Genomic DNA, 49,546 nt, shown 5'->3' with positions numbered 1-49,546 from the left:
TATCAATCGCTTGACAACTTTATTAGTATACCTGGTTGGCGAAGATTCGTCAACTACTTATCTCAAAAAATATTAGCCAATTAGGAATAACAAACTTTAAGACATCAACTACTATACGAAAAATATTACGTACTGTCAACTAATCGTGTAACATTATCATCTTTTGGTTAAACATGTTACACTTACTCGGTACAAAATTTTTGGGGTAGGAACTCGCGCGTTAAGTGCCAGCGGAACGGAATGTGAACGCTGGACGAAAAGCACAGCTTGCGATGCTTGTTCCGCATTCGCCACTAATCTCACCATTTGGTGGCAGCTCCAGTCAGGAGATGTCAATATGTTTAATGGTTTCAAAAAATGGGGGTTACGCTCTCTAAGTATCCGTGGAATGACCTATCTTGCGTTGCTCATGGCAGCCGAGTTGGTCTTAGATCGATTTGCGATCGGTAACAGTAACGTCAGATTTACATTCTCATTTCTAATCGTGGCTCTAATTGCCAAGTGGTATGGTCCATTTTGGTCAATGGGCGTTGCTGTCATTATCGATTTTATTTCAACAATGCTCAGCGGTCAGCCCTACTTCATTGGTTTTACCATTTCAGCCGTCCTGGCGGCTCTCTGGTACAGTATCTGGTTCTACCAGCAAGAAAACATTTCGCTGAAGCGAACTATTTTTGTTTCGTTAATAATCGCTATGATTATCAACATTGGTCTGAATTCCCTCTGGGTCGCTATACTGGCTAAAACTTCTTTTTTTTATTTTCTACCGATCCGTTGCTTAAAAAACTTGATTTCTTTTCCAATCCAGTCTTTCTTGCTCTATTGGTTCCTAAATAACCAAACCTTGCAACGTTTAAAACCAAACGTCTTCAAATAACAACCGGAGCGACCGTCATTCGCGCTGGCAATCATTTTAACCTAATTCAAAAAGCGCAACCGGTTATTAGCCGTCTGCGCTTTTTGCTTATGGTTCACCGAACTAAGTGAAATAGTTTCCCTAAGCGGTTCCACCAATGCGTCCCTGTTAACGAATCCTGGGGTAATGCTGCTTGTAAAAAGAAGTGCTGGGCAGATTCTCCTTTGGGACTTTCATATTTATAGTAGTGTCCTTTTTCATTCATAAAAAATCCATCAACATCATCAGCACTATAAATCTGAATAATTTGTTCTAATTTTTGTTGCAATGGTCCTGATGGAACGGGAGCTGCCAATTCAACACGATTATCCATATTTCTAGTCATTAGATCAGCAGAGGACAGCCAAACTGAAGTTGTTTCATCATAGAAGGCATATATGCGACTATGCTCTAATAACTGGCCAACTACACTAGAAACCACTATTTGTTCCTTAGGTCCACAAACTCCTGTCTGCAAACAACAAGCCCCTCTAACAATCAAACGAAACGGCAAGCCGACCTGTGCAGCATCATAAATAGCAGCAATCACATCAACATCCGTTAGTGAGTTCACTTTTAAAAAGATATGTCCATGACCGGTTTTTAAGTAATGTGCCTTAACCTTTTGAATATTTTGGATAACCATATCCTCAATTCGATGTGGTGAAGCTGTTAGTACTTGGTATTTAGGTGGATCTGCCACCGGTTGTTCCAAATAGTTGAAAAATGCAGCTAAATCACTAACATACTCCGCACGACTCGAAAATAAACTGAGATCAACAAATCCCTTCGCTGTCTCTTCATTATAGTTTCCAGTCCCAATCTGCACGTACCCTTCTGGTTGGGAACCATCCTTCGTCAGGACTAAACAAGTCTTACTGTGAACTTTCATATATTTCTTGCCAAATACTACGTTACAGCCAGCATCTTCAAGTTCGCCAGTCACTTTCAGGTTGTTAGCCTCATCAAACCGCGCCCGCAGCTCAATCATAACCGTAACCTGAATTCCCTGCTGTGCGGCTCGTTTTAATAATTCGATTACTTGGGAATGTTCAGCGACCCGATAGATGGTTTGCTTAATCGCCACCGTTTTCGGATCAGCAATTGCTGCCCGCAAAAACTCTAAAAATTGATCAAAACTATCATATGGATACTGTAATAATAAATCATGCTGATCCAAATACCGTAAAATCGAAGTTGAAGCTGACCATATTTGCCCATGAACGGGGGGATATGCCAATCCTGGATGTTGTGCCTTTAAGCTTTTAACCAACGGAAATAAAAAGGTTAAATCTAGCGGACCAGCTAGTTGATAAACCGCTTGATTAGCAACCTTAAATTTCTTTACAAATTCTTTCACGAACTCCGGATTCGTTTGTGCCGTCTCTTCTATTTCAAGTAGGGTAATGCGACCCTTCTCTCGATCAGCGAGATAATGTCGCAAATTTCTAATGGTATCTTTATTATTTCGATCCTTTTCAACATCTAGGGTTGCATCCAGATCACGAACCAAGCGAAAAGTTAAAATCGATTCAATTTGACCATCATCAAAAAGGTTGGCAAGATTATTCCGCATTAAATCTTCAACCAAAATCTCTTTGCTTCCAGCTGGATCAGTAATTTTCACTAACCGTTGCAAATTTTCCGGAATCGGAACTAGTCTAATTTTACGCTTGGTTTTGGTTTTGAGTAAAACGGCTAAACCCATCCGTTTGTTTTTTAAATAACTTAAACTGTAATTATCAACGTACGTAGTAAAACTCAAAAATGGCAAAATCCGCTGATCGAAAATCTGATCCGCTCTAGCGCGACTATGTGGGTCTAAAGCGGCATAGCTGGTAAGTTCACAAAGCTGATCATCATGGAGTCGATCTCGAAGCTGGCGATAGTATTGATACTGCAATTTGAAATTTTTAGCATTTCGATGCCGTAATTTTTTTAAAATCTTAGAGTAACGTAATCCGGACTTTTTCTCAATTTCATCATTAGTAAGTTCTAACTGACTCTGCAGACTCGGAATTCGCACACTATAAAATTCGTCAAGATTATTAGCAGCAATCGCCAAAAAGTTAAGTCGATCCAGCAAGGGCGTCGTGGTCTCATTAGCTAATTCGATTACGCGCCGATTAAATAACAGCCAGCTAAGATCACGATTATCACATTTGGATTCGTAAATTTGATTATTTTCCATCGTGCTCCCCTTTAATAAAGGTTTGGTAATCCAACTCTACCTGATTGACATAATTATTAGCAAATTTACCAAATGCCGCCAGCATCCAGTCGTGACTCTGTAAATAACCGATAATCATGGGATAGGTCGGCGATTGACTATGAGCACGTGCTAACAAACTCATACAAACGGACACATAATCGCAAAAGGCACCCCAATCCAGTTTTTCTAGTTTGACCGAGCCCTTCATATCTTTGAATTGACGAACGTAGTAACTGTACTTCTTTGTATCAAAATAGCCCAAAAATGTATCAGAAGAACTTTGGAGAACACGCTGACAGTTTACAATTTCCTCCCCAGGGGAATGTTTCTTGTCAACATAGACCATTGAATTTTGATAAATTGGCAACGCCTGTTTTACTTGTAAAACATGGTAGTCACCATTCGGATTTTCTAACAAAATCAAATAGCACAAGGTTCCGACGCTTCCAACCCCCACCACATGTCTAACAATATCAACAATATGAAATTGACTTAAAAATTCACGAACATCGCTACGCGATTTGCCGCGATAGCGATAATAGCCGTTAGCTAATCGACCATAGGTTTTGGCTCCCACGTGGACCGTAACCGGTTCCTTCTCAATAAACCGGCGTTTCCCATCTACCAACTCCGTGTATTTCTTTACGGCATAGTCCGAATTACTCCCGATTGCCTTTTTAACGGTCTTGCTAACTAACTTAGTGTAGGAATCATCGAAAGCATCCTTATTTCCATTTAAAACATCAAAGGTCGCGGCAATGTTTTCCATAGTATTGGTTGCGGTAAACCTTTCAATTGCTGGCAATTCATGCAAATGGATTAACGTATTTAGATATGTTTTCATGACCACAGCTAGGTGCGGCAACACCTGTTTTTCAATATCAAAGCCTTGCTGTTTTGCAACTAAAACCGCACTAATCAGCAAACGTTTAACATCATATTCCCAATGCCCCACATGAGACTCGTCAAAATCATTCATATCAAACAACAATTGGCCCTCAGGAGAACCGTAGTACCCAAAGTTCCCAAGGTGCGCGTCCCCACCAATTAAAACTCGGATATCACTTTGATAGAGCTGATCGAAATCATAGTTCATCAAATCAACGGTGCCCCGAAAAAAAGCAAAAGCAGACTTACTCATTCGCTGGCGTTTAACCTTCAATAATCGCTTATACAGCAACGAATTTCGAACATCCATGATTTTTTTAAGATTACGTCGATGCGCTGTAAAGTGCTCAATAGTTGCCTGATCGGCATCAATTCCCAACCGCTGACCTTCTTCGATTAGCTCACTATCAGTTTTCGTATTGATGTCTGTTTGGGTGAAATTGTATGGAACAATGATTGGCTTGCTCATTGAATGTCTGCCATCCCTTCATAAGTGCAATAAATTATCATTATTATACATTCCTGATTACCACGATACAAACCATTAACTAACAAAAGAGCCCGTTAGTTGCGGGCTCTTTTTTAGCTATTTTCATTGCGTTGCTTTCCCGTCGTTTCAGCTGGCGGTAGTTTCGAGTCAGCATGTCTAATGCCATAGCTAAAGTAGATGATGACTCCAACGATAAACCAGACTAACGAGTAAATTTTTGCATCAAAACTCAGCGCTAAAAAGATTGCTAGTGAACCTAGAAATCCAAGGATCGGCAGCACTGGGAAAAATGGTTCTTTGTAACTTGCTATCGGCAGATTGCGCCCTTCCCGATTACGAAGCGGATACATGGCCAGTGAAACCGCCATGAAAGAAATTAGTGTTCCTGCAGAAATCAACTGGGCCAAAAAGGTAAAAGGAAAGATCCCCCCCAGTAAGATTCCAAAAATTGTCACAATCCAGAGGGCATTGCTGGGTAAATTATGCCGATTCAATTTCCCAATTTTAGTTGGAATCATCTGGTCTCGACCAAAGGAATAAATCAATCGGGAACCAGCCATCATCATTCCAATCAAGGCCACTAACATTCCAACCACTGCCACGGCTTGAACGACCGTGGCAACCCACAAATGTCCGGAATTACGCAAAGCCCAGCCGACTGGTTCAGCGTTGTTAGCATAATTAGTGTATTTAAACATTCCAACCAGCACCAGCGATACTCCAACAAAGAAACCCGTTGCTAGTAAGAGTGACCCGATAATTCCTCGAGGCATCGTTTTTTGCGGATTCTTTGCTTCGGCCGAGTTAGCTGCAATCGAATCAAACCCAATGTAGGATAGAAAAATAGTCGAAACTCCAGCATAGATCCCCTGCCAGCCCCCAAAAATGGAGCCATCGGGGTTAGGACGAGCCTTCGGTATAAAAGGAACGTAATTTTGCGTCTTAATCGCAGTTGCTCCTACCACAATGAAGGTAATAATCGCTAATAATTTGAGAATGATCAAAACCTTAGCAACCTGAGAACTCTTGGTATCTCCCAAGAACAGGATGCCAGCTACCAGTGCCACTACCAGCACCGCCAACAAATCAATCACTCCCCCGTTTACTCCAAGCGCAAAAGCAAACATATTTGGTAGCCGCCAACCTAAGGGAGCAAACAATCCCTGCAAGTTAGAAGACAGTCCAGAAGCCACAAAGGCCACTGCAATCAGATATTCTGCCAACAGGGCCCAGCCAACGATCCAGCCCCAAAATTTACCAAATAAGACCGAAACCCACGAATATGCTGAACCAGCAAACGGAAGTGCTGAAGCCATTTCCGCATAGTTCATCGCTACTAACCCAGCGACAATTGCTGCGATGATAAACGAAATTACAACGGCTGGTCCTGTGTACTTAGCCGCTACAATCCCGGGTAAGGTAAAAATAGATGTTGATAAAATCGTTCCCAGCCCTAAAGCTAGCAAATCTCTAACCGTTAAAGTTTTTTTCAACGACTGATCTTTGCTAACATAGAAATGATAGTCTACCTTTTCATTCATTTTTCTTAGTACTTTGATAATGAATCACCTCATTTTCCCCTAATTTAGTTACAGCAGCTTTGCATTGAAGCCTTGTGCTTAAGTTATTCTTATCATTTTAGCAAAAAAATTTAGTTATTTCACTATTATTTTAAATTTGCTGTCAATCATTCCTGGTCCAATTTAATTCCCGCTTGCGGGTGTTGTTCCAAATATTGCTGCGTAAAGCTCTGTACTGCTGCTCGGTCAGAAAAAACCACTCCCTCACGTCGCATGGCGGCAACTAAATCACGATAAAATTGATCTAGCTGTGGATTAGAAAGGTCCTGAAGCCCCCGAGCATTGATGTTAACCCAATCAATCAAATGTTGGGCATTTGGTAAAAGTCCCTGTTTTCCTAAATAACTGAACAAACTTTTTAGTGCCTGAGGGATCATTTGGTACAGCTTTGCCGTTTTTTCATCGTCTTCCATTACCAAAACAAAGCGAGAAAACATCACATCTGCAACTAGCTGATCATCCCAAGTAGCTGGTTTTCGCTGATAGCCTCCTAATGTAATCTGACTAAAGCTATCGACAATCGCATGAACATCCTGTAATTGGGTAGCCGTCAGTTGCAACATAGCTGGCATTTGATCTAGCGCCGCCAGCCAGGTATTGATGGTTTGTTCTACTTGTTGCATTTGGGGTTCATGATCCATTGTTATCAATCCTTTCTTTCGCATCATTATACTATCAATCGAGTTATCGGTATAATGAACCTCAGGAAAAATTTTAAAGGAGTCTTTTCATGGAAAAAGTTGTAATCGTCAGCGCACGACGCACCCCCATTGGAAAAATCAACGGTCAACTGCGTGATTTTTCATCGGTTGAACTCGGAATAATCACGGTCAAAGCCATTCTTGCTGAAACAAAGCTCGACCCTCGTCACGTTGATCAAGTAATCTTTGGAAACGTTGTTCAAGCTGGTGGTGGTCAAAATGTCGCCCGGCAAATTGAATTGGGGGCTGGAATCCCCAACCAAAGTACCGCTGCTACCATTAATCAAGTTTGTGGCTCGGGGTTAAAGGCCATTCGACTTGGACAAATGGCTATTCAGTGCGGTGACTGCGATGTCGTTATTGCCGGTGGAACTGAAAGTATGTCAAATGCTCCCTTCTTGAACCGACACGTCCGCGGGGGTCATAAATTTGGCGGATTTACACTGGAAGACAGCTTAGAAAGTGATGGTTTGAATGATTATCAAACCAACCAGCCGATGGGACAAACCGCCGAGCAAGTTGCCCAGCGTTTCCAAATTAACCGAGCAGCTCAAGATCGCTTTGCGCTTTCTTCGCAACAAAAAGCCGCTGCTGCAAATAGTGCAGGAATTTTTTCGCATGAAATTGTTCCGATTACCAACCCTCACCACGGTCAAACTCAAGTTATTGCAACTGATGAGGCAATTAGACCCGAAACTAGTCTAACAAAGTTACAACAATTAAAACCCGTCTTTCAAACCAGCGGAACCGTGACCGCTGGCAATGCTGCTGGGCTCAATGACGGCGCAGCAGCAATCCTCCTAATGAGTGCTACCAAAGCCAGCCAGCTTGGCCTTGAGCCCCTTGCGATTCTCGATGATTATGCCGAGGCTGGTTGTGACCCAGCCATCATGGGTTATGCGCCTACCTATGCTGTTCAAAAACTACTGGCAAAGACTAATGAAACTATTTCAGACTTTGACTTAGTGGAGTTAAATGAAGCCTTTGCATCCCAGAGTCTTGCTGTTTGCCAAGCATTGAAACTGGATCTTGACCGATTAAACATTTATGGAGGGGCTTTAGCACTTGGACACCCTCTCGGAGCCTCCGGAACAAGAATTGTTATTACACTAATTAATGCACTAAAAAACACGCAGAAGAAGCGCGGTTTAGCCACGCTCTGTATTGGTGGTGGCATGGGGATGGCCATGACTCTCCACCGACCCGATTAGCTGATTCTTTGCAGTGAACTTCATCCAAAACTAAACAGCTTTCTTGTTGTAAAACCACCTGGAATTAGCTATAATTTAAATTTGTTAATTTAAACTAGTTAGGAAGTGTACATTATGACGAGAGTTTACGTTCGCAAGGCAACCGAAAAGGATATTCCCAAAATTTGTGAAATTATAGATGCTGGACGGGGATATTTAAAAGAACAAGGCATTAACCAATGGCAAGGGGCTTATCCTTCACCGGAAGATATCAAAAAGGATATTGATAATAGTGTCTCGTATGTAATCGACGTTGACGGTGCGGTTGCTGGCTCTGCAACACTACATCTCGGTCTAGATCCTGACTATTTAGATATGAAGGAAGGCACTTGGAAAAATGGTGTTGAAGCTCACTATTCGGCTATTCACCGTGTTTCTGTCTCTCACGACTACCGCGGACAGGGTCTTTCTGGAAAATTAATCAGTGGTCTGTTAACGGTTTCTAGTTTGTTAGGCTTTAAAGATGTCCGCATCGATACCCATCCCAAAAACAAGGGAATGCAACATGTTATTCTTAGCAGTGGCTTTGAAAAACGGGGCGTGATTTGCACCAAAGTTGAAGATGACGATCGTTTTGCCTATCAAATGGAAATTAATTAGGAGAGTCCACAATGGGAACATCAGCTGTTTTAGCTAAATTAATTATTATGGTAAGTGTTGCCATCATTACAGCCAGTGGCGCCTTAGCTTGGAGTATTTGGCATGAAAATCAGCTGTTTTCACTACGTAGCGGGCTTCTCTTTGGACTAGATCTTATCCTGCTTGGCATCTTAATTGTCTTATTATAAGTAAAAAATTTTAAAACCACGTCAGAAATAATTTTCAGTGCGTGGTTTTTTGTTGTTCTATTATAAAGCTTAGAATTAAAAATAATAATTGAAGTGTTTATAAAACATTTATTAACAAAAACTATTTCATATTTTAATTCGATGTTGTACAATATACTCAATACATGTGTTATTATTTAGTGAATGTTTTTGTTGATTTTCTAAGGGAGCACCACTGTGCATAAATTAAAGCTATATTTAATTTTAATCGTCGGGTTATTAGGCATCGTTATTGGAGCTGTCCCAGCCGATGCTTGCAAGCGACCACCCCTAATTGCTCCAAGCCATACCCAGCTAAATGGTAAAAGGGTCGTCGACTGGACCAAGCCCACCGGGAAGAAATATATCGACCTAACTAATGTACCAGCTACTGAATTAAAAATCGTTGTTGATCAAAAAAAACAAATTATCAATGTCTATCAAAAAAATAAACTAATTGAACAATTTCTCTGTTCTACCGGGAAAGATACAAAGACCACCAGGACTCCAGTCGGTAAATTTGCCATTCAACCTGAACATGGTACCTGGTTTTACAACAATAAGCCAGGTATTGATGAGGGGGCTCGAAACTTTATTAGCTTTAAAGGAAATGGTGTTTACCTCTTTCATTCAGTTGTGATGAACCCACAAAACCAACCTATTATGAGTCGTCAGGGAAACCTTGGCAAGTTAAATTCACATGGCTGCATTCAGATGAGTCTCCCCGATAATATTTACTTTTATAAAACTTTTTCCCAAAAAAATAAAATTGGAACTCCTGTCATTATTAAACCACTGTAATTAATCTAATATAAATTACTTGCCAACCTTTTCATCGGCCACGAGTAACTACTGTTTTTGCTTGATGCTGGTGAAAAAACAACTAAAAAAACTAGTATAATAAACCATTAAAAAACCCAGGCAGTTATCATTACTGATAACTGCCTGGGTTTTAAATTAAAGTGCTTGGTCAATCCAGTTTAGACCGTTGTACTCAATGATATTAATCAAAGTAGTAGCATAAGTTGGTGATGTTGCATAACCATCTTGTTTAATCTTATAACAAACATCAACATAGTTTCGATTCCATAGTAGGTTCGAATACCGCGAGTTTACATAGAGAAAACGTCCATGATCTTGAATACTTTCGGCCAAACTAGGATAAGCTCTAAACCAGTCTTGAATGTGAACGGAACGCCCATTATAAACTTCCCAAGTCCACAAAAGTTGGGACATTCCATTATATGAACCTTTGATTCCAAAAAGATTATTGCCTGGAGCAGCATTACCCCAACTACTCTCACAAATTGCTTGTGCAATCGATAGACTTGGCAAAATCCCATATTGTTTCCACGTTTGAATGGCTCCGCTTAGTAACGACCCAATAAACGAATTAGAGGTTTTGTAAGCTAGTTGTCCCCAGTCGTTAAAGTAAGCAACGGTATTGTTGCCAACATTAACAACGTCATTCGTTACTTTTAAATAGGTGCTTGGATCAAAATAATACGTTGAGCCAAACCAGTCACGAAGTCCCGTTACAATCCGACCATCATCGCCGAACATGTACCACATGCCCCACTGTGATTCCACGTAGTTATTATCAACCCGAAGATACGTACTAGGATCAAAGTAATAATACGTTCCCATGTACGGTGTTACTCGAGTTGCAATCCGACCGTCACCACCGAACATGTACCACATGCCCCACTGTGATTCCACGTAGGCATTATCAACTCGAAGATACGTACTAGGATCAAAGTAGTAATACGTCCCCATGTACGGCGTTACTCGGGTCGCAATCCGACCGTCACCACCGAACATGTACCACATGCCCCACTGTGACTCCACGTAGGCATTATCAACTCGGAGATACGTACTAGGATCAAAGTAGTAATACGTCCCCATGTACGGTGTTACTCGGGTCGCAATCCGACCGTCACCACCGAACATGTACCACATGCCCCACTGTGATTCAATGTAGGCATTGCGCACCATTTGATGAGTCTGAGCGTCAAAAGCAAAGTAAGTATTGTCAGGCGTAATGTAGTGAACTCCACTCAAATACTGACCATTTTGGGCGTACATAGTATGATCACTATTCCAGCCATCTGGAATTACTTTTTCAGCAGCTACCTCTGGTTTAGCTTGTTCTGACTGCTCATTTGTCGTTGGTTGCTGAGAATCAGAAGAGCTAGGTTGGTTTGTTTCTTGAGCAGATTGCTCTCCGGCTTGATCATCATCTTGCTTAGCCACCGGTTGCTCATGGCTATTTGCATCAGAACTATTTTTTTCAACACTGTTATTTTGAGATCGATCATTATTCTGATCCTGTTGCTCATTTTTTTCGTTATTAGCTGTCGGTTGAGAATCATCATTCTGAGGTGTGGTCTGCTCAGGTGCAGGTGATTCCGGCGTTTTTTGTTCAGCTGGTGCACTAGTCTGGCTAGCTAAATCGTCCGAAGTTTGCTTGGACGTAGATGAAGTGGACTGCTGTTCAGAAACTACTTGCGCAGTCGCTGGCTGATTGGACGCAACCGCTTCACCTTTCGGCGTCGTGACTTGAGCTGGCTGTATCTTATTAGTTGGGTTGCTATCATCAGCATGACTAGCCAAATTTCCTAGCCCCAGTAGTGTCACAAAGGTAGCTCCTGCAACTACCCATACTTTACCAGCTTTATACATCTTGAACCTTGTCTTCTTTTCCCGATTATCAGAAAACATAAACGCCTCCATTTGGCTAACATTGTAATTTATTAAGTTGACAATTTTGATATTTTCTATACAATTTACATCATAATATACTGTTAACAAGCGATTGTTACAGTTGTATTAAAACTATATTAAAATACCAACAAATAGGAACTTATAATGAAAAAAAGAATCATTTACATCGATGTTATTAACATTATTGCAATTTTTTCTGTTTTAATGCTACATTCATCCCAGTATTCTTACACTAATGGACAGGTCTTGAAAAATGGGATCATCCAATTGATCTTTATTCCAGCGGTTTATCTATTTTTCATGAATTCCGGAGCAATGCTGTTAGACTATCGACAAAAGTATTCTACCAAGACTTTCCTAATCAAACGCTGGAAACGCGTCGGGATTCCTCTAGTTGCATGGAGCATTTTGTGGTATCTATATGACATCAGAGAAACTGCTTTTCCTGGTCCAATTCCACACCACAATCCCAGTATCAGTGACTTTATCGTTAGCTTTTTGAATAACAATATTATAAATATTTTCTGGTTCTTTTATGCCATCATCTTGCTATACTTACTTACCCCCGTCTTAGCCATTCTTGCAGATAACCACAAAAAAATATTATGCTACCTAGCTGGCTTAGGTTTCGTTGGTGGCTATCTGTATCCCTTTATTGCCACCCTTTTTAAAATCAAGTTAATTGGTGGTGAAAACGGCGTCCAGATCAATCCAATCGCATCTTCGTTCGTTAGTTTTTTCATTTTAGGTTACCTAATTAAAGCGAACTACTTCTCTGAAAATTTTCAACGAATTTTAATGGGAGCGGGTATAACTGCGCTGTTAATATCGATTTGTTTGAATCTTTTGAATTTTGGTAAACTCGCCGGAAATGGGTTGTTCATATTCTTTTACGCAACGGGGATCTATTTAATTATCAAAAAAGGCGCAGAAAAGAGTGATTTTCTTAATAAGCATGCTACTTTCGTTGCCAAACTAGCTTCAACTAGTCTTGGAATCTACATTTTACATCCGTTGTTCTATCATCTTTTTGAGAAGATTTTCAAGGTCAGCTATACCAGTTTTAGCTATGTTTGGATCATGCCAGTAATTACTTATATTATCTGTGCCTTGTTAATTTATAACGCCAAAAAATTTAAATGGTTGCGTTTTATTTTACCCTAGTAAATTATTAATATAACTTACATTTACACGGTTTGGTCCCGATCCTTAATCCTGGATACGTTAGGATTAAGGATCGGGACTTTTTTCTAGTTGGATTTAACCTAAGTAAACCTGAGACCCTTTACCAAAAACTACCCCTATGCTAATGTTATAGGTGTTATCTAATTATTAGCATTATTACATACATAGTAAATTAATAATTCGTCCTTAAATTTTACTGTAAAGGAATGATTGCTTTGGTCTTCATTAAAAAGTTTTCCCTAACTCATGTTTTTATTTGTTTGCTAACCACGATAGTGGCAATTAGTACAACCAACGTTATTATTTCTCATGCCCAACCGGCTAATCCGGTGCTTGCGCAGGATGCAAGTATCACTGCCAAAAGTGCCCTCGCTATCGATGCCACTAGTGGTCAAATTATTTACCAAAAAGTCCCAGACCATCTCGTTCCAATTGCTTCGCTTAGCAAGTTAGTTACAACCTACATTGTCTTAAATGAAATTCAGCACCAACATTTACACTGGGACACTCCCGTAAAAATCTCGCCGGCAGAGGCTCAGCTGAGTCAAAATACAAACTTTACCAACGTCCCACTGCAAGCTGGGAAAAGTTATCCCGTCCGAGACCTTTTAAATGCCAGCTTGATTTGTTCAGCAAATGCCGCTGCGATGGCGCTCGGCAATCGGATCGCTGGTAATTCCAATAATTTTGCCAAGCTGATGCAACGAACTACTCAAAAATTGGGAATCAAAGACGCTAAACTTTACAATGCTTGTGGTCTAAACAATCAAGAGCTTGGTTCACTAAGCAATCCTAAGTTAAAACCAACGACTACTAATCAGATGTCGGCAACTGGAATGGCTATTCTAAGCCAACAACTTATAAAAAAATATCCCCAGGTTCTCCAAATTACTAACCAACCCCAACTTCACTGGGAGACTCAAAATTATCAAAATACAAATAAACTAATTGGAAGCAGTCAACCGTTTAAAATCGATGGACTCAAGACTGGTACTAATGCCACTGGTGAAAGTCTTGTTAGTACAGGAGCCCAAAAACAAACTCGAATTATTACGGTAATCTTAGATGCACCGAAAGGAGAACGGTTCTCACAAACCGAGCGTTTACTGCAACAAATTAAACAAAAATTACAACCCCATTCGGCGAGTAGGAATGCTCTACCGACCAAAAGTATCAACATCCCCAACGGGAAAAAAACCACCACAGCAATTAAACCAGCCGAATCCAAAACATATTGGTTGCCCGTCGGAGACAAATTAAAAACAGATTTTGTTACTAATGAACATGGCAAGATTTTTCAAACCCCATTAGCACCCATTCTTAAAAATCAGATTATTGGTAAATTACTGATTAAAAATCAACCTCCTTTCCCCCTACTACCACATAATCAACTAACTACAAATGTTGTTTTTGTAACTAGTAACCCGGTCAATATTTCTAAAATGTTGCTTGGCTTTTTGGAACTACTGTTATTAGTTTGCTTGCTCGGCTGGCTACTTTACCAATTCTGGAAATATCGCCATCGTCATCTAAATCGCTCATAAAAAAAGCAGCCCTACCTATCCGGTGGGCTGCTTTTTTGATTATTATTCCTTGATAGTGTTATCACCATTTTCGTTTGTCAAACTCAATTGATTGCTATTTTTCGATTTCTGGGTCAGCTGATGATCATCGGTAGTCTTTTTAAATAACTTGTTCGTACCATTGTTAGTTTTCAAAGCATACCCGGATTTACGATTTGCCCCAATAACTTCATTATCACCATTTTTATTGGATATTTTAGTAGTCCCTCGCTGACTCACATTATGCATCTGCAAATTACCATTTTTAAGGTTAAAGACTCCTCCTTCTAAGCGACCCTTAGTGATCGTCAAACCCCCATTATCCAAGCTAACGGTCGACCCCTGATTGATAGTACTTCGTTTGATTTTTACCGAACCAGTATTAGACTCAAGATTGGCTTTATCAATCTCTTGTTGATCGACATATAGATCGCCATTAACGTTTTGATACTCCAAATTTTCTAATTGCTGACCCTTTGGCAACGTAATCTCCACAGTAGCCCACTTATTGTGCTGGTTAGCCTGTGCTTGCTTCTTGGAAGCTTTAATTTGCAAAGTTCCATCCTTAACTTCAATCCGTGGTTTCAAGCGTTTGTCATTAGTAGTCTTAACACTAAAATGATCCCCGGTAGTTATTTTTAAATCATTACTAACTAGATTAACCTTTACCTTGTTAAAGGACGCCACCGATTGTTGCGTTGTTTTAGCAGAAGCGCTTGATGATTGTCCGAAGGTCAGCAACATAAATAGCCCTACCCCGATCGCAACCAAACCAGCTTTACTACAAATTCCATGTTTTTTCATTAAAACCTCATCCTTTCATCAACAAAAAATAGACACGTGTCTATTTTACATTACCATCATTTCAATTGCACCTAAAAGCGCACCAAATTACACAACTTATAAAAAGTAAGCAAATCACATGCATTTTCAAAGATAAACCAGTTACAATGGCTTAGAAACAAATTTAACCATCTAAAGGAGTCTTACCAATGAATTTTTATGAATTACAACAACAGCGCCGTTCGATCTATGCCCTTGGAAACAAGTTATCTCAAACCCCCGAAGAAATCTTCAATGTTGTTAAAAAGGCCGTCCGTGAGGCCCCTACCAGTTTTAATTCGCAATCAGTTAGAGCAGTTGTTCTAACCGGTACTGCTCACCAGAAACTATGGGAAATCACTTTAGAGCAACTACATGCAATTGCAAAAAGTGAAGCAGCTTTCCAAAAAACGTCCGACAAAATCAACAACTCGTTTAAATCTGGATTTGGCACCGTAATGCTCTTTACAGATACTGACGTGATCAAGAAACTGGAAGCGGACGTCCCTAACTATGCAGAGAACTTTTATGACTGGTCCGAACAGGGACTAGGCATTGCCGACTATGCGGTTTGGATGGCACTAGCGGAGATGGGAATCGGTGCTTCCAATCAGCACTATAATCCACTGATCGACGAAGCAGTGCAACGTGAATTTGAAATTCCGAAAAATTGGCGGCTTCGGGCAGAAATGCCATTTGGCTCGATTGAAGCCCCTGCTGCTACGAAGGATTATGTTGCTGATAATCAACGCTTTCGGCTCATCAAATAGTCCAAATTTGCTTTTTAAATAAATATTCCACGTGCTAAAGCTAAATGACAATTGCTTCGTTTATTTGTGGTAAACTAAATTTGTTCCCAATAAAATAACGGGAATAATTTAACTATTAGGAAGCAAAATTATGACAATTTTTTGGACATCGATTCAAAGTGTACTCTCAATCATGATTATGATTGTCATTGGTTATATCTGCCAGGGCAAGGGTTGGTTTGATGATAAGTTTTCAGGAGCTCTTTCCAAACTAATTATGAACATTGCTCTACCAGCTTCCATTTTCATGGCCATGCTGGAAAAGTTCAAACCAGCTCAGTTAGCGACTCTTTCAACTGGTTTAATCTACGTCATTTTAGCCATTATTATTGGCTATCTCTTAGCTTGGCTCGAAACTAAATTATTCAAGGTAAAACCTGGACGTCGAGGTCTAATGATGACTGCCATTAACGGGGCTAACACCGTTTTCATTGGGCTACCCTTGAACGTCGCACTGTTTGGAGAACCATCTGTCCCATATTTATTGGTCTATTACATCGTCAATACAATCGTGATCTGGACCGTTGGCGTCTGGATCATTGCTGCTGATGATCCCACCAATCAAAAAGTCAAATTCGACTGGCACCACTTGCTACCAGTGCCACTCTGGGGATTCATTGTTGCATTGCCGTTTATTTTCTTTTGGCCACAAGCGGCTACTCAATTACCCCACTTTGTTACCAGTACCTTAACTAGTATTGGAGGGCTAGTAACTCCACTAGCATTAATCTATATTGGAATTATGCTCCGTAGCTTTGGACTTAAAAATATGCGGCTGGATCGAGATGTGGTACTGACCTTACTAGGGAGATTCGTTATTTCTCCCATCATCATGGGAATTATCATTTTAATTGGACTAAAAGTCTTTGGTATCCAAATGCTTAGTACCTTCCAGAAAACTCTCATTATCCAGTCAGCTACTCCAGCACTTTCCGTGCTTCCCATTCTCGCTGACACTTATCATGGTGATGTCAAATTTGCCACAAACATTGTGGTTACGTCTTCCGTACTCTTCATTGTCGTTGTTCCCATCATCATGGTTATCATTAATTTTATTTAAATCTAGCAAAAAAGGACCACTGCTTAGTTGCAGTGGTCCTTTTTTTAATTGTTGCCATTTAACTGGATGAAAATCCCCATATCATCAATCAGAAAGAACGGTTATTTATTTTTCCCTTAGATTTAACTCCACTCCCCCGTACAGACCAATAAATATCGTATAATTAGATGTGATTAAAGCAACTTGCAATCAAATTTTTACGATTACATAATTCTAACTATTGAGGATTTTCAATCATGGAACCTAAGCTTTCAAAAAATCGATTCATTACCGGATTTACTGGAATGCGGGCGTTAGCAGTTATTGGCGTCATTCTTTACCACTTAAATCCAACCATCTTTAGTGGCGGTTACCTAGGAGTTCCCGTCTTTATGACCCTATCTGGTTATTTGGTTACCGATCACTTGCTTCATGAATATGAAACCACGGGAAAATTTCGTTATGGCCATTTTTGGTACAAGCGGCTTAAGAAGCTTTATCCAACTCTGATAGTAATGTTACTGCTGACAGCCACTTTCATCACTATTTTTCAGTCAAACTTGCTAGCAAATCTGTGGCAAAGCGTCGTTACCAACCTCAGCTATGTTTACAATTGGTACGAAATCGCCAACGGACAGTCATATTTTCAGCAATTCGCTGGCACTCAGTCTCCCTTTACTCATCTGTGGACGCTTTCCATCGAGGGTCAATTTTACCTTGTCTGGCCCCTAATTGTAATTTTAGGATTATCGTTATCAGGATCTTCTCGACCGCATCACAGCCCTTATCGCGGACTTCTCTTGATTACCATCGGAATATCAATTATCTCCGTTATTTTGATGGCCTTGCTTTTCAAACCAGGAACTGATCCTAGTCGAATTTATTATGGAACTGATACTCGGATGTTCTCTCTTCTCTTAGGTGCCGCATTAGCAATGGTTTGGCCCAGCAAGCGGAAACTTCAGCACTTTGAACAACACCAAGTGCTTTTCTTTGATATTGTCGGTCTCATTGGGCTAAGCGGTATGCTAATTCTAGGTTTGACGGTTCATGCCCAGTCCGCCTTTCTATACCATGGTGGGATGTTGCTATTTTCAATTTTTACCGTGCTGTTAATGTGGGCTGTTATAGCTAACACTAGTCACTGGAATCGGTTCTTAACTAATCCCGTTTTCAATTGGCTTGGTTCGCGTAGCTATGAAATTTACGTTTATCAACTACCCGTGTTTGTCTTCTTTACAGCTCGGTTTAAGAACGTTGCCAACCATCCCATTAGCTATGCTCTAATCGAATTGCTGTTAATTATCAGCATCTCAGAATTGTCGTATCGCTTTGTTCAAGTTCCCTTCAGTCATTATGACTATCAGCGCTGGTTTTCTCAACTTCTCAAGTTGCTCCCCCGGCTAACTTGGCAAAGTTTAATTCTGAGTATCATCGCCATCATCGGTCTCTTTGGAATTGTCCAGTCTACCACCATTAATCCTAAGCAGGCTAACCATTCCCAACTAGCCCAAAGAATTCAAAAAAATGCTAATGTCGAAAAACAACATAATCAAGCACTCGCCCAAAAGATAAAAAAGGGGAAGGCCGTTCAACGATCAAAACGAGACCAACAAGCCGTTAAGAAAAATGGATTGACAGCAAAACAACTAACTGTAGCGCAAAATCTTTCCGGCAGTGCAATTGGAGATTCGGTGATGCTAGCTGGTCGTGATGATTTGCAGGCCATCTTCCCAAAACTCTACATTGATGCCCAGGTCGCTCGTCAAGCAGAAGCTGGTATTCCAACAATTAAAAGCTTGTCAGATCGTGGTCTCCTTGGTAAAAATGTAATCATTGGATTAGGTACCAACGGTAACGTGACCGCTGATACGATCAATGAGATCATGCAAATTATCGGAGATAAGCGTCAGGTATTTTGGATTAACGTCCACGTTCCCACCCAGCCATGGCAAAATTCTGTCAATATGCAGCTAGCTGCTGCAGAAAAACAATATCGCAATCTCCGAATTATTAATTGGAATGAATACATTAGTCATCATTCCGGCTTACTCGCTTCCGATCAAACCCACCCCACGCAATCTGGATCTAGCAAATATGCGAGTTTTATTGCTAAAAATGTTTTAAAACCAGCTCAAAAATAAAAACCAGCTGATTTAGAAATAAATCTAAATCAACTGGTTTTTATTTTGGCCATTTCAATCAGCACTAGGACAACAGCACCCGTAAAAGTGCCAAAGAAATCATGCCAACAATCACAATTACCAAGAGGTTTTTGCTAATCACTGCAGAAATAACCGTTGGAACCGAAGCAGCAACATTAAGCCAGTTGATGGTTGGCAAATGACCTAAATGTTGAATAAACAGCCCCTCAAACCAAAGCGTTGCCATAATTACAATTGGAACAAAGCTCAAAAATTGAACAACTCCAAGTGGCAAGTTAATCTTTTTTAAGATGATAAATGGGATCACTCGAGTTAATAGAGTTACCGCTCCACACCCCAGTATCACTAACAATAAAAAATTAAAAGAAGGCATGCTTTAAAGCCACCCCCATTCCGCAACCGATTAAGGTCACGATGATTAATAATAAGTTACTGGGAATCAAAATCAAACCAACATAAACTAGCCCCAAAACAATTAAAATCATAATCAATTGTAGCGTTAAACTAATCGTTCGATCAGCCGCCACTTGCAAATATAAGAGCCCAATAAACATCGCCAAGAAAGCAAAATCCATTCCGAACTGGCTGGGGTTTGGAATCAAGCTTCCCAATGCTCCGCCAAACCCCGAAGCAACAATCCAAGTACTATATGCTAACAGATTAGCCGCATTAAGCCATGGAAATGACAAGGTTCGGTTCGTATAGTTTAATTTATTCATACTCAATGCAAAGGTTTCATCGGTCAATAGAGATCCTAAGATAATATTTCTCGTCATTGATTCCTGGTTTAAAAAGGGAGCGACTGTCATGCCCATCAAAAACATCCGTGTTGATAATAAAAAAACGGACGTTAAAATTGCAAAAAAGGTGCTCCCGGCCAGCAGCATACTAACAATCACAAACTGCGCAGCTCCTGAGTAAGTAACCACTGACATTAAAATAATCACAAATACACTCAAACCAGCTGCCTTCGCTACTACTCCAAAAGCTAAACCAACTCCAATGTACCCAGCAAGGGTGGGAATCGTATCCTTCATTCCTGTTTTGGCAGTTAAACTGCTATTCACATTATTTCAACTCCTTTGGCTCTGTTTCCGTCGCATTGCTAGAATGTTTTTTACCGTATAACAGATAAATTACAACCCCGATCACAAACCAAACGGCAGTTAACGTTTTGGCATCTGAACTTAACTCCAGAAAAATTGCTAGTGAGACCAGTACTGAAATTCCTGGTAAGACGGGGTAAAATGGCATTCTGAACTTGGGAAGTGGTAAATCTTTTCCCTCACGGGGACGCAACGCATAGATTCCAAGTGCAACAAAGATAAACGAAATTAACGTCCCAGCAGAAACCAAATTAGCTAAAAAGGTGAAGGGTAACATTGAACCGACAACCACAGCCGCAATGGTAACAACCAACAAAGCATTGATTGGTAAATGATTGTGATTAATGCGACCCAGACGCTTTGGTAACATGCCGTCCCTGCCAAAGGCATAGACTAGGCGCGAACTTGCTAACTGGGTGCCAATCAGGGAAGCAAACATGCCGACAATCGCCACTACCGCTAGTAAATTGGCAGTAAGTAGATGCCCGGATTGGCGTAAGGCCCAAGCAGAAGCCTCTGGGTTATTGGCATATTTTTGATAACTAAACATCCCGACTAATACCAATGAAACCGCCACAAACAAGCTACTTCCGATCAAAAGCGTTCCTAAAATTCCACGTGGCATGTTTTTTCCAGGATCCTTAGTTTCTGCTGTATTCGAGGCAATCACATCAAAGCCTCCATAGGCCACGAAAATCTGAGCAGCCCCGGCCATCACGCCGGTCACTCCTCCAAAGGAAGTGCCTGGTTTGTGGGCTGGAAGAAATGGATGATAATTTTCGGGATGAATTGCAGTTATTCCAACGATTACAAAGAGCAGCACTACTGCAATTTTTAAAACTACCAACAAATTCTCAACCCGATTAACTCCTCGCAAGCGCTTAGTTAGTAAGATCGCCACTAAAATAATCGCCAACGCAGCAAAAATATCAAAAACCCCACCAGTTTTAGGATTATATCCTGAAGATAAAAAAGCCGGCAGGTGAAACCCAAATTCCCCTAAAAAGCCCTGAACGTAGGCCGACCAGCCGGAAGCCACAAAGGTAATTGCCAAAAAATACTCCGATAGCATTAACCAACCAGCAATCCAGCCAAACCCCTCACCAAACAACACTCCAATCCACGAAAATGCCGAACCAGCTACCGGTAAAGTAGCTGCCATTTCAGCATAGGCTAGGGCCGCTAGCCCGGCTCCCAAAGCCCCCACGATAAAGGAAAGGGCTACAGCCGGGCCGGTATGTTCTGCTGCTACAATCCCCGGTAGCGTAAAAATTGCCGTTCCAACCACCATTCCTAAACCTAAACCCAACAAATCTTTCGTCGTCATGTGTGCTTCTAACTGTGCATCATGATTTTGTAATCTTTGCGGATCTTCTTTACGTGTAATTTGTTGCCATAAATGATGCATTTCAATTCTCCTGCTTGCTTGCTAAAATATTTCTTATAATTATAAATGTAAACTTTTAATAAAGATACAGTTAATTTTAAATACGGTATAATTGGTTTAGAAAGGTGGTAATTCTTATGTCCGAAACTATTTTTTTCAATCCTGGCAATTCACTGGGTAATTTTCAAGACTATCAAGAAGCCGTGCGTAGCGCTCAAATCTATCGTAACCAGCATCAAAATCTTGGCGATGCAAATGTAATCGTCGTACATGGTACACAAAACCAATCATTTGATATCTTTTTAACTAGTGCCGCCGAAACTGATGCCAACACCACCAAACCCTACGAGATTAAGAAAAAACTCTAGTCGTTTCGACTTGGTTTTTCGTAACTAATAGCGTAGAATGAGTTTATTGAGATCCCAAACATATGTTCACATTTTGTAAAAGAGAGGTGTTTTTATGGCCGCAACCCCAAAGAAAAATGCTCAGGATGCTAGGCAGGCTGAGTTAGATAAGGCTTTAAAACAGATCAAAAAAGAATTCGGAACAGGTGCCATCATGCGGATGGGCGAATCCCCTAATACTGCCGTTGATGCCATTTCCACTGGAATCCTATCATTAGATATCGCCCTAGGGATTGGTGGGTTTCCTCGTGGTCGAGTTGTTGAAATCTTTGGTGCCGAATCATCTGGTAAAACAACCATTGCGTTACAAACCGTCGCCTCCGTTCAAGGGAACGGTGGCACTGCTGCCTATATCGATGCTGAGAATGCATTGGATCCAGAATATGCCAAGGCCCTCGGCGTTAATATCGATGATTTACTGCTTTCCCAGCCAGGAACTGGTGAGGAGGGTTTGCAAATTGCTGACGCACTAATTGGCTCTGGTGCTATTGATTTAGTGGTGGTCGATTCTGTAGCAGCCCTAGTCCCTAAATCAGAAATTGAAGGCGATATTGGGGATTCTCATGTTGGCTTACAGGCCCGCCTCATGTCGCAAGCATTACGAAAATTAACCGCTAATATTAACAAAACCAATACCGTGGTCATCTTTATTAACCAACTACGCGAAAAAGTCGGTGTTATGTTCGGTAACCCCGAAACCACTCCCGGCGGTCGCGCACTTAAGTTTTATTCTAGTGTTCGTCTCCGTGTTAGTGGGAGTAAACAGTCCAAAGAGGGACAAGAAGTGGTTGGTAAGGAAACCAAGATTAAAGTCGCTAAAAACAAGGTTGCTCCTCCGTTTAAGACCGTACAAACTCTGATGAGTTTTGGTCATGGTATTGAGCCAATTGCAGATATGGTCAACCTAGCTGTTGAGCAGGATATTATTAACAAATCTGGATCTTGGTATTCATACGGTGAAGAGCGCTTAGGACAGGGATTAAATAAAACCGTCGCTAATCTAAAAGACCGTCCAGAACTCGTGGACGAAATTACTCACAAGGTTCGCGTGGCCTATGGAATTGAAGCGGAACCAGAGCAACCTGCGACGGAACCGGCTTCCCAAACAAAGGCAGACAAACCAACCGATGAAACCGAGCAATCGTTAGATCTTTAATTTCATTTTATAGTTAATGCATAACAAGCATTCAGCATTAGAACATCTGATAAAAAGCAACATCTAATTTTCTGGTTTTATTCCGATAGTCATATTGGAATAAAACCTTTTTTCTTACCTAAATTTCGCCCCAAATAAAAAAATTTGACCACCACAGCTAACACCCTCACATCTCAAAGTTTAATCCGACCTACCAATTGTTGCGTAACCATTGCAACCACAACCGCCTTGAGCGCATCACCAGGATAAAAAATCAAACTACCCCAAAATGCGTGCGCCAATGGTAGATTTTGCAATAACACTAATCCTAACAAACCGATTAGGTTCATTACGACCATCCCACCAAGTAAATTGGCTCCCAAAAAGCGCCAAAAAACCGCTGGAATTGGTAATTTTTCGCCCAACCAGCCAATTAAAAAGGCACAAATTGGCCAACTAAACAAATAACCAGCCGTCGGTCCAAGAAAAACCGCAAAACCTCCGCGAAAGCCCGTCAATAGCGGCAACCCTAGGGAAACCATTAGTAAAAAAATCAGCACACTGATGGTTCCTAGCTTTTTCCCTAACAAGCTCCCAGCTAACATAATTCCGGTTGTCTGCAAAGAAATGGGCACGGGTAAGCCTGGCAGTGGAAACGGTGGAATAATTCCTAACAAAGCAATTACTGCCACCATTGCCCCACAATAGGTAACTTCTTTTAATCTCATATGATAACCTCTTTTTTGGATTCGTGGCTATTAATGTAACAAACATCGGTTGCTAATAACGAACTCTGTTCCCAATTAGCGCCCTCATCAGCTTTGCTCCCTGACAATTCCCACAACCTGTCACATTTGGACTAAACCTGATATAATTATGGTAATTAAATAACTGGGGTGCCAAGTGGCTGAGATTATACCCGTTGAACCTGATCTAGGTAATGCTAGCGGAGGTAATGATTGACATGCCGTTGTCTAATTAAATTAAACTCAGCCGTTTCCTGCTTATGGAAACGGTTTTTTTATTGGAGGAACTGCGATGCCAAATGTTAAAATTGACAACTTTACTTTTAAATATAAAAACCAAAAACCCTTATTTAAAAATATGACCTGCACGTTTCCTGACCACAACCTCTCTCTTTTAACTGGTCCATCTGGATGTGGAAAGTCGACAATTCTCAAAATGATTGCCGGTTTAGCTCCGAGTAACTGGAAAACTACTACCGGCAAAATTTATCTCGGTCAACGCGCCATCACTGCGGTCAAACCATCTGAGCGAACCCCGCTAGTTAGCATGATGTTTCAAGACCCCAACCAGCAATTTGTCATGCAAACCGTCCAAGAAGAACTCACCTTTGCACTGGAAAACATCCAAGTTCCAGCTAGTGCTATCAGAGATAAAATTACGAATGCACTAGCTTTTTGTGAGATTCCTGAACTTTGTGAGCGACAAATTATTAGCCTTTCCGGTGGTGAAAAACAAAAGGTGGTTTTGGCAATTATGGTCGCTTTAGACTCCCAGATTATGCTACTCGATGAACCCTTTGCTAGCATTGATCCGATGGCTAAACAAGCCATTTTAGCGAAACTAGTGGAATTAAAAACCAACTATCACAAAACCATTATCATTGCTGATCATGACTTAAATGGCTATCAGGGCCTTGCAGACAAACTCTTTACAGTTGATTCGCAACGACAGACTGTGGTTGCCAGCGCTCCGCAACAAATTTCCGTAATTTTAAAACAGCACCAACCGGTTCCCCTTAAGTTTTCCCTTCCAGCTTTGCGGCAACTCCCAACTTTTGAACTCTTGCAGTTTGAACTACTTCGATCCCAGCGCTTACTAATTCAGGCGCGCTCTTTTCGCTTTTATCCGGGAGTTACCTTATTAACCGGGGCCAGTGGCAGTGGGAAATCAACCCTGTTAAAATCGCTTAGCCGTTTAACTGACTATCATGGCACAATTTTGTTTCAACAGCGACCACTGCAAAAATTCAAGTCCCAACAACTCTACCACCAGTTAGCCTTAGTCTTTCAACAAGCTGAAAGCCAATTCCTCGCTGTTACCGTCCAAGAAGAACTAGAATTAGCCTACCGGCACCGGTTGTCAACCTACTGGACGACTGCCAAAATCCAAACGGTGCTTACGGAGCTGAAGCTTACTGACACCCAAGACCAAGTTGTCTACCAACTTAGTGGTGGACAACAAAAAAAACTACAAGTCTTGCTGTTACTGATTCGTGATCCTGAGGTCCTCTTATTAGATGAACCCTTTGCTGGACTTGATGTCGCCTCCATTTTTTCCCTCGAAGAAATCTTACAAAAACATTTCAGTACCAGAGGTAGAAGTTTAATCATTGTTAGCCATCAGCTTACTGAACAGCATCATTTTTTTCAGTATCATGTCCATCTTCAGCAACAACACTTGTCTTATCAGGAGGGCCTCCTATGAATTCAGCAATTAGATTAATGCTCGTTTTTATCATCGCCCTAGAAATCTCTTTGGTAGCAAATCTAAGCTTGAACATTGCGGTAATCATTGGGGCGCTGGCGATTTTATTTTGGCAACACCTGCATTTGAAAACTTTTTTATTTATCAGCTTGCTGGCATTGCTACCGGCTCTCGGCATTTTTTTATCACAGTTATATTACGGTGGCAGTCATGGCTTCTATCGCGGCATCATCTTATTTTCCCGTTTGTATGCCTATGTATTTCTTGGTCTTAGTTTCTCCTTAACCACCTCACCCATTAATCTCGCCCATGCGCTTGAACAAAATTTACATGTACCGGCTAAGTTTATTTACGGAATTCTAGCGGCACTTAATTTATTACCCCGACTCCGCTATGAAATCAAAGTAATTCGTGCCAACGGTAATATGCGTGGAAAAACCCTGCACCCTTGGCAACCAACCCTCTATTTCAAAGCCCTTATCCTAGCAATTAATTGGTCAAATAACCTATCCCTAGCAATGCAGTCACAGGGATTCGTAGAAAATGAACCTCGAACTCATTTTTCTAAACCCATCGTTACTAAATTAGATTGGAGTCTGAGCCTCATCATTTTGGGCGCAGTCCAATGTATCATCATCTTTTGTCATTAAGGAGCCGGTTCATGAATAAATCATCTTATCCCTACACGACTGCCTATCAAAACATCATTTCACAACTGGCAAAACAACACATCACCATTGCCGACATTGCCAGCCTTGCCCAAGCATTACAACAACAATATAGTCCGGTTCCTGCCTTTGCTACCATTAAAACCATGGTTATCGAACTATTACACCAACCAGAGGTCCTTAATCGAATGCTAGTCGGCTTCGCCCTTGATAAAGCAGCTACTCAGCATGAGCTTCAAGAACCACTTCAGGCAATTAGCGCTCATGATCTAGGGGTCTTCGGTACTGACGAAACCCTGGCCCTTGGCATCGCCACGTGGTATGGCACCATTGGCATGACTAATTTTAATGAGCTTGATCTTTATAAACGTGGCATTCTGCATAATCTTGATCACAACCAGCACTGTGTCAACACCTTTACTGATGACTTAGTGGCAGGAGTGGCCGCAGCCGTCGCCGCCAAAATTGCTCATCAGCAGTCCTAACTCGCTGATTCCCCAGTGGAGTTTCCAGTGAAAATACTCCTTTATATAAGTACCAGTCTGTTTGAACTGTCGGCACCCCAAAAAATCAAGCCGGCCATTCAGCATAAATAATAATAATTACTAAAAATTTGTTAAATCTGCCCCTCGTTTTTCACATCAGCTGGATCATTTATTTTTCATTAAACTTTGTCAGGTCTGGTTCCTTTTACTTGACCGTCTTCCCCGCCGATGCAGTAAAATCAACTCAGAGCTAGTGATTAAAATCATGAACTCCAAAACTGTGCTTTGGAAAGGATTTCATTGTTATGAAAAAAGTTCTAATCTTAGGGGCTTACGGTGCCACGGCTCAAATCGTCATCGAACGTCTACTAAACGAAACTGATGACCAATTAGTCTTATATTTACGAAACTCTTCGCGTTTATCCCGTTATGCAAATAACGATCGGATTACCATTATTGATGGTGACGTTCAAGATGTTGCTGTACTTAAAGCAGCCATGCAAAAGGACATTGATATCGTCTACTCCAATGTAGGTGGAATCAATCTGGATCGCTCTGCCAAACCAATTCTTGACGCTATGCAACAAACCGGGCAAAAGCGCTTGATTTTTTACAGTGCGTTGGGAGCACTGCATGAAGTTCCAGGTGCCTTTGGTCGTTGGAATGAGGAAACCATCCAAGCTGCTTTACCGGGTTTGCGGAAATCTGATCGTCTCATTAAAGCAGCAACTGCCATCAATACTACGCAATTACGTCCTGCTTGGTTAACTAACTACGACGAAGTTGATTACGAAATCACTGCTGCTGACGAACCATTTAAGGGAACCGAAGTATCACGCAAAAGTGTTGCTGATGTCATCATTAAAATCATCAACGATCCGACCCTCTATCAAAATGACAGTATTGGAATTAACAAGCCCAACACTGATGGTGACAAGCCCGCTTGGCTTTAATAAAGGAGAATTTCATGATTACTACTAAAGACGTTACTTTTTCCGCTCGGGAATTACAAATGAAGGGACGACTATTTTTCCCCGAAAATTTTGATGATAGCTACCAACATGAAGTAATTGTAGTTAATCACCCTACCAGTAGTGATTTCAATCAAACATCTGGTAAGATTTACGCTACTAAATTAGCTGAACATGGCTTCTTAGCTCTTGCCTATGATTCTCCCTATCAGGGACAAAGTGAAGGAGAACCACACAATTCTGAACTCCCAGCTGCACGGACAGAGGGGGTAATGTTTGCCATTGATTTCTTGGTAACTCTGCCCTACGTTGATGCCGAACGAGTTGGCGTAATGGGAATTTGTGGTGGTGGTGGTTTTACCATCAACGCGGCCAAGATTGATCATCGGATTAAAGCAGTTGCTGGTGTAGCCGCCGCTAATGTTGGTGACGTCTACAAATTAACCTTTGGTCCTGATAACGCTTCTCTGATTAAAACCCTAGAAGATATGGGTCGTCAACGAACCATCGAAGCTCGTGGTGGCGAGGTTAAACACATTCCCGTTCTTCCGGCCAGCCAAAAAGCGCGCGAAGCCGCTGGAATTAACGATGTTGATATTGAACAAGCCATTGACTACTATCTGACTCCCCGTGGTCAAGATCCGTATGCCCCTAACCAATTTGTCTACACCAGTCTTGCCCAAGACATTGCTTTTGATGCTGCTGCCCTAGCAGATCGCCTATTAACGCAACCACTAGAATTAATTGCTGGTGGCATTCCCGGTGGCTTTGGTTCTTATCGTTTTAGCTATGAGATCTATCAAAAAGCCGCTTCTGAACACAAAGAACTAACAATTATTGATGGAGTTACTCACTATGAACTTTACGACCAACCAAAAGCAGTTGACCCTGCGATTGCAAAATTAGTAGAGTTTTTTGGTAAATATCTATAGCCATTTTTTAAAGGGGCGCGATTAGTAATATACTAATCACGCCCCTTTAATTAGTCGTATTCACGAATTTTAGGTTGTTGATAATTTTCCATGAAATTAAAAATGTCTGAAAATGAATCCGAAAAATAAAGCTTCGCTCGATTATCGTCTGTGAGATAGCCATCTGCTGTCATTCGATCAAACATGTTAGCTAGTTGCGTATAATAACCATCAACATTATAAAAGGCACACGGATTACTACTTTGACCCAGCACTGCCCAAGAGAAAGCTTCAATAATTTCTTCGAGGGTTCCTGGACCGCCTGGCAGTGCCAGACAGGCATCTGACAAATCCAACATGCGTTGTTTTCGCACCGCCATATTAGGAACAAACTCCAACTCAGCTCCATTTTCGACGGTACCCTCTCGATCTCTTAAAAAATGTGGCATAATTCCGTGTACTTTACCACCACCATCAAGCACGGACTGGGCGATGATTCCCATCAAGCCGACGGTACCACCGCCATATACTAACTCGAGATCACGTTCATTCATCATTTTCCCTAACTGGGTGGCTGCTAATCGATAAGCCGGATTTTTGCCCGTATAGGCTCCACAATACACTGCTAATCGCTTCATCAAGATTTCCTTTCAATTGCTGTAATAATAAAAGTATAGCATATTAACAATCGTCATTAAAAAGCACGCTAGTTTTTAACTAGCGTGCTTTTTAACTAACCATGATGGTTAGTAACCGACTGTAGTTCCAAAAATTGTTGGACGTAATTAGTTGTTCCCGTCTTCCCATCAGTTCCTGAGAGATTGAAACCACCAAAGGGATGCTGGTAAACAACGGCCCCCGTCGTTTTCCGATTAATGTACAAGTTTCCCACATACCAATCGTCAACAACGGTTTTGATATGAGCTTGATTTTTAGAGTACAGTGACCCCGTCAAACCGTAAGCTGTATCATTTGCTAACTGCAGAGCCTCTTCGAACGAAGATACCTTGATGACCCCCAGCACTGGTCCAAAGATTTCTTCATTGAAAATCCGTGAAGTAGCTGTAACCTCAAAAAGTGTGGGTTCAATAAACCATCCCTGTGTATCATCATAATTTCCCCCGACTAGCAGGGTATTTTGCTCTGGATTGTCCTTACCGTAATCAATATAACTAGTAATTTTATCAAAAGCACGCTTAGCAATTACAGGACCGACATCACCATTTGCGCGGGCAGGATCATGATTTAAAGCTTTCATCCTGGTCTCAACCTTGGCTAAGAGCTGATCGTAAACGGAGTCTAACACAATCAGGCGCGAGTTAGCCGAACACTTCTGCCCCTGCATGGTAAAGGCTGATGAAATAATTCCCGCTGCCGCTTGGTCAAGATCAGCATCGTCATCAACAATAATGGCGTTTTTACCACCCATTTCCGCAACAACTCGTTTAATCCAAATCTGTCCTGGCTGTGGAGTTGCTGCTAATTGGTTAATGTGCAATCCTACTTGCTTTGAACCCGTGAAATTAATAAACCGTAATTTAGGGTGTTTAACTAGGTAATCTCCCATTTCTGCATTCTTGCCCGTTATGAAATTAATCAGCCCCGTTGGAAAACCAGCCTGCTCCATTAATTCAAATAGTCGATAACCGACCACGGCCGTATCCGATGAGGGTTTCATAATCATAGCATTCCCAGCTAAAACGGCTCCCATCACCATGCCACCTAAAATAGCAAGCGGAAAGTTCCAAGGAGCAATCGCTGCTCCGACTCCAAGCGGTAAATAGCGAGCTTCGCGCGATTCCACCGGCGAGGGGACCAAGTAATCTAATCCATCTTTTAACTGTTCCATTCCAATCATATAAGCATGAATAAAATCAATCAATTCACAGATTTCGCCGTCAGCTTCGCCAACATTCTTACCGCTTTCCTCCACGATAATGGCAATTAATTCATAGCGATGCTCGCGAACCAAATTAACTAGTTTGGTCGCCAGCTGATTGCGATCGGCTACAGATATAAATTTCCACTCCTGAAATGCTCGTCGGCCAGCAGCTAGGGCATCATCAATTTGGGCTGGCTGCGCTAACGATAGGTTCCCAACAACCTCACTTTTCTGAGCTGGATTAACGCTGGCCAAAGTCTCATCAGTATAGATTCGTTTGCCGCCAATGACCAGCGGAATGTCTGGTGTATCAGTTGCATCCAATTGAGCAAATGCTTGCTGTAAATGCTTTTGAACTGCTTCTTGCGTAAGATCTAATTCTGGTTCGTTTACAAAATTCATAGTTGAGTCCCCCAAAATAGTAGTTAAGCTCATTATCAATAGGTTTTTAAAAATAATGGGAAGCTTCCAGCATTAAATCTAAGAATCTAAACAACGGGTTTAGTGTAAAATATTTTACCAAATTAGTAAAGGATCCGAGCCAATCACTCGCGAGTCTTCCTGACTTCTTGATAAATTATGCTATACTACAATACAACTGATCTTCTTTTGAGAAAGGACACGATCTAATTAATAATGAAAAAACAAACTAGATTAATTTTATTGGGAATCTTCTTATTAGCTGCTATTTTACGGATTCCACTTACCTCAGTCGGTCCATTACTACCGCGCCTTAACCAGACTACCGGATTGTCAATGACCACCTTGAGCCAGCTAACTTCCATTAGCCTGTTGGTCTTTGCTTTCACGTCGATTATCGTTGCAAGAATTGCTACAAAAATTGGATTAAATCTTAGCATCGTTGTCTCGATTATCTTAATGCTAATCGGCATCTTCATTCGTTCGTTTACCAACAATTTTGGTCTCTTTCTGGGAACCATCATCCTAGCTGTCGGGATTTGTTTTGGCAATGTTTTACTTCCTGCCCTCACAAAGCGCTACTTTCCCCAGCATGTTGGTAAAATTACGAGTGGTTATACCATTACTATGAATTTCATGGGCGCTGTGGGTTCTAGTCTTGCTATTCCGGTCCTCGAAAAGGTTAACAACCTGCCACTAATTGCGTTAGCAACCGTTGGCATTATTATTATTCCCATTCTATTTCTGTGGTTACTCATCTACTTCTCTTCGCCTTCGCAACAATCGGCATCCACTAATTCCAAAATAACCGCGCCGGCACCAACTAACTTATACCGTTCCAAAACCGCTTGGTCTCTAGCTACTTTCATGGGCATTCAATCCCTAATTTTCTACACCTGCGTGGCTTGGTTACCAAACATCATTGACCAAAAGGGTTATTCACCGGCTACGGGAGGCTTCATGTTAGGGCTGTTGCAATTAATGATTCTACCAGCCTCCTTCCTTGTTCCTATGCTTGCTGAAAAAATGCACAGCCAGTCCATTTTTATCATAATCGCTGGGAGCACTTTTATCGTTGGGATTACACTACTACTCAGTTCAAATTATATTATCCTACTGCTGGCATCAATCTTACTTGGGTTAGCAACCGGAGCATCATTTAGTTTGTGCTTGATGCTCTTTACCCTACGGACTAAACAAAACGAAACTGCTGCCAGTCTTTCCGGTATGAGTCAAACCATTGGATATACCCTTGCTGCTCTAGGTCCAACTATTTTTGGACTCATCGCAACGCATACTAACTCAATTGGATGGGCTCTTTTATTCTTGATCATTCTTGGCTTTCTCATGATCATCTTGGGCTTTCAGGCGGGACGTCCCGGGACAATTGACTAATGGCAATCTTAGTTTTCAAAATAAAAGCACGCTGACTTATAAATCAGCGTGCTTTTATTTTGAATATCAATCCAAGAGATGCGAACGTTGCAGTAAATTAGCAATTGATTTTGGCAATAGACCACTAAATAAAAATACCGAAAGCAGGCTAACTAGAAACATTGCTACTAGCATCCAAAAACCAAACCCTGCATAATCCTGCTTAATTAGTTCCCAACCAAAGGTCACAATGGTCGTCGTTATTACTGAACATGATATTCCTAGCCAATCATAACGACGATAACCAGTTAAGGCAAAGCCTAGCTCAGACCCACTTCCCTGTATCAGTCCCGAGACCAAGGTCGCAGCCCCCCAAATTCCACCTAGTAGCATTTCAACAGCTGCTCCAAAGAACTCTGCCAACAAACCTGCTCCTGGTCGCCTAAGGACTAGCAACGCCAGCGGCCCTGCCATCGTCCAAAAACCCAATAAAGTCGCTCCTGCAAATGGAGCTAATCCCACAGGAGTTAGTAGCGCGGTTACCAGCGAATATAATGGATCCATCAACCAAAAAATCAGACCGCAAACAATCCCAATTAGTGTAACTAAAATAATATTTTTTAAATGCCACGTTTTAAACCATCGCTTCATCGTTATTCCTCCCATATTTTTCCAAAATAAAAAGCACTCCGCCACCAGCTGAGTGCTTTAGAAATCTAAACAAATCGTCTCGAGTGCGATTCTAATTTTCTAAATTAAGGAAGTTCCCTGCGGTAGTACGGACTACATCAGGTTCAATGGGTTTAATCTCAGCTCGTGGCACCCCAACTCTTTATTATAGTTGAATTATAACATAATTTTAATTAACTTGTTTCCGGTTAATGCCTTTTGTCAACAAATAGTACCCCACTGCTACTAGACCCATGGTGATAAAAGTTGCCCCAACTGATGTTCTAATCACTGGAATACTTTTTAATCCTAGGTAGAGTAGCACTCCCAAGCATAAAGTTCCTAATGCAATCCAATTAAAACCATGCTGATACCAAAGTTTTCCCTGCGGGTCAGCTAATGCTTGCGCCGTATAGTGATCTTGATTCAAGATAAAATAGTCCACAACCATGATGGCAATGATCGGACCAAGAAGCATCCCGGTGTAATCTAAAAACGCAATAAATGAATTTAAAAAACTCCCGCTAAGTAATGGAATAAAGGTTAAGATCATTGACAACAAGGTAATTACAACCAATGCCTTATTAAGGCTAAGTTTGTGCACCAAATTATTTAAAGCAGAAGCTCCCGCTTGAATATTAACCGCATTAGCTGTCATGCTCGTCAAAACAATTACCACCATTGCAATCAAACCTAACCCTAATTTGTTAGCAATGATGCTTGGATCAGAGTTGTTGGGGTCATAAGTTCCCGAGGTCAACGCCACACTAATCGTGGTACAAATCCCGATAATTGTGAAACTCATTAACCCTAAAAGGGCACCCCAAAAGGGAGCTCTAATGGCCGTCTTCTTGCTGCGAGTAAATCTTGTGAAATCAGCGCCCCCGACTACCCAACCAAGACTAGCCGCTGCAATCGTATCAATTGCCACTCCCAGTGGCATCTGTTGTAGTTTCGGAATTCGATAGTGGGCTAACTGACTGATGGAGACATTTTTAAAGACAACGATTACCTCTAATAACACAAAGACGATCACTAAAATGACCCCAATGCGCTCTACTAGCTGAACTGATCGTTGTCCAGAAATGATACTAAGAATATACAAAAAACTCATAATCAAGATCCCAACAACCATGCCCAAGTTCCCTCCGGGTTGTCCAAAGAGTGGCCACCGAAACAGACTGTGAAAAATAAAGGCTAAGGAAGTGGCTGCAATAAAGGTATTAACAGCTGTCCAGCCTAAAAACAACGTAATATTAATCAATGAAGGGACGATGCTCCCACGAATTCCAAACGCACCTCTTGATAATACGGTCGTCGTTGCTCCCGTTCGGTAACCAACGTAACCCATTAAACTTAAGAAGATATACGCTAAAATCCCACCAATCAACATTGCGACGATTCCGCCGAAAAAGCCAGCGGCTGCGATCACACCACCAATGAACCACGTTCCATTATTGGCATTAGCACCAAACCACGTCGCAAACATATCCCAGTACGTCATATTTCGTTCGTTTAAAGGGATTTCATCGACGGCATACTTCCTATTATTCAATATAGTTTCCTCCAAAACATTAACATTTTGTGTCTGTTTTATATTAATAATCGTCTTTCAGTATATCAAATTCACCAAATATTGCCTAGGAGATCCGCTAAAAATTAATCATTACCAATCGTTCATGCTATAATTCAGATGGTTAGCGGGGGTATTTAGTTATTTGACAATTGTATAAGAAAGGATGAACGTTATGACACTTAAAGAACCGATCTATCGAAGTCAGAGTGTTGGAATGGTTAAAGTCGGAATCAAAGATGGCGATCAGATTATTGCTAATGTGATTGGTAATAATGTAATCACGATCAGTTCCCAACTTCACCGTGCCACTGTTACCGGTCCTGATCGCGCCGGACGCTATGGAATTGGTGAGTATGTCTACTTCATTATCGACAAACATCACCATCCACTTTCTGTCCCAAAAGATAAGATCCAGCAATACTTTGGTGCATGAGATTTCAGCAGAATGCGCTAGCATTCGTGCCCACCCCTTGCTGGAACACGGATAGAAACTCTCTCACATCGATTCAGATACGATCTGAAAATTTCCACAAACTAATCCGTCCCCAATCAACCCCGCTACCAGTGACGGAAGTCTGTATCGAAAAAATCGCGTGACTTTGGCAACCGTATCAATATTATTAAAGTTTCACAACAACCGGACTGGAATTTAATTCTTGTTCGGTTGTTTGTTGTTCAGCTTATTTTCTATCTGTAAAAACCAACCATTAAGAAAGGTCGTCTTTATCGTTTGTTAGCAAAATCAAACTATCAATCCCCAATTGGGGAAATCACCATCTTAAGTAGCTCTAATGGCTTAGCCGGATTATGGTTCGTTGGACAAGCCCATTACGGTGCCAATTTCAAACTTAACCAGGTTCCTATGAGAAAAACGGCTGTTATTTCACTGACAGCCCACTGGTTGGATCTTTATTTTACCAATCAACATCCGGAGGCACAGATCGTCCCATTGGATTTAACTGGAACTGAATTTCAACAACGAGTTTACCGAGCCCTCTTGCAAATCCCATCGGGAAAAACCTGTACGTATCAACAACTGGCCCGTCCAATTAATCCCGCCGCCGTCCGTGCAGTTGCCAATGCGGTTGCAAATAATCCAATTTCTATTATCATCCCTTGTCACCGAATTCTTGGAAAAAACGGTAAGTTGACCGGGTACGCTGGTGGACTTACCAGAAAAAAGTTGCTCTTAGCGCATGAACAAACCGATTATAAGTGGACCACCTAACGCCTAAGTGCTAATCCATGAAATATATTACAAAAAGTAATAGCATTGATGACATAAACTTATTAGAAAAGGTGTGAAGATGATGAAGTTACAGCTTGCAATTGACCTTGAGGACATCGATGGGGCCATTAATTTGATTGAAAAGACTCAGGAAAGCGTTGATATCGTAGAATATGGAACTCCGCTTGTGATTAATTTTGGTCTTGAAGGCCTGGCTAAAATTAGGAACCGTTTCCCTAATTTAACCTTACTGGCTGATGTTAAAATTATGGACGTTGCTTCGTATGAAGTTAGTCAAGCATTTAAATATGGAGCTGACATCACTACCATTCTGGGAGTCGCTGAGGATCAATCCATCCGAGATGCCATTAAAGTTGCTCACCAGGCTAAAAAAGAACTATTGGTCGATATGATTGGTGTCCACGACGTTGCTCGCCGAGCGCGAGAAATTGATCAAATGGGAGCAGACTACATTGCTACTCACACCGGTTACGATCTTCAAGCCCAGGGTGAAACTCCTTTTGCAACGTTCAACACAATCAAGGAAAACGTCACCAAAACTAAGACGGCGCTGGAAGGTGGCATTAAGCTAACTAACTTGGATGAGATTAAGCAAGCTAATCCCGACTTGCTAATTGTTGGAGCTGGAATTGCAACCAATGACGATCCTACAAGCGCCGCTAAATCCTTCAAAGCGGCAATTAAATAACCAGATGGTAAATTCAAAATCGTGGCAAACCATTATTGCCGAGCTAGCCAAACAACCGATTAACTTAACGAACCGGGACTGCGAAATAATCGAGCAAGCGCCCCGCATTTTTGTTTCCGGGGGCGGACGATCTGGGCTGGCAATCAAGGCGCTTGCAATGCGCTTGATGCAGTTAGGCAAGACCGTCTTTGTTGTCGGTGAAACGACGACGCCAGCAATTCAAGAAGGCGACTTATTAGTACTCGCATCTGCTTCTGGAACCACTCCGGCGATCGTTGAGCTTGCCCAAACTGCTCAGCAGGCTGGCGCTGTGATTTGGCTCTTTTCCACTAACAAATCAAATCCAATTGCTACCATTGCTAAGCAGGTTACGCTCCTTCCCGGCAAAAGCAAACAGACTGGTCGAACTGCCACCTCATCTCAACAGCCATTGGGTAGTCTGTTTGAACAGTCTGTTTGGATTTTTGGAGACGCTCTTGTACTTGCCTTAATGAACGACCAGGGAATTACTGAACAGGAATTACGTTCTCAACATGCTAACTTAGAATAATGCCAACTAGACCAGTCGGACAGTTTTACTTCTGTCTCCTGGTCTTTTTAGTACTTTATTTGACTACCAACTGTTGTAAAAATCCTTTGAAATAACCAGCTGTCTTCATTTCTTCATCAATAAAAAGATTGTGTCCTGCGTTTTGCAATAGAACCACCGTACTATTTTTCACCCGCTCACCCAACTCCAGCTGTTGTTGAAAACCAACTATCTGATCGTGACGACCAGCCAATATCATCAACTGAGTCTGCGGACTGATAAACCGGGGCAGATCACTTTCAAACTCCAGCTGATAGTTTCGTTGAAGTGTTTCAATAAAACCAGCATCGCGGCGTTGGAGTCCTGGAATAATTAGTTGTTGATATAAATCCCACTGATGAGGGCCAATCTTAACGTTCATTGCTAAAAAATCGGTTTTAAATTCCTTATGGCTAATGTAATTAACAGTACCAAACGGTTTCGTCACATGTTGGGCAAGTACTCGCTCTTCCTTATGCGCCTTTACCACCGGGCAGGTTAGAAAAATTCCTCTGATTTGACTACCAAACGTTTTTGTTAAAAAGCTCGCAAGATATCCACCAAAAGAACGACCGCACACCACGAATTTTTCATTATCCAGCTGCGCTTTGATAAAGGTAACTAAGGCAGCCAAAACGGTTTGCACATCAGCCTGCGGGGTGCCTGGTGAATTCCCCATCCCGGGTAAATCTACGTAGTAACGTTTCCAACCAGACCCCTTTAACAAAGGTTCAAAAAAATCCCGCATGGAGGTCCGATCAAGGGCTAATCCATGGATAAAAACAATTGGGACTCCTTGCCCCACTATTTGATATGAAATCATCTCAAATCCTCCTGATTACAGACTAAAATTGTCAAACTGACCACGGTGATAGTTGGTTCTGATAAATAAATAATGCTATATTTAAGTTAGCTAAATGTGTTAATTTGAGAAAATGAGGTTTGCCAATGGATCAACGGAGTATTAGAACTAGAAAGGCCATTAAAACGGCCCTTATCAATTTAATGAAAACGACCAGCCTGCCAAAAATTAGTGTTACAGAGGTGGTACGAACGGCTGGCATCACTAGGGCCACCTTTTATTTGCATTATCAAGACATTGATAACCTTTATGATTCTATCTGTGATGAAATTCTTCGCGATCTTAGCCAAATTCTCCAAACAAGTTATCAAGACCAATCCAAAGTCAATTATGCTTTATTAAATCAACAACTGTATGATTACTTGTCACAAGATGAAGTTATCCATACTTTTTTAAAAAATGAACGAAATCAACTTTTACTTAGCAAAATCAAAAAATTATTAATCAAAACAGTTATGAGCCACGAAAAAATTCAAGTTACGAATTCGTATTCACAGGTTGAAATCCCCTTTATCATCTCAGGAGCTGTTGATGTTTATGCCCAAATGATCACCGACTTAATTCCTGTTGATGCCCAAACTGCTGTCAACGAGATGACTACAATTTTAGCTAAATTTTAGGTTGTCAAGCTTATTTCTCTGTACTCGTCAATTGATCTCAATTAACTTATTAATCGACAGCAGATAAAGATATTTACTGGTGACTGGTTGTTTTAGCATGTCAGCTAACGCCAAAGCATAAATATTAACCTGGCCAGCATACTGATTTTTAATTTTTTGAATATCAGTTTCAGGATGGTTAGGATTTACAAAGCTAGTTTTATAATCGAATAGGCAAACGCCTCGCTTTGGGTCTGCTAAATAACCATCAATAATACCATGCACCAACAATTGTTGTTTCGCATCGTGATGAAATTCTGTAAATAGGCGATCCGCATTGATTACTAGTGAAAAAGGAACTTCTCGCTGTAGTTGCTCGGGATGCTGCAAAATGCGTTGTCCAATTGTCGTCTGGTAAAAAGCTACAATCGCATCAACCTTAATATTGGCAGCAAGTTCTTGGGCTAACAGCTTTTCTGAAACTAGTTGTTGAATTAAAAGCTGCACTTGAACAACTGTAACCGGTTTTGTTACATCTACCTTCTGTAAAACTAAATGCGTAGCCGTTCCAACTTCTTGTGGACTAGGAATCCCCACTTGCTGCATAAACCGTGGTTCGGCAAAGTTCTGATTGTTGTAGCGTGTGTTTTTTAAAAGCTGGTGTTCTCGTTCATTAATACTCCCGAGTTGAATGTTATCAGGATCATCGAACTGGCGCTTAATCTCTGACACTGATTGATAAGCCGTCGTCTTCGTGGCATCCTTATAGGGGTATTGAAAATTCAAATATTGTTGCACTACGGACTGACTTAGTTGGGGGGTAGCACTTGTACTTTTAACCTGACTAACTTGCCGACCATTTGAACGTTGCAAATCAGACGCAGCCAGAAATTTGATTTGAAAAGCAGCGGAACTATCAACCAGCGACTGCTGCGCAATTTCCCCTGCCTGCGCTTGCTGCTGATACGTCTTCGTGCGCACCAGCGCTGGTCCAATCCAGTCTAAAAAGCTCTTCGCTTTTGCTCGTAATGCTACATCAAGCACTCGTTCTTCACTTTGAAGGGCCTGCTCCCATTTACTTAGCACTGTAGTCTCGGCATCCGCCTGGGGACTCCCCTTCACAATTCCCGTAATAATTAGTTTTTGCTTGGCGCGCGTGACTGCGACATATAACTTCCGCATTTCCTCTGACAGCATGCGTTGCCGACCTCTTTGCACAATGGCCAAATATTGCAATGAAGGAAATCGGGCTTTTTGATTCGGTAAATAACACCTAATACCAATTCCATAGTCAGCATCTAATACGCTCGCTGCCCGCAAATCAGTTTCATTAAAACCATGGTTGGCATCCATTAGAATCACCACAGGATACTCTAATCCCTTACTTCCATGAATTGTTTTAACTGTGACGGCATTTGCCTCTGCTTCAACTGGAGCTTCCCCCAAGTCTTGATTCTGTTTTTGGAGGCGCTTTACAAACTGCACAAAAGCAAACAGTCCACGAAAGCCATTTTTTTCATACTCCTCCGCTCGCTGATAGAGTGCGTGCAGATTGGCTTGTCGTTTTTTCCCAGCTGTCATGCCCCCTACATAATCCAAAAAACCTGTTTGTTCATAAATTTTCCAAATCAGTTCAGCTAAACGATGCTGAGTCGCAAAATCTCGCAGGTGCTGCAATCCTTGTAAAAAGTGTTGAACCTTTGCAAGAACCGCATCTCCGAAGGGAGTTGGTTGGTCGTGCTGATACAAATTGGGGAAATCAAGCACGGCTTGGAAATAATTCCCCATTTTTTTAGTGATTCGTAAAAAGGCCAGTTCATTTTCATTCATACCGACCATTGGCGAACGGAGCACGGCAGCTAATGGAATATCCTGATATGGATTATCGATCAGTTGCAGCAATGACATTACGATTTGAATTTCCGTCGTCTTAAAATAACTCTCCGAGCCATCGATCATAACTGGAATCTGGTGTTCAGCAAAAATGCTTGCGATTGAAAAATTGTTGTGCTTAGTTGCTGCTAACAATGCAATATCTCCATATTCAATCGGGCGCATTTGCTGCTGTTTACGATCATAAACCTGATACTGATCATGAATCAGTTGCTCAATGCGTTCCGCAATCATTTCAACCTGCTGTTGTTCATTAGGAACTTGCATTGTCACTTCATCAGGAACTGGTTCATCCGCTTTATAAAGAAGCACTTCTGTCTTCGTATCGAGCTGATCTGGATAATCATGCGCCCCAAATTTCAAGTAATTATCACCAGTATAATCAATTTCTCCCAGTTGCTGATTCATGATTTGGGAAAACAGTAAGTTCGTAAAATCATCGATATTTTGCACCGAACGAAAATTATCAGGCAACGTAATAAGCGTATTGTTTGGTTGATCGGGGTAGGTCTGGTATTTTTCCCCAAATAAACTAGGATCAGCTAACCGGAACCGATAGATTGACTGTTTGACATCCCCCACCATAAACAAATTTTCAGGGTCAGACCGTTTTAAAGCAGCTAAAATGGCATCCTGCAGTCGGTTATTATCCTGATACTCATCGATCATGATTTCATTCAGATATTTACGGAAATAGTCCTGAAGTTGTTGCCCGGCTGGCTCATCACTAGTTAAAATTTGTAGCGCAAAATGTTCAATGTCAATAAATTCATAAGTTCGTCGCTTCCGTTTGGTCTCCGCATAGGCAGTTGCAAATTGTTGTACTACCTTTACTAATTTACGCACGAGTTGTTCAGAGCGTTCCATGACCTGTTGGTTCTCGCTTTCACTGGCAAAAAAATAATCATCTTGGAGCTTTTGGAGCACTTTTTTAGCCATTGTTCGTCGTTCAGTCAGCTGCTGCTTAGCTACCAGTTGCTCATCATCAAGCTCTTTTTTTGAAATCCTGGGAACGTTATCAAATTTAAAATTGGAAAATTGCTCGCGAAGCTCATCCCAACTTTTTGTGGTCAGCTGGTTCGCCAAATTAGCTAATTTTTTTCGTTCAGCTTCAAAAAGATCCAAGTGTTTATCTAACCCTGCCTGCTCTGCTTGCTGAATCAATTGTTGCCAGTCCTGATCCATCTGTCGAAACTGATTTTGCATGGCTGGCAGTAACAGTTTTTGATACAAGGCACTATTCGTCAAAGCGCCAGACGTCGCATAAAATTCTGGCAGACAGGCAAGCCAATGCTGGAAATCAGGAGTGACATTAGCAAAATCATACAACTGAAATAGGACCGTGGTTAAACCATCATCACTGCGATCACTGGAAAAGTTTCTAGTTAATGCGGCAAAGCTCCCATCATCATTACCATAGAGCTGTTCGCGAACCGTTTCCCAAACCCGGTCCCGTAATAATCCTAATTCACTTTGATCCGTTAAAATCCGAAAATCAGGATCCAAGTTGATGATATAATAGTATTTTTTAACCAACCACTGACAAAAAGCATCCAGGGTTTCAATGTGGGCTGTTGGTAGCAAGCGCAACTGACTAACCAGTCGCTGCTTGAGTTGTGGATCCTGCGCCACATTTAGTTCATCAATGATCAGCGTCTTAATACGATCGCGCATTTCTTTAGCGGCAGCATTAGTAAAGGTCACAATCAGCAACTGATCAACATTCACCCCTGCCTTAATCTTTCTTAAAACTCGCTGGGTAAGGACACTCGTTTTTCCTGATCCAGCCGAAGCCGAAACGAGCGTATTCCCAGGAAAGTCTTCCTGAATCGCACGCCGTTGTCCAGGCGTCCACTCGGGTTTACTCATGTTGCTGTGCCTCCCTCATGATTTGCTGTAAAATCGTGTTTTTATCTTGGTTGATGATCTCTCGATACTGATTTTCTGGCAGCATTGGGTCAAATTGCATAATTGGTTTATAAGGTGAATATTGTAACGTTGAGGTTTGGTTATACTGCACGGGTGCCAAGGTAGTTTCTCCCGCAAAAATACGTGTTGCAGCTTGTTGCATTAATTTTTCGGTATGGTTTAACAATGCTTGTAGCTGTTCGGGAGTCACGGCTTGACTATTCTGGCGCAGCTGTCCGTCGTTTTTTAACGAAATGGGATAGATCGTGCTTAGATGAACCGGATCAGCCAGCGACTTAATAAATTCGGGATCATTAATTAAAATTCCACTTTCAAACCGATGTTTTTTTAACACCGCCGCTGTAATTTGTTGCTGATCATCCCAATTTTTAACCTCATTCGGTTTTAAAACTGGTGCAAAGATGTGCATATACAACGCGCCTGATATTTTCGCATCCGGTGCTCCTAACTGTGCTCGATTTTGCCAAAGTGCTTTTAAATATGTTAGTAATTGTAATTCTATTCCATCATAAACCGCATTGAGTTCTAATTTTTTATTTCCCGATTTATAATCAACCACTCCTAGATAATCATGATCAGCAACCTTTATCCGATCAATCCGATCAATGCGCCCTTGCACATTTAACTGATGTTGCTTATCTAAATCATAATGCAAACCTGCATAGGGCTGACCCGGACCAAAGGCAACTTCACTAACTGCCGGACGGGCTGGAGTATAACTTGCCTGAGTTCGCATGGTTTGTACCATCTCTTGGACAGTCTGGATTAACTGTGATTGCAAGTATTTCATTCGTTGAGAACTTTTCAAAATTTCATATTGATAATTAACGTCTTGTTCAATCATCTTAGTAGTAATTTCTAACACCAGTTCGCTAAGATCTGCATCGCTCAAAGCCGCCAGATCCAACCGTTGTTCTCTAACTGCTTTACTAAACTGATCCAGTGCTTCGTGGAAAAACTGTCCCGTATCGGTCGGACTAATTTCAAACTCCGATCGTTCACGGAGCTGCAATCCGTACTTTAAGAAATATTCGTATGGATTTTGATAAAAATCTTCTAATTTAGAAATTGAAGTCGTCAGATTCGTGCCATACAAGGCCGTTACAATCTCTGGACGTAAATTTTCCGGTTCATTCTTATACTGCAAGCTGGCAAGTAACCGCTTCGTTAACTGTTGTAGTCCTTGATCAGGTGCATTAAGTAATACTGTCTGCACCTGTTGCCAGTCACTACTTAGTGGCAAACCAGCCTTTTTACTAGCCAGAGAAGCTGGCAACAAATAATGTAGCGCCGATCGCGCCGTTCCTAGGTACGGAGTCAGATTAGTTTCTTGCCCAGTGGGAGTATCGTTAACCGTTCTGAGAGGTAAATCAAAATAATTTTGAATGCGAGCGACATATGGAGACAGTTGCTTTTGTTGCTCAGCCACATCACCCCCGAGATTATAGGAAAAATATAATCGATCACTCGGTGTCATCATTAACAGGTAATCATCATACGGCTCATTTAACATTTGTTGCGTGCTAGTTGCTTGCAGATACTGATCAGGATACAACCCTGCTTCTAATTGGTCACGATCTCCATCAGTTAGTAACTGCTGATTATCAATTTTCGCTGGAAAATTAGTGTCATCGGCACCTAAGATGAAAGTGATTTTTTTATCTGGAAGATGCACTCGACCCGCCTCAGAAATCGTAACTTGATCTAAAGTCGAAGGAATCTGAGAGTAGCTAGCTCCTACAAACCCGGCTTGCAACAATGACCAAAAATCGTCAACAACAAACTCATGCTGGCCTAGCACGGCTACATAGTCATCTAAAATCTGACAAAATTGATCCCAGACCTGTTCCGACTGGCGAGCGGCCTGTAACTGTCCTGCTTCAGTCGCGTTCGTCTGCCATTCTTGTAAACGAGCTGGCACGCCATGGTTAACCAAAAAGCGATACAAGACCGTCGCAGCCGTTTTCCCGTCGGGAGCTTGCTTTAACTGGCGATAAAACGGGGGCAAATTGTTTTTAATAAAGTGGCGAATCAGATTGATTTCTTTTGATAATTGTTGGTTTTTATCAACCACGACCCCAGTTTCAGCATTATAGGCTTGTGCATACATCCAATCTTGCGCTTGCGTCCACCGTTTTCCTTGGTATCCGTTTTTCAACACTAGATTTTCACACAATGCCACTGCCCGCCGATATCGGTTTAGTTCTAAAGGGTGTCCCTCGTCATCTTGAGGAAGTAATAATTCGGATTTTAAGAGCGCCATCACATCGTCATAGCGATAATTTTGGGCTCGATTAGGGCGGTCAATTGCTAATAAACTAGCTAACATCCCCACTAACGGGTGCTGATCCATCTGTTGTTGATTATCGGTGAAATATGGGATTTGTAACATTGAAAAAACCGGCTGTAAAATTGACTGATACTGGTCCAGCTGTCGCGCCGTTACCAAAATATCGCGATACCGATAGTTTCCAGTTGCTACCAATCGCCGAATCTCGGTTGCCAATTGCATTAATTCTGCAAAAGCCGTTTTAGTAACGCTGACCTGCAGCGCATCGTTTTGGTGGGGACTAGGCGGGAGCGGCGTCTCCATTTCATTACTAGCAATCCAATATTCTTCTAACTGTTGTAAGCCGAGTGCTTGCGACCGCGACGTTGCCCAACGATCAGCAAGCTTTTTTGCATGTTGCTCTGCATAATCAGTTAAATAATGATATAGCTGTGTCGGTTGCGCAAACAAGCTTTCCTCATTTGCTGCTATGGCTGCTTGAGTGAGATTTAAATCGATGGTGACTTGTGCCCTTGTAATCAGTGTCTGAATAATTTGTAACTCGCGGGCGGAAAAATTTTTAAACTGACTAAAATAAAAATGCATCGTACTAATTTGGGCATCATCCAGACCTAATAAATACTCGTTAAGTAGTTCCAGTAGTTCTGCTTGGTACAAGTATTGCCCATCGGTTCGTTGCACGAACTCTTGATAAATAATTTGTAGATCATGGAGTTTATCATGCAATTCGGGATTGACTTGGTCAGCTCCCAAATCACTTAGTTGCGCTAAGTTATCGGCACTAATGCCCCCTTGTTGTAGTTCCATTAGCTGATCGGCAACCTGTTGAATGAAGCCGGCTTGTTTCCCCTCACCACGGTAGACCGTCAAATCAGCCCGCCGATCTTCAATAATTTGATAAATTATCATATTAATTGCCATTGGTGATAATTTCGGCAACTGATAAGCAGCTTTAGTATTCAGAAAATACCACACTAGTCGCGAAAATGAGAAAATTTGCAATTGATTTTGCGCATAAACTGGCTGCTGTTTTTGATTTAAACTCCGCAGCGTTTGCAATTCTGATTCAAATTTAACGTTATTAGGTACCACATAAAAAAAGGTGTCTGTCCTTTTTTTTGCCATTTGGTGCTGTAGATCGTCGATAACGGCACCGGCATGGTCAGCACTCCCTGGTCCCAAAATAAATTTTAAAGTCATTAATTCTCCTTACTGCTTGCAACAACGCCCACCGACTGATTAAGAAAGCGATCCGTTACAACTGCTTGCATCACTAAACTAGCCATTGTTTCATATGAAACTTCTCCAGCTGGCATCTGGGTTCCTTCGGCAAACAAATTAATTGGACGAGTTCCACCCGCAACTAAATCTCCAGGACGAAAAATCGTATAGGGAACTTCAGTTTCATCAATCACCTTTACCGCATATCGCTGTTCACGCAGGTACTCGGGAACATCATTGATCTCGTTATATTTCAAACTCCCTTGTACTTCTTGATCAATTCCCGCCGTAGCAATCATAATAATCCGATTGATTGATCCCTTCCGTACCAATGGATGGTCTAACACTTCGGGGATCACAAAGTCAGTCCCATGCCCAGATAATGCAAAAATAATTATTAGTGGTACTTGTGTTTGCAGTTGATTTATCTGCGCCAGTTGCTCGCTCGTTCCAGCTATCTGAGTTAGGGACCAGTGGGAATCATCCTGAAAACGCATCTTAATCCCAGTTGCTAGCGGACCAGTGCCAACCAGTAAAATTTGTTTCATTTGTGTCATGAGCGCCCTCTCTCTTTCAACTAGCAAACCACTTTTTAAACTAGCTCTATTTTAAATCATTTTAAGGTTAGCTGAACAATCTCTGAATTTTTAAAAATAAATAAAGTTCGTGTTTGAAAAAATATCGCGCTCGTTGTATGATTAATTAGAACTTATTTCGTTAATTAACGAACTTTATTTAAAGGAGTTAGGTATGGGAACCAGAATAGCAACTTTTTTTCATTTTAAAGAACTCAGGACTAATTTCAAGACCGAAACCCTTGCCGGGATTACTACATTTATTTCTATGGTTTACATTCTGTTTGTAAATCCGAACGTTCTCGGAGCAACGGGAATGGACAAAGGAGCCGTCTTCACGGCGACCGCCATGGCAACTGCTTTTGGTTGTATCTTGATGGGCGTCTTAGCGAACTATCCGTTTGCCCTTTCCGCCGGATTGGGAATCAATGCTTTCTTTGCTTACTCTGTCTGTATTGGAATGAAAATTCCTTGGCAAACAGCCATGAGCGGAGTTTTAATTGCTGCCGTTCTTTTTGTCTTACTAACAGCCGTCAAATTAAGAGAGTTGATTATTAATGCCATCCCAACCGATCTTAAAGCAGCCATCGGTGGCGGAATCGGACTATTTATCGCCTTTCTTGGATTTAACAACGGGGGACTCGTTGTTGCTAATAAAGATACCCTTGTCAGTCTGGGATCACTCACCACTCCCACAACCCTTCTGACAATTGCCGGGCTATTAATTACCCTCTTTTTGATGAGCGCCCGCATTCCTGGCGCAATTTTTATCGGAATGGTACTGTCTTCCATCATTGGCATGGGAACCGGCTTGATCAAACTTCCTAGTGCACTGGTTGCAGGAGTTCCCAGCATTAAGTCAACTTTTCTCGTCAGCCTTTCTAATCTCGATAAGATTAATACCCCGCAATTATTTGTAGTTGTTCTAACCTTTCTCTTAGTGACCTTCTTCGATACAGCAGGGACGTTAATCGGTCTAGCAGAACAGGCCGGCTACATGAAAAATAACCAGATGCCACGAGTCGGACGGGCGCTCGCTGCCGATTCTACTACCATGCTAGTAGGTTCTCTCCTCGGAACCTCTCCCATGAGTGTTTACGTAGAATCATCGGCAGGAATTGCTGTCGGTGGACGCTCCGGATTCACCGCAGTTGTCACCGGAATAATGTTTGTTCTAGCAACTTTCTTTTCGCCACTTCTTTCGGTTATCACTAGTCAAATTACAGCCCCAGCCCTTATCATTGTCGGCGTTTTAATGGCGAAATCCCTAGCACAAGTCAATTGGAACAAATTCGAGGTAGCCGCTCCCGCTTTTCTAATTGCCATTGGGATGCCCCTTACTTACAGTATTTCAGATGGAATTGCTTTGGGATTCATTGCTTATCCAATTACCATGATTGCTGCCAAACGTGGTAAAGAAGTTGGTCTCATGATGTATGGTCTTGCCATCATTTTCGTGATATTTCTATGGATTCTCAATCAATAATCTTTAAAAGTGATAAACTTGATTTGAAGTTATTTTTCCTATCAAGTGAGGCTTACCTATATGTATACAATTTCAGACTATTTGCTCGATATCCTAAAATATTTGCGTGTCACCGACGTGGTCGGGGTTCCTGGTGACTACAATTTAAATTTCTTAGATCACCTTGAGCAGCGAACCGATTTAACCTGGCGGGGTAATCTGAATGAATTAAATGCTGCCTATTTAGCAGACGGTTATGCTCGTAAAAATGGTTTTAGTGCCCTAGTAACAACCTTTGGTGTTGGTGAACTGAGTGCCCTTAACGGTTTAACCGGTAGTCAGGCTGAGCGTGTTCCTGTTTTAGAGATTGTGGGAACTCCCGCTACTACAACCCAACAAACCCGACAACTCGTTCACCACTCGCTACCTCATCAGGATTTTAGTTTTTCTAAGCAAATCCATCAAAACCTCGGTATAATTACCGGTCAAATAACGGTCAATAACGCCATTACGGAAATCAATCGTGTCATCCAAGCCATGTTACAAACCAAGCAACCCGGCTATCTTCAATTACCAGTAAACCTAGCTAATTTACAGGTCAACCCAGTTTTCAAGACCCGCATTCCAACACTAATTGCTGGGTCAACAAAACCAGAGACACCACCACTAACGCTATTAAACGACATTTGCCAACAATTAAACACGGCACAACATCCCGTGCTTATCATTGGATCTGCGGTCGAACGTTTTCACCTTAAAAACGTTGTCCAAAAATTTATTACTAAGCACCAGTTACCTTTTGTCGATCTAAATGAAAGTAAGGGGGTTATTGACGAAAATATCCCTCAATTCATAGGTACCTATACCGGCAATATCTCTAATCCGGTGGTTCAGCAATTCATGCAACAAGCCGATCTTTATTTAGCACTCGGACCAATCTTATCAGATGTTAGCACGGGTGGTTTTACGCAAACCTTTGCTAACTACAACACCATTTTACTGACTCCGCAAGAAATTAACTTTTTAGGTGAACAGCGTTTCCCAGCAAATCCAGAGAATTTTACTGCGACAATTAAGGCGCTTTGCCAGAGCCCTAACGTCTGTCATCAAGCCGGTCCCACAAATCCATTTCAGTTGACTCCCCTGCCAAGTGGACAGCAACAGCCTCTGACAGAAGATTTTTATCGTCAGGCCCTGGAAACCTTCGTACAAACCGGTGATACTCTAGTGGTAGAACACGGAACCTCCCTTTTCGCATTAGAAAATAATCGGTTGCCTGGAGATAATTGCTATATTTGTCAATCTTTATGGGCTGCGATTGGCTATACCTTTCCAGCCGCGCTCGGTGCTAGCTTAGCAAATCGCCAGCACCGAGTCATCCTATCAATTGGTGAGGGATCAATCTTATTGTCACTGCAAGAACTCGCTTTTGCTATTAAAAACCAATTAAAACCGTTAATTTTTATTTTAGATAACCAAGGTTATACCATCGAACGAGTTATTCAGGGGTTAACTGCTTCATATAATGATGTTCCCCAGCTTAATTACCAAACGCTCCTGCCCGCTTTTGGTGCCACTGCAAAGACGGCTCAATTCTTTGACGTCAAAACTAACGCTGAGCTAATTAGTGTCTTGAA

43 protein-coding genes and 3 riboswitches (1 of these 46 running past the window's edge) are annotated in these 49,546 nt (G+C 41.5%); of the genes, 25 read left to right on the top strand and 18 right to left on the bottom strand.

All coding sequences use genetic code 11. The annotated features are described in order from the left end of the window. Nucleotides 1-199: 199 nt before the first annotated feature. Nucleotides 200-295, top strand: a riboswitch (THF riboswitch). Between the two features lie 42 nt (nucleotides 296-337). After that, nucleotides 338-877 carry a folate family ECF transporter S component gene (locus FC87_RS04510; RefSeq protein ID WP_056961735.1) on the top strand — a complete coding sequence of 180 codons (540 nt, stop codon included), beginning with the start codon at nucleotides 338-340 and terminating at the stop codon, nucleotides 875-877. A 94-nt stretch (nucleotides 878-971) separates the two neighbouring features. Here the strand turns inward: FC87_RS04510 and ppk1 are convergent, their stop codons facing one another. The 4 genes from ppk1 to FC87_RS04490 all read right to left on the bottom strand — a co-directional run bounded on the left by ppk1 (nucleotide 972) and on the right by FC87_RS04490 (nucleotide 6,706). After that, entirely contained in the window at nucleotides 972-3,086 is a 2,115-nt protein-coding gene (gene ppk1 / locus FC87_RS04505; protein ID WP_035421896.1) for a polyphosphate kinase 1, read from the bottom strand. Next, a complete protein-coding gene (locus FC87_RS04500) occupies nucleotides 3,076-4,464 on the bottom strand; it encodes a DUF2252 domain-containing protein (protein WP_035421898.1) in 1,389 nt (462 codons plus the stop codon). The genes ppk1 and FC87_RS04500 overlap by 11 nt, the downstream gene beginning before the upstream one ends. A gap of 113 nt (nucleotides 4,465-4,577) precedes the next feature. Beyond that, the gene (locus FC87_RS04495) at nucleotides 4,578-6,047 is read right to left on the bottom strand and encodes an APC family permease (RefSeq protein ID WP_404825385.1); all 1,470 of its coding nucleotides are present in this window, start codon (nucleotides 6,045-6,047) and stop codon (nucleotides 4,578-4,580) included. Between the two features lie 125 nt (nucleotides 6,048-6,172). After that, nucleotides 6,173-6,706, bottom strand: coding sequence for a hypothetical protein (locus FC87_RS04490; protein ID WP_035421903.1), 534 nt, complete (start codon nucleotides 6,704-6,706; stop codon nucleotides 6,173-6,175). An 89-nt stretch (nucleotides 6,707-6,795) separates the two neighbouring features. On the opposite strand from FC87_RS04490, the gene FC87_RS04485 reads away from it, so the two are divergent. The 4 genes from FC87_RS04485 (at nucleotide 6,796) to FC87_RS04475 (ending at nucleotide 9,623) form a co-directional block, all read left to right on the top strand. Further along, complete coding sequence (locus FC87_RS04485; protein WP_035421905.1) at nucleotides 6,796-7,977, top strand: thiolase family protein; 1,182 nt, start codon at nucleotides 6,796-6,798, stop codon at nucleotides 7,975-7,977. A 114-nt stretch (nucleotides 7,978-8,091) separates the two neighbouring features. Next, on the top strand, nucleotides 8,092-8,616 hold the full coding sequence (locus tag FC87_RS04480) for a GNAT family N-acetyltransferase (RefSeq protein WP_009166462.1): 525 nt from the start codon (nucleotides 8,092-8,094) through the stop codon (nucleotides 8,614-8,616). Between the two features lie 11 nt (nucleotides 8,617-8,627). Beyond that, complete coding sequence (locus tag FC87_RS06935) at nucleotides 8,628-8,804, top strand: hypothetical protein (RefSeq protein WP_155830453.1); 177 nt, start codon at nucleotides 8,628-8,630, stop codon at nucleotides 8,802-8,804. 216 nt (nucleotides 8,805-9,020) lie between these two features. Further along, nucleotides 9,021-9,623, top strand: coding sequence for a L,D-transpeptidase (locus FC87_RS04475; protein ID WP_051393802.1), 603 nt, complete (start codon nucleotides 9,021-9,023; stop codon nucleotides 9,621-9,623). Between the two features lie 156 nt (nucleotides 9,624-9,779). On the opposite strand, the gene FC87_RS04470 is transcribed toward FC87_RS04475, so the two are convergent. Beyond that, the gene (locus FC87_RS04470; protein WP_056961734.1) at nucleotides 9,780-11,543 is read right to left on the bottom strand and encodes a glucosaminidase domain-containing protein; all 1,764 of its coding nucleotides are present in this window, start codon (nucleotides 11,541-11,543) and stop codon (nucleotides 9,780-9,782) included. A 147-nt stretch (nucleotides 11,544-11,690) separates the two neighbouring features. On the opposite strand from FC87_RS04470, the gene FC87_RS04465 reads away from it, so the two are divergent. Then, a complete protein-coding gene (locus FC87_RS04465; RefSeq protein ID WP_035421764.1) occupies nucleotides 11,691-12,710 on the top strand; it encodes an acyltransferase in 1,020 nt (339 codons plus the stop codon). 227 nt (nucleotides 12,711-12,937) lie between these two features. After that, nucleotides 12,938-14,275 (top strand): serine hydrolase, encoded by a 1,338-nt coding sequence (locus FC87_RS04460; protein WP_035421765.1) that lies wholly within the window; start codon nucleotides 12,938-12,940, stop codon nucleotides 14,273-14,275. Nucleotides 14,276-14,317: 42 nt separating this feature from the next. Here the strand turns inward: FC87_RS04460 and FC87_RS04455 are convergent, their stop codons facing one another. Then, nucleotides 14,318-15,097, bottom strand: coding sequence for a DUF4097 family beta strand repeat-containing protein (locus FC87_RS04455; RefSeq protein WP_051393794.1), 780 nt, complete (start codon nucleotides 15,095-15,097; stop codon nucleotides 14,318-14,320). A 188-nt stretch (nucleotides 15,098-15,285) separates the two neighbouring features. Between FC87_RS04455 and FC87_RS04450 the strand changes: the two genes are divergently transcribed. From FC87_RS04450 to FC87_RS04440, 3 genes are all read left to right on the top strand, one after another. Continuing rightward, nucleotides 15,286-15,885 (top strand): nitroreductase family protein, encoded by a 600-nt coding sequence (locus tag FC87_RS04450; protein ID WP_035421767.1) that lies wholly within the window; start codon nucleotides 15,286-15,288, stop codon nucleotides 15,883-15,885. Between the two features lie 130 nt (nucleotides 15,886-16,015). Further along, nucleotides 16,016-16,984, top strand: coding sequence for an AEC family transporter (locus FC87_RS04445; RefSeq protein WP_009166457.1), 969 nt, complete (start codon nucleotides 16,016-16,018; stop codon nucleotides 16,982-16,984). Between the two features lie 236 nt (nucleotides 16,985-17,220). Further along, nucleotides 17,221-19,107 (top strand): acyltransferase family protein, encoded by a 1,887-nt coding sequence (locus FC87_RS04440; RefSeq protein WP_056961731.1) that lies wholly within the window; start codon nucleotides 17,221-17,223, stop codon nucleotides 19,105-19,107. Nucleotides 19,108-19,171: 64 nt separating this feature from the next. On the opposite strand, the gene FC87_RS04435 is transcribed toward FC87_RS04440, so the two are convergent. Genes FC87_RS04435 through FC87_RS04425 form a run of 3 tightly spaced genes read right to left on the bottom strand, consistent with a single transcriptional unit; the run spans nucleotide 19,172 to nucleotide 21,642 of the window. Beyond that, entirely contained in the window at nucleotides 19,172-19,501 is a 330-nt protein-coding gene (locus FC87_RS04435) for an AzlD domain-containing protein (RefSeq protein WP_009166455.1), read from the bottom strand. After that, nucleotides 19,488-20,195, bottom strand: coding sequence for an AzlC family ABC transporter permease (locus FC87_RS04430; RefSeq protein WP_035421772.1), 708 nt, complete (start codon nucleotides 20,193-20,195; stop codon nucleotides 19,488-19,490). The genes FC87_RS04435 and FC87_RS04430 overlap by 14 nt, the downstream gene beginning before the upstream one ends. Nucleotide 20,196: 1 nt before the next feature. Next, complete coding sequence (locus FC87_RS04425; RefSeq protein WP_035421774.1) at nucleotides 20,197-21,642, bottom strand: APC family permease; 1,446 nt, start codon at nucleotides 21,640-21,642, stop codon at nucleotides 20,197-20,199. 116 nt (nucleotides 21,643-21,758) lie between these two features. Here FC87_RS04425 and FC87_RS04420 point away from each other — a divergent pair, with 116 nt between their 5' ends. Together FC87_RS04420 and recA are read left to right on the top strand one after the other, a co-directional pair. Further along, nucleotides 21,759-21,989, top strand: coding sequence for a hypothetical protein (locus FC87_RS04420; RefSeq protein WP_009166452.1), 231 nt, complete (start codon nucleotides 21,759-21,761; stop codon nucleotides 21,987-21,989). Between the two features lie 94 nt (nucleotides 21,990-22,083). Then, a complete protein-coding gene (gene recA / locus FC87_RS04415) occupies nucleotides 22,084-23,184 on the top strand; it encodes a recombinase RecA (RefSeq protein WP_009166451.1) in 1,101 nt (366 codons plus the stop codon). A gap of 173 nt (nucleotides 23,185-23,357) precedes the next feature. On the opposite strand, the gene FC87_RS04410 is transcribed toward recA, so the two are convergent. Further along, entirely contained in the window at nucleotides 23,358-23,891 is a 534-nt protein-coding gene (locus FC87_RS04410) for a biotin transporter BioY (RefSeq protein ID WP_035421777.1), read from the bottom strand. A 154-nt stretch (nucleotides 23,892-24,045) separates the two neighbouring features. Further along, a riboswitch (TPP riboswitch) is annotated at nucleotides 24,046-24,135 on the top strand. A gap of 66 nt (nucleotides 24,136-24,201) precedes the next feature. Between FC87_RS04410 and FC87_RS04405 the strand changes: the two genes are divergently transcribed. The 5 genes from FC87_RS04405 to FC87_RS04385 all read left to right on the top strand — a co-directional run bounded on the left by FC87_RS04405 (nucleotide 24,202) and on the right by FC87_RS04385 (nucleotide 28,670). Further along, nucleotides 24,202-25,614 carry an ATP-binding cassette domain-containing protein gene (locus tag FC87_RS04405; protein ID WP_035421778.1) on the top strand — a complete coding sequence of 471 codons (1,413 nt, stop codon included), beginning with the start codon at nucleotides 24,202-24,204 and terminating at the stop codon, nucleotides 25,612-25,614. Continuing rightward, complete coding sequence (locus FC87_RS04400; protein WP_035421781.1) at nucleotides 25,611-26,264, top strand: energy-coupling factor transporter transmembrane component T family protein; 654 nt, start codon at nucleotides 25,611-25,613, stop codon at nucleotides 26,262-26,264. Before FC87_RS04405 ends, FC87_RS04400 begins: the two co-directional genes overlap by 4 nt. 11 nt (nucleotides 26,265-26,275) lie before the next feature. Continuing rightward, nucleotides 26,276-26,767 (top strand): phosphatidylglycerophosphatase A family protein, encoded by a 492-nt coding sequence (locus FC87_RS04395; protein WP_035421785.1) that lies wholly within the window; start codon nucleotides 26,276-26,278, stop codon nucleotides 26,765-26,767. 305 nt (nucleotides 26,768-27,072) lie between these two features. Next, entirely contained in the window at nucleotides 27,073-27,720 is a 648-nt protein-coding gene (locus FC87_RS04390) for an NAD(P)H-binding protein (protein WP_035421788.1), read from the top strand. A gap of 14 nt (nucleotides 27,721-27,734) precedes the next feature. Beyond that, entirely contained in the window at nucleotides 27,735-28,670 is a 936-nt protein-coding gene (locus FC87_RS04385) for an alpha/beta hydrolase (RefSeq protein WP_009166445.1), read from the top strand. A 50-nt stretch (nucleotides 28,671-28,720) separates the two neighbouring features. Here the strand turns inward: FC87_RS04385 and FC87_RS04380 are convergent, their stop codons facing one another. Together FC87_RS04380 and FC87_RS04375 are read right to left on the bottom strand one after the other, a co-directional pair. Beyond that, the gene (locus FC87_RS04380; RefSeq protein ID WP_009166444.1) at nucleotides 28,721-29,287 is read right to left on the bottom strand and encodes an LOG family protein; all 567 of its coding nucleotides are present in this window, start codon (nucleotides 29,285-29,287) and stop codon (nucleotides 28,721-28,723) included. A 95-nt stretch (nucleotides 29,288-29,382) separates the two neighbouring features. Further along, nucleotides 29,383-30,933: an aldehyde dehydrogenase family protein gene (locus FC87_RS04375; RefSeq protein ID WP_035421790.1), complete on the bottom strand. Its 1,551-nt coding sequence runs from the start codon at nucleotides 30,931-30,933 to the stop codon at nucleotides 29,383-29,385. Nucleotides 30,934-31,167: 234 nt separating this feature from the next. Here FC87_RS04375 and FC87_RS04370 point away from each other — a divergent pair, with 234 nt between their 5' ends. Then, nucleotides 31,168-32,346: an MFS transporter gene (locus tag FC87_RS04370; RefSeq protein ID WP_051393795.1), complete on the top strand. Its 1,179-nt coding sequence runs from the start codon at nucleotides 31,168-31,170 to the stop codon at nucleotides 32,344-32,346. 66 nt (nucleotides 32,347-32,412) lie between these two features. Here FC87_RS04370 and FC87_RS04365 read toward each other — a convergent pair whose 3' ends face one another. Then, entirely contained in the window at nucleotides 32,413-32,976 is a 564-nt protein-coding gene (locus tag FC87_RS04365; protein ID WP_035421793.1) for an ECF transporter S component, read from the bottom strand. A gap of 97 nt (nucleotides 32,977-33,073) precedes the next feature. After that, nucleotides 33,074-33,162, bottom strand: a riboswitch (TPP riboswitch). A gap of 22 nt (nucleotides 33,163-33,184) precedes the next feature. Continuing rightward, the gene (locus tag FC87_RS04360; RefSeq protein ID WP_082619219.1) at nucleotides 33,185-34,549 is read right to left on the bottom strand and encodes a purine-cytosine permease family protein; all 1,365 of its coding nucleotides are present in this window, start codon (nucleotides 34,547-34,549) and stop codon (nucleotides 33,185-33,187) included. Between the two features lie 193 nt (nucleotides 34,550-34,742). Here FC87_RS04360 and FC87_RS04355 point away from each other — a divergent pair, with 193 nt between their 5' ends. The 4 genes from FC87_RS04355 to hxlB all read left to right on the top strand — a co-directional run bounded on the left by FC87_RS04355 (nucleotide 34,743) and on the right by hxlB (nucleotide 37,057). After that, nucleotides 34,743-35,003, top strand: a complete 261-nt coding sequence (locus FC87_RS04355; protein ID WP_035421799.1) for a hypothetical protein — start codon at nucleotides 34,743-34,745, stop codon at nucleotides 35,001-35,003. 297 nt (nucleotides 35,004-35,300) lie between these two features. Beyond that, a complete protein-coding gene (locus tag FC87_RS04350) occupies nucleotides 35,301-35,798 on the top strand; it encodes a methylated-DNA--[protein]-cysteine S-methyltransferase (RefSeq protein WP_035421801.1) in 498 nt (165 codons plus the stop codon). A 79-nt stretch (nucleotides 35,799-35,877) separates the two neighbouring features. Beyond that, the gene (gene hxlA, locus FC87_RS04345) at nucleotides 35,878-36,507 is read left to right on the top strand and encodes a 3-hexulose-6-phosphate synthase (RefSeq protein ID WP_449751080.1); all 630 of its coding nucleotides are present in this window, start codon (nucleotides 35,878-35,880) and stop codon (nucleotides 36,505-36,507) included. Continuing rightward, nucleotides 36,458-37,057, top strand: coding sequence for a 6-phospho-3-hexuloisomerase (gene hxlB / locus FC87_RS04340; protein WP_225349218.1), 600 nt, complete (start codon nucleotides 36,458-36,460; stop codon nucleotides 37,055-37,057). The genes hxlA and hxlB overlap by 50 nt, the downstream gene beginning before the upstream one ends. 55 nt (nucleotides 37,058-37,112) lie before the next feature. Here hxlB and FC87_RS04335 read toward each other — a convergent pair whose 3' ends face one another. Continuing rightward, a complete protein-coding gene (locus FC87_RS04335; RefSeq protein ID WP_035421805.1) occupies nucleotides 37,113-37,898 on the bottom strand; it encodes an alpha/beta fold hydrolase in 786 nt (261 codons plus the stop codon). A gap of 125 nt (nucleotides 37,899-38,023) precedes the next feature. Here FC87_RS04335 and FC87_RS04330 point away from each other — a divergent pair, with 125 nt between their 5' ends. Next, nucleotides 38,024-38,557 (top strand): TetR/AcrR family transcriptional regulator, encoded by a 534-nt coding sequence (locus FC87_RS04330; RefSeq protein ID WP_035421807.1) that lies wholly within the window; start codon nucleotides 38,024-38,026, stop codon nucleotides 38,555-38,557. A 27-nt stretch (nucleotides 38,558-38,584) separates the two neighbouring features. Here the strand turns inward: FC87_RS04330 and addA are convergent, their stop codons facing one another. Genes addA through FC87_RS04315 form a run of 3 tightly spaced genes read right to left on the bottom strand, consistent with a single transcriptional unit; the run spans nucleotide 38,585 to nucleotide 46,426 of the window. Further along, the gene (gene addA, locus FC87_RS04325; RefSeq protein ID WP_056961730.1) at nucleotides 38,585-42,298 is read right to left on the bottom strand and encodes a helicase-exonuclease AddAB subunit AddA; all 3,714 of its coding nucleotides are present in this window, start codon (nucleotides 42,296-42,298) and stop codon (nucleotides 38,585-38,587) included. Beyond that, complete coding sequence (locus FC87_RS04320) at nucleotides 42,291-45,848, bottom strand: PD-(D/E)XK nuclease family protein (protein WP_035421811.1); 3,558 nt, start codon at nucleotides 45,846-45,848, stop codon at nucleotides 42,291-42,293. The genes addA and FC87_RS04320 overlap by 8 nt, the downstream gene beginning before the upstream one ends. After that, nucleotides 45,848-46,426 carry an NAD(P)H-binding protein gene (locus tag FC87_RS04315; RefSeq protein ID WP_051393797.1) on the bottom strand — a complete coding sequence of 193 codons (579 nt, stop codon included), beginning with the start codon at nucleotides 46,424-46,426 and terminating at the stop codon, nucleotides 45,848-45,850. The genes FC87_RS04320 and FC87_RS04315 overlap by 1 nt, the downstream gene beginning before the upstream one ends. Before the next feature lie 193 nt (nucleotides 46,427-46,619). On the opposite strand from FC87_RS04315, the gene FC87_RS04310 reads away from it, so the two are divergent. Then, nucleotides 46,620-47,930, top strand: coding sequence for an NCS2 family permease (locus tag FC87_RS04310; RefSeq protein WP_035421813.1), 1,311 nt, complete (start codon nucleotides 46,620-46,622; stop codon nucleotides 47,928-47,930). A 60-nt stretch (nucleotides 47,931-47,990) separates the two neighbouring features. Then, on the top strand, nucleotides 47,991-49,546 hold the 5' portion of the coding sequence (locus FC87_RS04305; RefSeq protein WP_035421815.1) for an alpha-keto acid decarboxylase family protein. It continues 118 nt past the right edge of the window; the window shows 1,556 of its 1,674 coding nt (coding positions 1-1,556); the start codon lies at nucleotides 47,991-47,993; its stop codon lies off the right edge, out of view.

Origin of the sequence: Fructilactobacillus florum DSM 22689 = JCM 16035 (assembly GCF_001436645.1) — a bacterium.
Taxonomy (GTDB): Bacteria; Bacillota; Bacilli; order Lactobacillales; family Lactobacillaceae; genus Fructilactobacillus; species Fructilactobacillus florum.
The sequence above is the reverse complement of the archived record's forward strand: the minus strand, read 5'-3'. Positions and strand labels throughout refer to the sequence as shown.

Coding starts and splice junctions, on each gene's coding strand:
- FC87_RS04460 (WP_035421765.1), top strand. CDS start 12,938: ATGATTGCTTTGGTCTTCATTAAAAAGTTTTCCCTAACTCATGTTTTT.
- FC87_RS04465 (WP_035421764.1), top strand. CDS start 11,691: ATGAAAAAAAGAATCATTTACATCGATGTTATTAACATTATTGCAATT.
- FC87_RS04375 (WP_035421790.1), bottom strand. CDS start 30,933: ATGAATTTTGTAAACGAACCAGAATTAGATCTTACGCAAGAAGCAGTT.
- FC87_RS04315 (WP_051393797.1), bottom strand. CDS start 46,426: ATGACACAAATGAAACAAATTTTACTGGTTGGCACTGGTCCGCTAGCA.
- FC87_RS04405 (WP_035421778.1), top strand. CDS start 24,202: ATGCCAAATGTTAAAATTGACAACTTTACTTTTAAATATAAAAACCAA.
- FC87_RS04455 (WP_051393794.1), bottom strand. CDS start 15,097: ATGAAAAAACATGGAATTTGTAGTAAAGCTGGTTTGGTTGCGATCGGG.
- FC87_RS04485 (WP_035421905.1), top strand. CDS start 6,796: ATGGAAAAAGTTGTAATCGTCAGCGCACGACGCACCCCCATTGGAAAA.
- FC87_RS04435 (WP_009166455.1), bottom strand. CDS start 19,501: ATGCCTTCTTTTAATTTTTTATTGTTAGTGATACTGGGGTGTGGAGCG.
- FC87_RS04335 (WP_035421805.1), bottom strand. CDS start 37,898: ATGATTTCATATCAAATAGTGGGGCAAGGAGTCCCAATTGTTTTTATC.
- FC87_RS04440 (WP_056961731.1), top strand. CDS start 17,221: ATGGAACCTAAGCTTTCAAAAAATCGATTCATTACCGGATTTACTGGA.
- recA (WP_009166451.1), top strand. CDS start 22,084: ATGGCCGCAACCCCAAAGAAAAATGCTCAGGATGCTAGGCAGGCTGAG.
- FC87_RS04445 (WP_009166457.1), top strand. CDS start 16,016: ATGACAATTTTTTGGACATCGATTCAAAGTGTACTCTCAATCATGATT.
- FC87_RS04480 (WP_009166462.1), top strand. CDS start 8,092: ATGACGAGAGTTTACGTTCGCAAGGCAACCGAAAAGGATATTCCCAAA.
- FC87_RS04470 (WP_056961734.1), bottom strand. CDS start 11,543: ATGTTTTCTGATAATCGGGAAAAGAAGACAAGGTTCAAGATGTATAAA.
- FC87_RS04425 (WP_035421774.1), bottom strand. CDS start 21,642: ATGCATCATTTATGGCAACAAATTACACGTAAAGAAGATCCGCAAAGA.
- FC87_RS04310 (WP_035421813.1), top strand. CDS start 46,620: ATGGGAACCAGAATAGCAACTTTTTTTCATTTTAAAGAACTCAGGACT.
- ppk1 (WP_035421896.1), bottom strand. CDS start 3,086: ATGGAAAATAATCAAATTTACGAATCCAAATGTGATAATCGTGATCTT.
- FC87_RS04450 (WP_035421767.1), top strand. CDS start 15,286: ATGAATTTTTATGAATTACAACAACAGCGCCGTTCGATCTATGCCCTT.
- FC87_RS04395 (WP_035421785.1), top strand. CDS start 26,276: ATGAATAAATCATCTTATCCCTACACGACTGCCTATCAAAACATCATT.
- FC87_RS04370 (WP_051393795.1), top strand. CDS start 31,168: ATGAAAAAACAAACTAGATTAATTTTATTGGGAATCTTCTTATTAGCT.
- FC87_RS04410 (WP_035421777.1), bottom strand. CDS start 23,891: ATGAGATTAAAAGAAGTTACCTATTGTGGGGCAATGGTGGCAGTAATT.
- FC87_RS04365 (WP_035421793.1), bottom strand. CDS start 32,976: ATGAAGCGATGGTTTAAAACGTGGCATTTAAAAAATATTATTTTAGTT.
- FC87_RS04500 (WP_035421898.1), bottom strand. CDS start 4,464: ATGAGCAAGCCAATCATTGTTCCATACAATTTCACCCAAACAGACATC.
- FC87_RS06935 (WP_155830453.1), top strand. CDS start 8,628: ATGGGAACATCAGCTGTTTTAGCTAAATTAATTATTATGGTAAGTGTT.
- FC87_RS04380 (WP_009166444.1), bottom strand. CDS start 29,287: ATGAAGCGATTAGCAGTGTATTGTGGAGCCTATACGGGCAAAAATCCG.
- FC87_RS04355 (WP_035421799.1), top strand. CDS start 34,743: ATGACACTTAAAGAACCGATCTATCGAAGTCAGAGTGTTGGAATGGTT.
- FC87_RS04330 (WP_035421807.1), top strand. CDS start 38,024: ATGGATCAACGGAGTATTAGAACTAGAAAGGCCATTAAAACGGCCCTT.
- hxlA (WP_449751080.1), top strand. CDS start 35,878: ATGATGAAGTTACAGCTTGCAATTGACCTTGAGGACATCGATGGGGCC.
- FC87_RS04490 (WP_035421903.1), bottom strand. CDS start 6,706: ATGGATCATGAACCCCAAATGCAACAAGTAGAACAAACCATCAATACC.
- FC87_RS04420 (WP_009166452.1), top strand. CDS start 21,759: ATGTCCGAAACTATTTTTTTCAATCCTGGCAATTCACTGGGTAATTTT.
- FC87_RS04390 (WP_035421788.1), top strand. CDS start 27,073: ATGAAAAAAGTTCTAATCTTAGGGGCTTACGGTGCCACGGCTCAAATC.
- FC87_RS04510 (WP_056961735.1), top strand. CDS start 338: ATGTTTAATGGTTTCAAAAAATGGGGGTTACGCTCTCTAAGTATCCGT.
- hxlB (WP_225349218.1), top strand. CDS start 36,458: ATGACGATCCTACAAGCGCCGCTAAATCCTTCAAAGCGGCAATTAAAT.
- FC87_RS04400 (WP_035421781.1), top strand. CDS start 25,611: ATGAATTCAGCAATTAGATTAATGCTCGTTTTTATCATCGCCCTAGAA.
- addA (WP_056961730.1), bottom strand. CDS start 42,298: ATGAGTAAACCCGAGTGGACGCCTGGACAACGGCGTGCGATTCAGGAA.
- FC87_RS04385 (WP_009166445.1), top strand. CDS start 27,735: ATGATTACTACTAAAGACGTTACTTTTTCCGCTCGGGAATTACAAATG.
- FC87_RS04320 (WP_035421811.1), bottom strand. CDS start 45,848: ATGACTTTAAAATTTATTTTGGGACCAGGGAGTGCTGACCATGCCGGT.